Origin of the sequence: Neobacillus canaveralius, from assembly GCF_047237705.1 — a bacterium.
Classification (GTDB): Bacteria; Bacillota; Bacilli; order Bacillales; family Cytobacillaceae; genus Neobacillus; species Neobacillus niacini_K.
Genome location: NZ_JBDFLL010000002.1, coordinates 142501 through 187500 on the forward strand (window position 1 = coordinate 142501; position 45000 = coordinate 187500).

At 38.9% G+C, this 45000-nt stretch carries 39 protein-coding genes, 16 tRNA genes, 1 rRNA gene and 1 other annotated feature (2 of these 57 cut by a window edge); of the genes, 7 read left to right on the plus strand and 49 right to left on the minus strand.

The features are described 5' to 3' along the window. The 8 genes from ABC255_RS28930 to ABC255_RS28965 all read right to left on the minus strand — a co-directional run. Positions 1-37: transfer RNA gene (locus tag ABC255_RS28930), tRNA-Leu, on the minus strand; it reaches 48 nt to the left of the window's first position. Between the two features lie 89 nt (positions 38-126). Continuing rightward, positions 127-202 (minus strand) — tRNA-Lys (locus ABC255_RS28935). Between the two features lie 70 nt (positions 203-272). Further along, positions 273-347 (minus strand) — tRNA-Gln (locus ABC255_RS28940). Positions 348-367: 20 nt separating this feature from the next. After that, positions 368-444 (minus strand) — tRNA-Asp (locus ABC255_RS28945). Between the two features lie 57 nt (positions 445-501). Beyond that, positions 502-573, minus strand: a tRNA-Glu gene (locus ABC255_RS28950). Between the two features lie 11 nt (positions 574-584). Next, positions 585-675: transfer RNA gene (locus ABC255_RS28955), tRNA-Ser, on the minus strand. Positions 676-682: 7 nt separating this feature from the next. Continuing rightward, positions 683-757: transfer RNA gene (locus ABC255_RS28960), tRNA-Asn, on the minus strand. 120 nt (positions 758-877) lie between these two features. Beyond that, complete coding sequence (locus tag ABC255_RS28965; protein ID WP_412998759.1) at positions 878-1351, minus strand: SprT family protein; 474 nt, start codon at positions 1349-1351, stop codon at positions 878-880. 93 nt (positions 1352-1444) lie between these two features. On the opposite strand from ABC255_RS28965, the gene cmpA reads away from it, so the two are divergent. After that, the gene (cmpA, locus tag ABC255_RS28970; RefSeq protein ID WP_335530732.1) at positions 1445-1558 is read left to right on the plus strand and encodes a cortex morphogenetic protein CmpA; all 114 of its coding nucleotides are present in this window, start codon (positions 1445-1447) and stop codon (positions 1556-1558) included. 157 nt (positions 1559-1715) lie between these two features. On the opposite strand, the gene ABC255_RS28975 is transcribed toward cmpA, so the two are convergent. The 6 genes from ABC255_RS28975 to acpS all read right to left on the minus strand — a co-directional run bounded on the left by ABC255_RS28975 (position 1716) and on the right by acpS (position 7693). Next, complete coding sequence (locus ABC255_RS28975; protein ID WP_412998760.1) at positions 1716-3890, minus strand: Tex family protein; 2175 nt, start codon at positions 3888-3890, stop codon at positions 1716-1718. A gap of 188 nt (positions 3891-4078) precedes the next feature. Then, positions 4079-4429 carry a type II toxin-antitoxin system PemK/MazF family toxin gene (locus ABC255_RS28980; protein ID WP_034673264.1) on the minus strand — a complete coding sequence of 117 codons (351 nt, stop codon included), beginning with the start codon at positions 4427-4429 and terminating at the stop codon, positions 4079-4081. Positions 4430-4433: 4 nt separating this feature from the next. Continuing rightward, positions 4434-4715, minus strand: a complete 282-nt coding sequence (locus ABC255_RS28985) for a CopG family ribbon-helix-helix protein (protein ID WP_034673267.1) — start codon at positions 4713-4715, stop codon at positions 4434-4436. Between the two features lie 182 nt (positions 4716-4897). After that, positions 4898-6061, minus strand: coding sequence for an alanine racemase (alr, locus tag ABC255_RS28990; protein ID WP_412998761.1), 1164 nt, complete (start codon positions 6059-6061; stop codon positions 4898-4900). Between the two features lie 127 nt (positions 6062-6188). Continuing rightward, a complete protein-coding gene (locus ABC255_RS28995) occupies positions 6189-7199 on the minus strand; it encodes a LolA family protein (protein WP_412998762.1) in 1011 nt (336 codons plus the stop codon). A gap of 143 nt (positions 7200-7342) precedes the next feature. Next, entirely contained in the window at positions 7343-7693 is a 351-nt protein-coding gene (gene acpS / locus ABC255_RS29000) for a holo-ACP synthase (protein ID WP_412998763.1), read from the minus strand. A 98-nt stretch (positions 7694-7791) separates the two neighbouring features. On the opposite strand from acpS, the gene ABC255_RS29005 reads away from it, so the two are divergent. After that, positions 7792-8385: a rhomboid family intramembrane serine protease gene (locus ABC255_RS29005; protein ID WP_412998764.1), complete on the plus strand. Its 594-nt coding sequence runs from the start codon at positions 7792-7794 to the stop codon at positions 8383-8385. A gap of 13 nt (positions 8386-8398) precedes the next feature. Here ABC255_RS29005 and ABC255_RS29010 read toward each other — a convergent pair whose 3' ends face one another. From ABC255_RS29010 to ABC255_RS29045, 8 genes are all read right to left on the minus strand, one after another. Next, positions 8399-9835: a PH domain-containing protein gene (locus tag ABC255_RS29010; RefSeq protein ID WP_412998765.1), complete on the minus strand. Its 1437-nt coding sequence runs from the start codon at positions 9833-9835 to the stop codon at positions 8399-8401. Then, positions 9828-10307: a PH domain-containing protein gene (locus ABC255_RS29015; protein WP_412998766.1), complete on the minus strand. Its 480-nt coding sequence runs from the start codon at positions 10305-10307 to the stop codon at positions 9828-9830. Before ABC255_RS29015 ends, ABC255_RS29010 begins: the two co-directional genes overlap by 8 nt. Positions 10308-10373: 66 nt before the next feature. Continuing rightward, entirely contained in the window at positions 10374-11336 is a 963-nt protein-coding gene (gene uvsE / locus ABC255_RS29020) for a UV DNA damage repair endonuclease UvsE (RefSeq protein WP_412998832.1), read from the minus strand. Between the two features lie 191 nt (positions 11337-11527). Further along, positions 11528-13033, minus strand: a complete 1506-nt coding sequence (gene cshA / locus ABC255_RS29025; protein ID WP_412998767.1) for a degradosome RNA helicase CshA — start codon at positions 13031-13033, stop codon at positions 11528-11530. A 349-nt stretch (positions 13034-13382) separates the two neighbouring features. Further along, positions 13383-14078: an alpha/beta hydrolase gene (locus ABC255_RS29030; RefSeq protein ID WP_412998768.1), complete on the minus strand. Its 696-nt coding sequence runs from the start codon at positions 14076-14078 to the stop codon at positions 13383-13385. Between the two features lie 94 nt (positions 14079-14172). Next, on the minus strand, positions 14173-15552 hold the full coding sequence (locus ABC255_RS29035) for a UDP-N-acetylmuramoyl-tripeptide--D-alanyl-D-alanine ligase (RefSeq protein WP_412998769.1): 1380 nt from the start codon (positions 15550-15552) through the stop codon (positions 14173-14175). Between the two features lie 63 nt (positions 15553-15615). Further along, the gene (locus tag ABC255_RS29040; RefSeq protein ID WP_412998770.1) at positions 15616-16698 is read right to left on the minus strand and encodes a D-alanine--D-alanine ligase; all 1083 of its coding nucleotides are present in this window, start codon (positions 16696-16698) and stop codon (positions 15616-15618) included. 127 nt (positions 16699-16825) lie between these two features. Then, entirely contained in the window at positions 16826-17602 is a 777-nt protein-coding gene (locus ABC255_RS29045; protein WP_412998771.1) for a hypothetical protein, read from the minus strand. Positions 17603-17910: 308 nt separating this feature from the next. Here ABC255_RS29045 and mgtE point away from each other — a divergent pair, with 308 nt between their 5' ends. From mgtE to ABC255_RS29065, 4 genes are all read left to right on the plus strand, one after another. After that, the gene (gene mgtE / locus ABC255_RS29050) at positions 17911-19269 is read left to right on the plus strand and encodes a magnesium transporter (protein ID WP_412998772.1); all 1359 of its coding nucleotides are present in this window, start codon (positions 17911-17913) and stop codon (positions 19267-19269) included. A gap of 162 nt (positions 19270-19431) precedes the next feature. Then, positions 19432-20613, plus strand: coding sequence for an FtsW/RodA/SpoVE family cell cycle protein (locus ABC255_RS29055; RefSeq protein ID WP_412998773.1), 1182 nt, complete (start codon positions 19432-19434; stop codon positions 20611-20613). 96 nt (positions 20614-20709) lie between these two features. Continuing rightward, the gene (gene uptA / locus ABC255_RS29060) at positions 20710-21306 is read left to right on the plus strand and encodes an undecaprenyl phosphate transporter UptA (RefSeq protein WP_306077508.1); all 597 of its coding nucleotides are present in this window, start codon (positions 20710-20712) and stop codon (positions 21304-21306) included. Between the two features lie 124 nt (positions 21307-21430). Further along, complete coding sequence (locus ABC255_RS29065; RefSeq protein ID WP_335530698.1) at positions 21431-22708, plus strand: cation:dicarboxylate symporter family transporter; 1278 nt, start codon at positions 21431-21433, stop codon at positions 22706-22708. 39 nt (positions 22709-22747) lie between these two features. On the opposite strand, the gene ABC255_RS29070 is transcribed toward ABC255_RS29065, so the two are convergent. From ABC255_RS29070 to argS, 3 genes are all read right to left on the minus strand, one after another. Beyond that, positions 22748-23929, minus strand: coding sequence for a NupC/NupG family nucleoside CNT transporter (locus ABC255_RS29070; protein WP_412998774.1), 1182 nt, complete (start codon positions 23927-23929; stop codon positions 22748-22750). 258 nt (positions 23930-24187) lie between these two features. Then, a complete protein-coding gene (locus ABC255_RS29075) occupies positions 24188-24652 on the minus strand; it encodes a DinB family protein (protein WP_412998775.1) in 465 nt (154 codons plus the stop codon). A 33-nt stretch (positions 24653-24685) separates the two neighbouring features. After that, positions 24686-26380: an arginine--tRNA ligase gene (argS, locus tag ABC255_RS29080; protein ID WP_412998776.1), complete on the minus strand. Its 1695-nt coding sequence runs from the start codon at positions 26378-26380 to the stop codon at positions 24686-24688. Between the two features lie 243 nt (positions 26381-26623). Next, positions 26624-26833: a binding site (T-box leader), on the minus strand. Between the two features lie 100 nt (positions 26834-26933). Here argS and ABC255_RS29085 point away from each other — a divergent pair. Beyond that, positions 26934-27194, plus strand: a complete 261-nt coding sequence (locus tag ABC255_RS29085; protein WP_412998777.1) for an alpha/beta-type small acid-soluble spore protein — start codon at positions 26934-26936, stop codon at positions 27192-27194. Between the two features lie 22 nt (positions 27195-27216). On the opposite strand, the gene ABC255_RS29090 is transcribed toward ABC255_RS29085, so the two are convergent. From ABC255_RS29090 to rrf, 24 genes are all read right to left on the minus strand, one after another. Next, on the minus strand, positions 27217-27999 hold the full coding sequence (locus ABC255_RS29090; protein ID WP_412998778.1) for an ABC transporter permease: 783 nt from the start codon (positions 27997-27999) through the stop codon (positions 27217-27219). A 6-nt stretch (positions 28000-28005) separates the two neighbouring features. Further along, positions 28006-28809 (minus strand): ABC transporter permease, encoded by an 804-nt coding sequence (locus ABC255_RS29095; RefSeq protein WP_412998779.1) that lies wholly within the window; start codon positions 28807-28809, stop codon positions 28006-28008. Then, on the minus strand, positions 28806-29783 hold the full coding sequence (locus ABC255_RS29100) for an ABC transporter ATP-binding protein (protein ID WP_412998780.1): 978 nt from the start codon (positions 29781-29783) through the stop codon (positions 28806-28808). The genes ABC255_RS29095 and ABC255_RS29100 overlap by 4 nt, the downstream gene beginning before the upstream one ends. Before the next feature lie 262 nt (positions 29784-30045). Continuing rightward, positions 30046-31203: a mannitol-1-phosphate 5-dehydrogenase gene (locus tag ABC255_RS29105; protein WP_412998781.1), complete on the minus strand. Its 1158-nt coding sequence runs from the start codon at positions 31201-31203 to the stop codon at positions 30046-30048. 1 nt (position 31204) lies between these two features. After that, a complete protein-coding gene (locus tag ABC255_RS29110) occupies positions 31205-31642 on the minus strand; it encodes a PTS mannitol transporter subunit IIA (RefSeq protein ID WP_412998782.1) in 438 nt (145 codons plus the stop codon). 2 nt (positions 31643-31644) lie between these two features. Beyond that, entirely contained in the window at positions 31645-33768 is a 2124-nt protein-coding gene (locus tag ABC255_RS29115; protein ID WP_412998783.1) for a BglG family transcription antiterminator, read from the minus strand. A 202-nt stretch (positions 33769-33970) separates the two neighbouring features. Further along, entirely contained in the window at positions 33971-35389 is a 1419-nt protein-coding gene (locus tag ABC255_RS29120; RefSeq protein ID WP_412998784.1) for a PTS mannitol transporter subunit IIBC, read from the minus strand. A gap of 194 nt (positions 35390-35583) precedes the next feature. Beyond that, positions 35584-37386 (minus strand): glutamine--fructose-6-phosphate transaminase (isomerizing), encoded by a 1803-nt coding sequence (gene glmS / locus ABC255_RS29125; protein WP_412998785.1) that lies wholly within the window; start codon positions 37384-37386, stop codon positions 35584-35586. A gap of 463 nt (positions 37387-37849) precedes the next feature. Beyond that, a complete protein-coding gene (glmM, locus tag ABC255_RS29130) occupies positions 37850-39199 on the minus strand; it encodes a phosphoglucosamine mutase (RefSeq protein ID WP_412998786.1) in 1350 nt (449 codons plus the stop codon). A gap of 37 nt (positions 39200-39236) precedes the next feature. Then, positions 39237-40466: a CdaR family protein gene (locus ABC255_RS29135; protein WP_412998787.1), complete on the minus strand. Its 1230-nt coding sequence runs from the start codon at positions 40464-40466 to the stop codon at positions 39237-39239. Then, the gene (cdaA, locus tag ABC255_RS29140; RefSeq protein WP_412998788.1) at positions 40459-41292 is read right to left on the minus strand and encodes a diadenylate cyclase CdaA; all 834 of its coding nucleotides are present in this window, start codon (positions 41290-41292) and stop codon (positions 40459-40461) included. The genes ABC255_RS29135 and cdaA overlap by 8 nt, the downstream gene beginning before the upstream one ends. Positions 41293-41423: 131 nt before the next feature. Next, on the minus strand, positions 41424-42047 hold the full coding sequence (locus tag ABC255_RS29145; protein ID WP_412998789.1) for an anti-sigma factor family protein: 624 nt from the start codon (positions 42045-42047) through the stop codon (positions 41424-41426). Positions 42048-42062: 15 nt separating this feature from the next. After that, the gene (gene sigW / locus ABC255_RS29150; protein WP_412998790.1) at positions 42063-42626 is read right to left on the minus strand and encodes an RNA polymerase sigma factor SigW; all 564 of its coding nucleotides are present in this window, start codon (positions 42624-42626) and stop codon (positions 42063-42065) included. A gap of 210 nt (positions 42627-42836) precedes the next feature. Then, positions 42837-43733 carry an arginase gene (gene rocF, locus ABC255_RS29155; RefSeq protein WP_412998791.1) on the minus strand — a complete coding sequence of 299 codons (897 nt, stop codon included), beginning with the start codon at positions 43731-43733 and terminating at the stop codon, positions 42837-42839. A 217-nt stretch (positions 43734-43950) separates the two neighbouring features. After that, a tRNA-Ala gene (locus ABC255_RS29160) sits at positions 43951-44026 on the minus strand. A 64-nt stretch (positions 44027-44090) separates the two neighbouring features. Beyond that, positions 44091-44163: transfer RNA gene (locus tag ABC255_RS29165), tRNA-Lys, on the minus strand. Between the two features lies 1 nt (position 44164). After that, a tRNA-Gln gene (locus ABC255_RS29170) sits at positions 44165-44239 on the minus strand. Positions 44240-44287: 48 nt separating this feature from the next. Beyond that, positions 44288-44372, minus strand: a tRNA-Tyr gene (locus ABC255_RS29175). 14 nt (positions 44373-44386) lie between these two features. Next, a tRNA-Thr gene (locus ABC255_RS29180) sits at positions 44387-44462 on the minus strand. Between the two features lie 73 nt (positions 44463-44535). Beyond that, positions 44536-44611 (minus strand) — tRNA-Val (locus tag ABC255_RS29185). 39 nt (positions 44612-44650) lie between these two features. After that, a tRNA-Glu gene (locus ABC255_RS29190) sits at positions 44651-44725 on the minus strand. A gap of 20 nt (positions 44726-44745) precedes the next feature. Then, a tRNA-Thr gene (locus ABC255_RS29195) sits at positions 44746-44818 on the minus strand. Positions 44819-44843: 25 nt separating this feature from the next. Continuing rightward, positions 44844-44918 (minus strand) — tRNA-Asn (locus tag ABC255_RS29200). Between the two features lie 10 nt (positions 44919-44928). Beyond that, positions 44929-45000, minus strand: a 5S ribosomal RNA gene (gene rrf / locus ABC255_RS29205); it runs 44 nt beyond the window's last position.

The window sequence follows — 45000 nt, forward strand, 5'->3', positions numbered from 1 at the left end:
CTAAGTCTGGTGCGTCTGCCAATTCCGCCACACCCGCATATATTTAAAGATTATTTTGCTTTCGCAAATGGAAAGTTATTTTCGCTTTCGCGAAAAAACTTTGGTTATTTTCTAACGAAAATAACTTGGTGAGCCATGAAGGACTCGAACCTTCGACCCTCTGATTAAAAGTCAGATGCTCTACCAACTGAGCTAATGGCTCACAATTGCTTAAAATACCTTTCGGTATTTTTCGCAAAATCCGCTGAAGCCTTTCCAGCGATGTTATGATTTGGCTGGGCTAGCTGGATTTGAACCAACGCATGTCGCAGTCAAAGTGCGATGCCTTACCGCTTGGCTATAGCCCAATATTATAATTTCATAAAAATGGCGGTCCGGACGGGACTCGAACCCGCGACCTCCTGCGTGACAGGCAGGCATTCTAACCAACTGAACTACCGGACCAAATTAATGTTTTAGATAAGAAACAGGAAATGAGCTATATTCATCTCCCGTCCCTGATGACCCCTACGGGATTCGAACCCGTGTTACCTCCGTGAAAGGGAGGTGTCTTAACCACTTGACCAAGGGGCCTTAAATTTTTATGGCGGAGAAGGAGGGATTTGAACCCTCGCGCCGGTTACCCGACCTACACCCTTAGCAGGGGCGCCTCTTCAGCCTCTTGAGTACTTCCCCATAAAAATGGCTCCGCAGGTAGGACTCGAACCTACGACCGATCGGTTAACAGCCGATAGCTCTACCACTGAGCTACTGCGGAATAATATGATGTTTCTTCAACCGAACAAGCTGAATCACCTTGTCGACTCTTTACATTATAATGAGGTTGTATTATAAAGTCAATACGATTTTTTGATAAAATAAGTTGCAATATATTTCCTTATTCTCCTTTTAGCTCTTGTACCTTTACCAGCTTACCTCTACACTTGCCACACACGTAACGACTTGTATTAATGCTTCGTTTTCTTTTATATTGCTGATGGCATGTTGTACATTGATACAGGAGGATTTTTGTGGAGGTGCGTTTCTTAGGTTTGTCTAGTAGCGGACTACAAAATCTCGGTGCGCCTACTTTTTTTAATAACATTTTAAAATCGGAATCACGGTGCTGATATCCTCTTCCTTCTATATGAAGATGGTAATGGCAGAGTTCATGTTTAATGATGCCAATTAGTTCGTTTAATCCTAGTTGGTCTAAGTATTTTTTATTAATATCGATATTGTGGGTCCCAAGCAGGTACCTTCCCCCAGTGGATCGGAGCCTGCTATTAAAGGAGGCTTTATGCCTAAATGGCTTACCAAAAGATTCAATTGAGACTTTTTCAACCAGTTTTTGTAGTTCTTTATCCTCCATTTAGATTCCCCTCCTTTTTAAAGCGAACGTGACAACCTATTATAGCATATATTGTATATACCTTTAATGATCTACTTTTCGGGAGGGTTAACTATGCCGACTTGGTTCCAAAACCAGATGAAAAGAGCTTTCTACGAGAAGGACCGATACCAAATTAAACTGTTAAACCAGTGCTGGTTTTTTTACAGAAAAAAAAACATTTCATAAGGGAACCAGTATCTGTACCGGTAGCCAATAGCCTCTATTGGTTACCACTTCTTCGGTTTCTCTCTGTTTTTGGTCATCATGGACTCTGCAAGTCCATTTAAACAACTAAAAAAGATGACCATCTATAAAAAAATGGTCATCATCTATTATTATTCCTTTATTTAGACGGAGGCAGCATTGTTAATGCTACTCTACCCTTTTTCATATCCACTGAGTCTACCCAAACGGTTACGACATCACCAACAGATACAATATCCAATGGATGTTTTACAAAACGATTACTTAGCTTAGAAATATGGACTAATCCATCCTGCTTAACGCCGATATCGACAAAGGCTCCAAAGTCTACTACATTTCGAACCGTACCCTGAAGCTCCAATCCGGCACTTAAATCTTCTAATTTAAGGACATCCTTTTTCAATAACGGACGCGGTAAGTCGTCACGAGGATCGCGCTCTGGTCTTATTAGTGCATCGATAATATCTTTTAGCGTTAGTTCCCCAATAGCCAGTTCAGAAGACACAGCTTTAAGGTCAATTCCACTAAGCGCATCCCGTAATTCAGCCGTTCCTAAATCCTTGGCTGAAAAACCTAGACTAGTTAATAGTTTTTTCACTTCATCATAGTTCTCCGGGTGAATTCCAGTTCTGTCCAAAGGCTGCTTCCCATCTAATACCCGTAAGAAGCCGATTGCTTGTTCGTATGTTTTTGCTCCAAGTCGCGGGACTTTCTTTAATTGGACCCTGCTCGTAAACTTCCCTTCTTCATCCCTTTTCTTCACAATATTATGTGCTGCAGTTTTGGTTAATCCCGCTACATATTGGAGCAAGGACGCGGAGGCTGTGTTCACATTCACCCCTACACGGTTTACAGCTGTTTCGACAACAAAATGCAGCGATTCCGATAGACGCTTTTGCGTAACATCATGTTGGTATTGACCAACACCTACTGATTTAGGGTCAATTTTTACTAACTCAGCAAGCGGATCCTGTAATCTACGCGCGATGGAAACTGCACTTCTTTCTTCCACTTGAAAATCCGGAAACTCTTCTCTTGCTATATCTGATGCAGAGTACACACTGGCTCCCGCTTCATTAACTATTAAGTAAAAGATTTCTTCATCCATTTCCTTAAGGATATCAGCGACGAACTGTTCTGTTTCCCTGGAGGCCGTTCCATTTCCTATCGCGGCCATCTCTACATTATAATCACGAAGAATTCGAATGAACTTTTCTTTTGCTTCCTTCGTCTTTGATACCGGCGGATGCGGATAAATGACATCAATTTTTAGCACCTTACCGGTTTCATCCACAACAGCAAGCTTACAGCCTGTCCGATACGCAGGGTCTACACCAATAACTACTTTTCCTTTTAATGGCGGCTGCAAAAGCAGGTTACGCAGATTTTCAGAGAAAATATGAATGGCCTGCTCTTCGCCTTTATCATTTAGCTCACTGCGAATTTCCCTTTCTATCGAAGGCTGGATCAGACGTTTATAGCTATCTTCAATTGCTTCTATAACAAATGATGCCGCTGGTGAATGCTGAGCACGAACCCATTTTCTTGCTAGGTAGGATAGGATAATGTCATTATTCATTTTTATAGATACCCTTAAGATATCTTCCTTTTCACCGCGATTTAACGCAAGGATTCGATGGGGTACGATTTTATTTACAGGCTCCTCATATTCATAGTACATTTCATAAACCTTCTTCTCGTCCTTCTCTGCGTCTTTTACTGTTGATTCCACTTTCCCGGACTTAAAGGTTTCATTTCGAATCCATTTACGGCTTTCCGCATCATCAGATACCATCTCAGCAATAATATCTTTTGCACCGGAAATCGCATCTTCAATAGTAAGAACTTCTTTTTCATCAGATAAAAATTCCTTTGCTTTATCCTCAATTGGCGTCATCGAAAAAGTTAATAACCATTCTGCCAATGGCTCTAAACCCTTTTCCTTTGCAACAGTTGCTTTTGTACGTCGCTTTTGTTTATACGGTCGATATAGGTCTTCAACTTCTTGAAGCTTTTCTGCTTTTGTTATCTTATGTGTAAGTTCGTCCGTTAGTTTACCTTGCTCCGCAATAGTCCGAAGTACTTCTTCTTTCCTTTGCTCAAGGTTTTGTATGTATTGCCAGCGTTCCTGAATATCTCGTATTTGGACTTCATCAAGCGCTCCCGTCATTTCTTTACGGTAGCGGGCGATAAATGGCACGGTGTTACCCTCATTTAATAAAGAAATAACACTTTTAACCTGCTTTTGGGGTATGGCTAACTCGGCGGCCACCTTCCCAAGAAGCTGTTCATCTTTCACAACTGTATCATTCACTTCACAAACCTCCATCCATTCCTATTACCATATTGTATCAAATTACCTCATTCGATTCATTAAAGGAGCCGTTTCTTCTTATAAATAAAAAAATAGCAAGCTAAGTAGCTTGCTAAAAGCAGAAACAAATATGAGGTTAGAGCATACGTATAAAAAAACGCTCTTTCTAAAAAGAGCGTGCATTCATGCTAAAATTCGATGAGACCTATACTTACTCGCAAGGCTTCATCCACTTTTTCCATCATTTCGTCATCGAGATGGGTTATTTTATCGGTTAACCGCTGTTTATCAATTGTACGAATCTGTTCTAAAAGTATGACTGAATCTCGTTCAAAACCGTAGCGCTTCGCATCAATTTCTACATGAGTGGGAAGCTTCGCTTTTTGAATTTGTGCTGTAATCGCTGCAACAATAACTGTGGGACTAAACCGATTCCCGATGTCGTTTTGTATGACAAGTACTGGACGGACGCCGCCTTGTTCAGAACCAACAACTGGGGATAGGTCCGCGAAATATACGTCACCACGCTTGACAATCAAGGGATTACCCTCCGCTTACAAGACGTTCAACTGTGTGTTCTGCCTCAAATTCTGCTTGAAACATTTCCGATGCAATTGTTAAATTGATCATCGCCATTTCCATGTATCCACGTCTCATGGATTCGCGAATTTGTCTCTTTTTTCGTTCGCGTAAATACATTTTAGTTGCTTGATAAATAAACTCGCTCCGGTTAACGTTTTCTAATTTCACAAAACCATCTAACTCGGTTAAAAGATGTTGCGGTAATTTTACTAAGATTTCCGTAGTTGCGCCGGATTCAGACACAAACATACACCTCCACCATCACTACACACCAATTTTTCTATCTACCATATTTAATAATACCACTTAATGCCCAAAATGCATAGACTAATTATAATACTACTGTATTATAGGCCAAACAAACTACCTTTTATGCACTAAAATTCCGCATTATCATAAATATGTTACAATTTCATTATTAGCACTTATTCGTGAAGTAGATAATTTTTTAATACGACAATTTTCCCACCCTGTTTATATAGACGGGGTACTCTAGTTGAGATGATACAAGGTACTTCATAATTGATTGTTTCTAGTTTTTGCGCAATTTCATTCACAGAAATGAATTCATCATTCTGTTTACCAATTAAGGTAACGGTCGTCCCAACAGGAACGGCATGTGGTAATCTTACCATACATTGGTCCATGCAAATCCTTCCAACCATTGGAACCCTTTTCCCCTCAACCAATACTTCCTGCCCTTGGAGACGACGAATCCATCCGTCTGCATAACCGATTGGAATCGTACCTATCCACTCTTCTCCCTCAGTCTCATACGTAGCACCGTAACTTATCTTCTCACCCTTATCCAGTTTTTTCACATGAACAAGCCTTGAACGGAGGGAGAAAGCTTCCTTAAGAGAGAAAGGTAACTCTGGTTCAATCTCAGGAGAGGGTGTTAATCCATACATAGCAATACCAAGTCGAACAGCGTTAAAATTAGCCTTGGAGAAACGTAACGCTGCTGCACTATTACTGCAGTGCACGTACTTTGGACGTTCCTTTAAAACAGATAATAAATCATGAAATAACTGCATTTGTTTTTCGAAATAAGTTAAATCTACTTCATCTGCTGTTGCAAAGTGTGTAAATATCCCCTCAATATGAATTCGGTCATCATTAGAGATCATTTCTACAACGGCCGCCAACTCTTCCTTGGTTCGGATTCCAATTCTCCCCATCCCCGTATCTAACTTAATGTGAACGGAAAGTACTTTATCATCTGGAAGATAGGGCTGAGCCGCTTTTACCCATTCCATTTGGAACACTGTAACGGTGATATCCAATGTCACTGCCAGCTCTACATCCTCTGGACGTGTAGCACCCAAGACTAGAATGGGCGCTTTTATCCCCTTATTCCTTAAGGCAATTGCTTCATCCATAAATGCTACTGCTAAATAGGTCGCTCCCGCATTCAGCGCACTCTCAGCTACTTGAACATCTCCATGTCCGTATGCATTTGCTTTCACTACAGCTATGATCTCCACTTTGGGCGGCAAAAGTTTTTTAACGGAGGCAACATTTGCGAGAATACAATCTAAATCGACTTCTGCCCATGTATCTCTATAAAAAAAGCCCTGCTCTGTCATAATTCCACTTCCTAATTAACTAAAGTCACTTTTATCATATTTTAATTTTACCTTATTGATTATCAAACTACTTATTTTAATTGTCAAACAAAAAACAGGCCCTATAAAGAGCCTGTATCCTTAAATCCTATTTTTCGACATCGCCTTGGACTGTTCTTGCAATCTCAACGAGTTCTTTTTCCGTTAATTCGTTTGAGGCAATCATGTAGTCAACCCCATCCATGGTCCAAGTAATCGAACCTTCAGAAACAGCACCGATGGTAACACCTAAATCAACTAAATCTCCATCTACATATGTCGGTGATGTAGAAGCTTCTTTCACTGTTACCTTTTCTTGCACGAGTGTAAATGACTTTTCACCCTCATATGTTAAAACGACGCGCTTACCATTTTCAAGCTTCACTTCTTTTTCATCCACTAATTTTGCACCTAAATCGGCTGTAGGATATTTAACTGTAAATGCTGTGTCCTTGCTATCCGCCATCACAGGCAGATTAAGATCAGCACGAGTCATATTCTTTTTCATATCAAAATCACTGTCATCGAAGCTTGCATTGAATTTCACTTTAGAAAATTCCACTGTCACAAGAGCTTTTCGATCAGGATCCATCACTTTTACAACGGCAGGTGATAAGTCTTCTTTGTTTAGTTTAATTTCTTGTGTTGGCAGCATACTATTGTTTTGATAGCGGGTTTTTGTTTCAAATACATAGTGTTCTTTCGTAGAAGAAAACTTCGCTTCTTTATCTTCAACGATGTCTTTAATTAATGATTCGTATAAATAGGCCTGGCTGCTATTTTGCGGCCAATCACTTTGGAATTTGAAACTCTTCTTAAGAGCAGGAGTTAATACAAATACTCCTTCATTATTTCGTAAAATCATTTGGCTTTGGTCTTTTTCAGCATTTTTTAAATTTACACGGTAAAACGTTGGATCCTTATGCCAGATCTCTACGTTATACACTTGTGAATCGGTGCCCATTTTCAACGTCATCTTGGCATCTACCTTATAACCCGAAAGATCATTTAGTTTTCCATTTAGCTCTTCCACAACATCTTCTTTTGATTTAGAGCCACAGGCTGCTAGTAAAAAAACGACCAGTAACCCCGTAATCACAAGCAACAACCTTTTCTTCAATTCCTCCAACCCCTTCTTGTCTCATTTTCATATGAATTTAAAGAAGACTTGTCTCTCCCATTTCCCTATGAATATATGAGACAACCTTTTGGAATATGATAAAGGTTTGAAAGAAAAGTGTAAGCGCCTAGTCATCATTTTTTCTACTTTTCTTCAATAACTACCTGTGCAACAGCATAATCTCTGCTATGTGAAATAGAAAGAAATCCATTTGTTTCAGGTTTTACTATATAGGGCTTGCCTAATGAATCCGTCTTAATTTCAATATCTAAAAACGAGAGTTCCTTCCCTATTCCCGTCCCAGCAGCCTTTGAATAGGCTTCTTTCGCCGCAAACCTTCCTGCCAGAAATTCAATCTTTCTACGATCCGGCAGCTGTTCAAATGTTTGTTTTTCATTATCAGTCAGTATGCGGTCAATCAATTTCCGTTGTCTAGTGACAATATCTTCAATCCTTGAAAGTTCAATAATATCAATCCCAATCCCTTTAATCATTCGCAGGTATCCCTTCTAATTAAGATAAAATATGCATAATAGTACAACAGGACATTAATTCAGTCTATTATATAAGAAAGTCCATTCAGGAGGTTATTATGTTTACGAGAACAGAGAGTTTTCGCGAATTTATCCGCTTTTATCCAGTTGTTTCTACTATTATTGCCATCCATTTCCTATTATATCTTTTTACCGCTTTACCTATCTTTCCAAACTTTTGGTTTAAGGCCACTTTTTCGGGAGTAAACCTCTATATTACGGAAGGGGAATATTGGAGACTGGTAACCCCCATCTTTATGCATGGTGGTTTTACTCATGCTTTATTTAACAGCTTCTCATTAGTCCTTTTTGGTCCAGCACTAGAAAGGCTGCTAGGTAAAGGTAAATTTGTATTGGTCTATCTTGTTTCTGGTGTTCTAGCTAATGTCGCTACACTGCTGCTTGAACCATTAACCTATGTACATGTTGGGTCAAGTGGAGCCATCTTTGGATTATTCGGATTTTATATTAGCATCATTCTCTTCCGTAAGCATATGCTCTCCCAGCAAAACTCGCAAATCATACTGGTGATTTGTGCGCTAAGCTTGATTATGACCTTCTTACAGCCTAATATTAATATTACTGCCCATATATTCGGCTTATTAGGTGGATTTTTACTAGGAGCTATTCTTTATAATAAAAAAAGGGGTTGAGCCATTATTTGGTTCAATCCCTTTTTTCAGCTTCCCGCGAAAACCAAGTGTAGACCTTTTTCACATCCATTCGGTCCATATCGATTACACGACCTCCGGCACCCCCAAAACCTACTTTCACAAAAGCCTCTAGTGTGGCAAGGTCCTTTCTTCTTTGAAAATAACTATTTCTCATTTCTAGACTTTGAATTTTATTTTTCTTAACGAATACAGTGGTCCGTACCATAGATCGGTAACGAAAATTTAATTGCTTCTCTCCCAAACTCCAGCCGGCGTCCTTATATTTTAATACTCCCCAAAATGTTACCAGGGCAAGAATAATCAACGAAAGAAGCCCCCAAACCTTGAGAAAAACAATCGAAACCACAACAACCGGAACCGCAATATACCAGCTTCTAAAAATATAACGGTTCATAGCTCTTTTAGGAACGGAGGTAAAACTTGAGGTGAATTGATATTCGGTCAGATAAGGGCCTAAAATATGCTCAATGTCCTTCAACTTAACAAGTGGAAGGAGCAATACCTTCGAGCCTTCTTTATTACTTGCCGAACCACCAGCGCTATCAACGCTGACAGACCCGTAACCAAGCCATTGCCGGACAATATTTTCATTAATCCTTATAGCTTGAATTCGTGTTAACGGAATAGTAATTTGCCTTCTTTCTAATAAACCTTGAGAAATAACTATATCATGTTCTGTTTTCGTGACATGGAAATTGGCGTATTTCAACATTGTCCCAAAAAGAGCAAGGATCCAAGCAATTATTAGTCCTGCAAAAATGAGAAGGATAATTAAAATTAGATTGCTCACTACCCATTGTTCAATTCCTCGAAATATTTTTTCATAGGGAATAAAGTCATCTAACTGAGACATAAATGCCAATACAGCTGATATAACGACTCCTACTCCTCCTGATGTAAGTGAAAGTAAAATTAACTGTGACGGTGTAATTTTATACACGACCTGACTAGGGTCTTCGTGAACTTTTGGTTCAGAAGAGTTTTTAGTACCAGCAACATATGCTTGTATATACCGTGCTTCTTCCTTGGAGATGGCTGAAAGAACTGCCTCTGCTTCATCGTTCCCACTTCCGCCAGCTGTTTCAATTTGAACCTTTACCATCCCGCACAAACGCTGAAGGAGTCCTTCTGAAATATCAAGACTTTGGATGCGTTCCAATGGAATATACCTTTTCTTGCGGACAAAAACGCCATATTCTATCCGCAGTTCATTCTCCTCTAATCTATAGGAATAGCGAAGCCATGAAAATATACTGACCAGAATAATTCCTATAATCGCAATAGCCGAAGCCCCAAAAAGCAGCAAATCTCTTTCATCACCTTTATTCCATATGAAAAACAATGCGATAAAGGTAAAAATTAAATCCTTTATTCGCTTACCAATCGTTATCAGTATTACAATAGGATGAAGCCTTTTCGGTTCAGACATCTTCTTCCGCCACCCTTGCAAGATTAGAAATAAAGTGCCTTATTTCTTCGGCTTCACTCTCTTCTAATGCAGGAATTTCATGAGCTGTTGCAGCGGTATTAATAATGACTGAGGCCAACTGATATTTGCGTAAAATTGGTCCTTGAACGGTATCAACATGCTGTACCCGAATCATCGGAATCAAAGTCCTCTTAACAATTAAGATTCCTTCCTGTAGTTCAATTTCCTCTTCCCTGACATCATATCGGAAGCGTCGCCATCTTAGTGACGGTAATAAATAAATGATGAAATACGTAGAAATAAGTTCCATTGCTATTAATAAAAGTGATATCCAAAATGGACCATTAAAGATATGTAATAAAAAGATAGCAGCGCCGGCTAAGATCCAGCTGATTAAAATTTTTATCGCACCTGAGATTCTCCATACGGTTAATGCTTTTACGGATATTCGTTTTTGCGGCTCTAGTATCATAGTTCCCCTCCACTTCACCATGCCTTCTCTTAAGTATACACGGGAACGGGGAAGGAAACATCCTTGTTATTCCATTATAAAGCTTGATTGGTCTATTACTTTAATGCCGTTCAGGTCTCTCAGGTCACTCATCAATTGAAACAGAGCTGCATCCTTTTGTTTAGCTTCTATCATGCAATGTATCTCCGGTACGGTTCCTTTTATCGTATTTAGGAATTCCAAAAACATTTCTGGATCAACAAAATCAGCATGTGCCCTAAATTCCTTATTTGAACGTGGACTTGATATGTGCATTTTAACCGGAAGCGGAGATTCCCTCCAGGTAGTGACAATTCGTTCCCAGTCTTGCTCCCACTCCACTTCTTCGTGATTAGCCAAATGATGGTGATAATCAAATATCATCGGTATTCCTAGCTTTTCGCAAAGATACAGCGTCTCTTTCACTGTAAAGGTTGTATCATCGTTTTCGAGCATAATCATCTTTTGAATGCTTGGCTGGATGTATCCCCAGTTATGTATAAACTGTTCTAGTGCCATTTCCTTATCCTCATAGCCGCCGCCTACATGAAGTACACAGCGATGTTCTGTATCTATATCCATGCCTTTAAGCAGCTTCTTGTGCATAACAAGTGTCTTTAGCGCGTTAGAGAGTATCTCCTTGTTAGGTGTATTAAGCACAACAAAATGGTCAGGGTGAAAATCAATTCGCATTGGATGCAATTTAAGGTAGTCAGCAATTCTTTTTAAAGGTTCCTTCAGGGGTCTCATATAATCCCACTCCAACAGCTCCTCGTGATTAGCGAGCGGGATTAATCGGGAGCTTAGACGAAAGAAATGTATTTGATTTCCAACATTGTGTTTTAATAGCCTAAGGCAATGATCTATATTTGACTCTGCTATACGCTCTAGCTTACGAATAGCAGCTTCTCGGTCTTTTATTTTACTAAATTGTGCAAACGTCATGGTTTGGGAGGGCGAGGCATTCTGAAGCTCAACGCTCATTGCAACATATCCAAGTTTAACGATCATCTCAATCACTCCTAACAAGCTGTTACCATTACTGTTCCCAATATACACTTGTAAAATAAATAAAGCTTTATAAGTTAAGCTTGCCCTCGTCCGAATCAACCGCCCATTCAAACTGAAACCAGCTCAATTTCGCCGCCCCCAACAAAAAAAGAGAGCATTGGACATTATGCCCATGCTCTCTATCATCATTATTATCGGTTAAAGCTTCTTGGTTTTGATTTTCCAGCTGTGCGTTTTTCACCTGTTCTTGGCTTTCCAGGTGCCTTTTTACGATCACGATCACCGCTGCGTTCTCCGCCGCGTGAAGAATTATAACTTCTATTATTGTCGTCTCTTCTTCTACGGTCACGATCTTGCGGCTTTCTGTCCCTCTTAGAATGCATTGGTGCTTCTTCTGTTAACTTAACTGGTGTTTGATCAGGTTCTTTAGTTAACATTTTCAAAACAGCTGCAATGACAGTTGAAGCATCATTTTCTTCAAGTAATTCGTTGGCAGCTCTCTTATAATATTGAAGATTATTTCCTTCAATCGTTTGCACAATTTTATCAACTACTGCTCGTTGTTGACCTTCTAACGCTTCATCAAGTGTAGGAGCAGTCATTCTTTCCATCTTACGCTTCGTTGTTCTTTCTAATACTGATAGGTAAGACTTTTCACGCGGTGTGATGAATGTTAGTGCCATACCAGATTTACCCGCACGTCCTGTACGCCCAATACGGTGTACATAGCTTTCTGGATCCTGCGGAATATCAAAGTTATAAACATGGGTTACGCCAGAGATATCTAGACCCCTCGCTGCCACGTCGGTTGCTACCAATACATCAATTGTTCCTTCTTTAAATTTCCGAAGGACTTGCATACGTTTCGCCTGAGTTAAATCTCCGTGAATCCCTTCTGCTGTATAACCTCTTAAGGTTAATGCTTCAGATAATTCATCCACACGGCGTTTCGTCCGGCCAAAGATAATCGCTAACTCTGGTGATTGAATATCAAGAAGTCTTGTTAAGACATCAAATTTATTCTTTTCCATAACTTCAAGATAAAATTGCTCAATAGCAGGAACAGTCATTTCTTTCATCTTGACACGAACAATTTGAGGGTCCTTCATGAACTTTTCTGCCATTCTTTGAATCGGAGCTGGCATTGTTGCTGAGAAAAGTAAAGTTTGACGCTCTGACGGTGTAGAAGCAAGAATCGTTTCAATATCTTCAATGAATCCCATATTTAACATTTCATCTGCTTCGTCAAGAATTACAGTATTAACTGTATCTAAGCGCATTGTTTTTCTATTTATATGGTCTAATACACGACCAGGAGTACCTACAATGATATGTGGGAATTTCTTTAATGAACGGATTTGGCGGCTAATGTCCTGTCCTCCGTAAATAGATAAAACGCGGACTCTTTTACCAGAACCGATTTTATAAAGCTCTTCCGAAACTTGAATGGCAAGCTCACGGGTAGGAGCGATAATGATTCCTTGAATAGCGTCCTTGCTCACATCAATTTTTTCAACCAAAGGAATACCAAATGCAGCAGTTTTACCAGTTCCTGTTTGAGCCTGACCGATCAAATCCTTATTTTGTAGGCCCATTGGAATTGTTTCTGCCTGGATTGGTGTTGCTTCCTCAAAACCCATTTTGAGGACAGCTTCTAAAGTAGCCTGACTTAGGCCTAAATCTTCAAACTTTGTCAATGTTTTCATTCTCCTTCATCTATGTGAAAATATTTTTATTGTGCTGAATATTTTCGCCCGATACTCAGAAATGCGTAAAACGTCTCGCTCTGGGGCGAAAAGCGTTGTAGGGCCTGACGAGGAAGTCGCAATTGACTTCAACGTTGGACTGAAGCGGTCGAGCCCCTAGGCGCTGCAGCTAGACACGCATCAAAATGCCGCAAGTAGGTAACATCTATATTTTACCAAAAAAAGACATTCTCCTTCAAGGAGTATGCCCTTTATTCATCGTTCTTTAGACACGTTGCTGATAATCATAACATTATTACTAGTAGATTGCAATTAATGCGGTTTTCTTACAGCTCCCATATCAGCAGGACCGCTCCATCAAAAAGTCATATACTTGGGAAAATAGGGCCTCTTTTTCCTCACAGTGACAAATATGATGGCTAGAATCTTTAATATACGTAAGCCTTTTTGTTTTTGCACTAATTGTCCGGTATAAGTATTCAGCACTTTTAGGAGGGACGATTCCGTCACATTCTCCCTGTGCAATTAGCGTTGGCACTTCTACTTGAGGTAGAAGTGGTTTGATGTAAGAAACAAGTCTGCGAAATTGAAAAGTAGCTTTTATGGGAGTTGCTTTTATTTTTCTTTTGTAGCGCTGAAAAAATTCATTGTTTTCTAAGTTTCCTTTGAATAAATCAACGATCATCGATTTAATTTCACTTGCCATCTGTTTTGGGTTTACATAATAAGCAGCTGCACTAAGTAGTACAAGCTTGTCCACAGGATATTTTGCAGCTAGAAGGCTTGCAATCATGCCACCCATGGAAAAACCTATTACATAAACTTGATCACAGGTTTCAATCAATTTCTTTAATTCAGACTCTGCATGTTCAATCCATTGTTGATAATGGATATCTTTTAGTGAAAGATTTTCGCCATGTCCAGGAAGAGTCGGGACACTGAAGATCCAGTCCGTATGCTTAGTTAAATACTCAGCAAGCGGCTCTACTTCATATGGTGCCCCTGTAAACCCATGAATACATAAACAACCAATCAAAACTCTCCACCTACTTTGCTTTGAATGAATTATTTTTCTTTAGTGTTCCATTAACAGCATTTAGCATACGGTCTAATTTTTGGTCATTTATAGCCTATTTTTGTTGTAAGGCAGTGACAATTTCCTCAAGTTTCATTCCTCTTGAAGCCTTTACAAGAACTAACGTATCGTTGTTTACATGCTGCTTCAACACTTCGATCAACTCATTTTTATCCGTAAAGGAGAAGACTCTTTGTTTTCCCAGAGTGGATCGTGCACCTTCCGCCATATGTTCCGCTAACTTTCCATAGGTGAACAACAAATTTATTTTATCCGGATTCAATCCCCCACCGATTTGCAGATGATATTGTTCTTCTTGTGGCCCTAACTCAAGCATGTCACCAAGGACTAAGATAATTTTCTCATAACCCTTTAGATTTGATACTAGTTCAATCGCAGCCATCATCGAGGTTGGACTTGCATTATAGGCGTCGTTAATGATTTTTTCACCATGACTGCCTTCAACTAGCTCCATCCGCATATTAGTTAGTTTAACGCTGGTTAGACCTTCATTCATTTTTTCAAATGGCACATCAAAGTAATGGGCAATAATCATTGCGGCAAGAGCATTTAATATATTATGTGTACCCAATACAGGAAGTTCGAAACTTTCCGGGGACTTATTGATTTTAAACATATTTCCTTGATCTAATTGAACAATTTCAGTAGGAAAAAAGTCATTTCTTTCCGTTCTTCCAAATGTTTGCAGGTTAACATTTCCTTTAAATTTATTAATTCGTTCCATTAGCAGGGGCTCATCACCATGAAGCACCGCCAAACCGCCATCTTTTAGACCTTGCAATATTTCTAGCTTAGCCTCAGCGATTCCTTCTCTTGATCCTAAATCAAGAAGATGGGATTCACCGATATTGGTAATCACAACTGCGTCCGGAGAAGCAAGTTTTGTAAGGAATTCAATTTCCCCCCTGCCGCTCATGCCCATTTCTAGAACAGCAATTTCCGTATCGTCGTCAAGACCTAAGACGGTTAAAGGCAATCCAATATGGTTATTATAATTCCCTTCGGTTTTTTGAACTTTATAGGTAGTGGATAGCAAGGAAAACGTCATATCCTTTGTCGTGGTTTTCCCATTACTACCTGTAATTCCAACTACTTTAACTTGTAATTGTTTGCGATATTCTCTCGCCAATTCTTGTAATGCGACTAAGCAATCCTCAACAATAAGAATCGGTAAATGGAGGGGTGGATTCGGTACATCGCTCTGCCATAGTGCGGCGGCCGCTCCCTTTTTCAAGGAATCCTCTACAAATTTATGCCCGTCTGAGTTCTCCCCTTTAAAAGGTACAAACAAGTTTCCAATTTCAATTTTTCTAGAATCGATTGAAACACCAGTGATTTCAATTTCAGCAAATGAGGGAATCTCATTTTTGACAGAGATCATATCTGATATCTGCTTTATGGTTCTTTTTATCATGTCAATCCTCCAGTTGTTTGGGAATTTTAATAAAGACACGGCACTGCGCCGTGTCATTGTAATCTAGAAGGTATATTTAATGTTTTGCTTTTCGGCATGTCTTTCTTTTGCAAGATTAACTAGGGTTTCAATCAATTGTGGATATTCAACACCAGTATGCTTCCATAATAGAGGGAACATACTAAATGGCGTGAAACCCGGCATTGTATTCACTTCATTTATTAAAGCTTTACCGTCCTTAGTTAAGAAGAAGTCTGCGCGTACAAGGCCTGAGCAATCCAACGCTTTAAAGGCTTGAATCGCCATCTCTTTAATTTGTTGATACTCTTCTTCGGTAACATCTGCAGGTATGATTAAAGCGGTATCACCATCTTCATATTTCGCTTTATAATCATAAAAATCCTTCTTCGGAACAATTTCACCAGCAATCGAACACTTTGGATCGTCGTTTCCTAGTATACCTACTTCAATTTCACGGGCAGTGACACCTTCTTCAATGATCACTTTTCGGTCAAATTGAAACGCTTCTACAAATGCCGCCTCTAGTTCCGTTCTATTTATACATTTGCTAATTCCCACACTTGAGCCTAAGTTTGCCGGCTTTACAAAGCAAGGGTAGCCAAGTTGCTCTTCCACTTTTGCATAAACCGACTCTTTCGTCTTTTCCCATTCGGCTCGAATGAAAGCAACATACTTTACTTGAGGAAGACCAGCTTGAGCAAATACATTTTTCATTATTACTTTATCCATACCAGCAGCGGAAGCTAATACGCCATTGCCGACATATGGCAGGTTTAATAATTCCAATAAACCTTGTACCGTTCCATCCTCACCATTTGGTCCATGGAGCAGTGGAAAAATGACATCTAAAGGTTCGTTATGCTGTTTTTCATTGCTACTGAAAAGAGTTGGTGCCAATGATAAAGGTGATAACTGATTTTCATTTGAAAATTCTAGTGCCTTAACATTTTCTGCCGGAGCAGTTAGCTGTGGCCCCTTTATCCACTGACCTTCTACATTTATGTAAATCGGATGAATATCAAATTTTTCAAGATCGAGCGCCTTTATGACCGCAAGAGCTGTTTGTAACGATACTTTATGTTCAGCGGATTTACCTCCGTATAATAAACCAATTTTTGTTTTCATAATAAACCTCCATTTTCGCATTCACGATTTTATTTTATCACTTTTATTATTTTATGAAACCTACAGCTTGGCTAAAAACTACCGATTACACTAACACAAAGAAAATCTCCCCAGAGAAATGGAGAGATTAGATAACGGTAAGCTTCCATTCTTTTGTTTTTTTATCAAAGATGAATTTAGCATGACAGTTTTCGCTTGAGATTTGTTGATATTCCTCGTACATATCATCCATTGAGGCAAAATCACCGATTACCCAAATGGGGATTTCCAGCTTGTTGCGCTGATGATCGACATCTCGTAAGGAAATACAAATACCCTCTTTTATAAAAGGCGTTAAAGATAGGAGAATTTCCTTATTAATAGGTGGATATGTACGTTTCTTTCTAAGTCCTAAAAGTGTCTTTTCTAGCTTCAATTCTCCCAATTTAATGGAAAGGGCATAACTTAAAAGATGAAAAAAATCCTTAAAACTTCGGTAATATACTTTATTAAAGAATCCATCATCGTGTGCCAAATAAACAAAACGGTTTCCAAGCTTATTATAAAACGGCAGTTTTAAATGCTGCTTTTGGTGCCCCAAATATAATAATTCCGCCATTTCCTGTCCTGTTAGTTCATTTAATCCTTCTTCTTCAACAAAGTCAATCCAGCAAAAATCACCGTAGCCATAGATATCTTCAGCAGCTAAACTTTTGATTCTCTCGTCCGGACAATATTCGAGCAGAGTATGCATATTAAAATCACCGTCTTCAAAACGATGTTTTAATAATAACAAATGATTCATTGTTCCCGAAAAAGCAGCAGCAAATTCAGCAAATTCAATACCGTAAGATAGTACATACTGATCATTTTGATTTAGGTGGACATAGACGAGATCCTGTATGTCTTGATGGTGCTTTTTCAAAGCCAAACTCCTCCGATCAGGAAAATAAAATCTATGATAATGAGAAAAAGTACTCATTAAAGTGCAAACCAATATTAACCAATCTTCCACTATTTTATCATTAATAGTCCAAATAGCTTATTTCAATTCTTTTACAAATCAAAAGATATTTGTGATACTTTTGAAACAGTTAGCTTTATTACCTTGTGAATAACACATACTAGTTTTAAACTCGATACTAGTATATACTGCAGGATTATCAACAAATCATTTTTTACATACATGTATAGAGAGATTAAAACGCACCGTTAGGAAGGAGCGTGCATCGAATGATTAAAGATATGACGCAAGACGAAATAACTCTCCATATTATTAAATTATTAAAAGAAAACAAAAAGACTGACTTTATAACGATCCTCGAGGAATTGCAGCCTTATGATACGGCAAAAATATATGAAGATTTGCCAGAAAAGCATAAACTCCGTTTTCTTTTATTTTTAAACTTTGAAGTCCTCGCTGACCTGATGCAGGAACTCGAAAAGGAAGAACAGCTTGAGGTATTAAATAAGCTAGGGATTGAGAAGTCCAGCAAGGTCCTTGATTTAATGGACAATGATGATTTGGCACTGCTCTTAGATGAACTATCACCAGAGAAAAAAGAGTCACTGCTCTCTGGTATGAAGGTAGAAGAGTCTAAAGCCGTTACCGATATCATGAATTACCCTCCTGAAACAGCAGGAAGATTGATGACCAATCGCTTTGTGTGGATTCGAAGTTACTATACAGTTAGAGAAGCAGTCGAAAAGTTAAAAACGTTTGCTGAGTTTGCTGAATCCATTAACTACCTCTATGTCGTCGATGAACAGAGAAAGCTGGTTGGTGTTGTTTCATATCGCGATTTACTATTGGCAGATATTAATGAGAAAATTAATAATATTATGTATGAACGCGTCATTTCGGTTTCTGTCACCACGGACCAAGAAGTAGTGGCACGTATGACGGAACGATACGATTTTCTTGCCATTCCCGTAGTGGATGAGGGTAATTTACTTGTCGGCATTGTAACCGTCGATGATATTATTGATGTCGTCATTAAAGAAGCAAATGAGGATATAGAAAAATTATCAGCCTCTGGTAAATCGATTGACTTTGATACAAAAACATTTGTCGCGGCTAGCAGGAGACTTCCATGGCTCATTTTGCTTTTATTTATCGGGCTCATATCCGGCAGCATTATCTCAAGGTTTGAAAATACACTTGATCAGGTTGTCGCCATAGCCTTTTTTATGCCTATGATCGCAGGAATGACAGGTAATACTGGTACCCAATCATTAGCAGTTGTTGTAAGAGGACTTATTACCCATGATATTGAAAAAGGAGTCATCCTTCGCTTAATTGCCCGTGAACTAGGTGTCGGTGTGACAATCGGGATTACCTGCGCCATCCTTATATCAATCATTGCTTATGTTTGGCAAGGAAGCTTTATCTTAGGTGCAGTGGTCGGTGTTTCACTTTTCTTTACGCTCGTTATTGGCACCCTTGCAGGTACGATCATCCCGCTGATTTTATTTCGATTAAATATTGACCCAGCGGTTGCCTCCGGTCCGTTAATTACGACGATTAATGATATTTTTTCTTTACTCACTTATTTTGGAATTGCAACGATGTTTCTAAACTATCTCATGTAAGCACGGTCCATTAGACCGTGTTTTTATTTTTATGAAACATATTCTATAGAAGAATCGTCATAATAGTAAAGTTCCTGTAATAAATTTCCTAAATATATTGTTACCAAATCTTTTCTTTGCTAGCATATCACTATATAAACAGACAAAAATTGGGTGTGGCATATGGAAAAACTCACAAAAAAAGTGGATCGCTTTGATTGGACGTTAACATTAATTTTGTTTCTATTTTTTCTCGTTAGTTGTTTAGGAATTTATAGTGCACAAACAGCTGGTCAGTACGATGAAAATTTCTTAGTCAAGCAAACTTTCTGGTATGTGGTTGGTGCAGCGATCATTTCCATTACCATTCTTTTTGACAATTATCAATATAGGCGGCTTTCCTGGTACTTGTATGGATTTGGACTTTTGTTACTTATTGGTGTCCTGGCTGCCCCTGAAAGCATTGCTCCCATTAGAAATGGTGCCAAAAGCTGGTTTATTACACCTCTCGGTTCGATTCAACCATCGGAATTTGTCAAAACCTTTCTGATTTTAGCACTTAGCACTGTCGCAACACAGCATCAAGAGAAATATCTTGAGAAAACATTTAAAAGAGACTTTTGGTTATTACTTAAGTTGGTAATCACTACGTTTGTGCCAATCATCTTTATTATGAAGCAAAATGATTTAGGCACTTCGCTTGTCCTATTGTCGATATTAGTCGGATTCATTTTAGTATCGGGTATCACATGGAAGATTATTTTACCTATCTTTAGTACCGGTGCTTCATTAGCTGTTTTTATTATTTATTTGGTCGTCCAAAGACCTGACATACTTGAAAAATATTTACATGTACAAGAATACAAATTCAATCGAATTTATGCCTGGCTCGATCCGTTTAATCATTCAAGCAGCTCTGGCTATCATCTGTTGAAATCATTAAGTGCGATTGGGTCTGGACTGATAACCGGAAAAGGATTTGGCAATCGGGAAGTGTACATTCCTGAAGGACACACAGACTTTATTTTTAGTGTGATTGGTGAGGAATATGGTTTTGTAGGCGGCAGCATTGTCATTGGACTGTTCTTTCTATTAATCTATCACTTAATTAAAACGGCGTTAGATACGAATGACCCGTTTAATACATATGTGTGTACAGGGATTATCTCTATGCTTACTTTCCATGTATTCCAAAATATCGGCATGACCATTCAGGTGCTACCGATTACAGGGATTCCCTTACCGTTTATCAGCTACGGCGGGAGTTCATTGATGGGTAATATGTTTGCGATGGGAATCGTCTACAGCATTCGCTTCCATCATCGTAACTACATGTTCTCATCCTCAAGGTCCTTAAGCAGTTAAAATTGGAGCAGCGGGAAAATCCGCTGTTTTTATTTCTTTCTTCCCTAAACTGTTATAAACTTATAAAAGCGAAAATATTTAAGGTGAAGGTGAACTATGAAAGAATTTATTTTCTCAGTTTTAGAGTTCTTATCAGAGTTAGGTTACTTCGGAATTGCACTAGGGTTAATGATAGAAGTTATTCCAAGTGAAATAGTCTTAGGGTATGGCGGTTATATGATTTCTGAGGGGATCCTCGGATATCCAGGCGCAGTCATTGCAGGAACCATTGGTGGAACCCTAGCACAGTTGTTTCTCTATTGGGCTGGTTACTACGGTGGACGTCCATTCCTAGAAAAATACGGGAAGTATGTTTTTATTAAAAAGAAGCAAATTGACCTATCTGAACAATGGTTTCGAAAATATGGAGTCGGCGTCATTTTCTTTGCCCGATTTATTCCAGTTGTCCGGCATGCGATATCCATTCCTGCTGGGATTGCTAAAATGTCTGCGACAAAATTTACGCTTTATACGGTAGCAGCCGTTATTCCCTGGACCATCCTATTCCTTTATTTAGGACATGCGTTAGGTGAAAATTGGTCGCATATTAAAGAATATGCTGCGCAGTATACGATGCCTATTATTATCGGTGCCGTTATTCTTGGTGTTATTTACTTCTTAATAAAGAAAACAAAAAAAACAACTACTGATTGATTTCGGTGGTTGTTTTTTTTGTCATCAAAGCTTCATTTGACAATTAAACAGGTTAGAAAATAAAATAGACAAGATACATGTTTTTTGTCGGAAACAATAGATTTAAGTCGAAAGGATTGATACTTTGAAAAAGTTTGGTTTAGCGTGGCAAATTTTAGTCGGATTAATCCTCGGGATTGCTGTAGGTGCAATATTTTACGGAAACCCTGAGGTGCAAACATATTTACAACCAATAGGTACCATCTTTATCCGCTTAATAAAAATGATTGTTATCCCAATCGTAGTTTCTTCGTTAATTGTTGGGGTTGCTAGTGTAGGCGATATTAAAAAGCTTGGGTCCTTAGGCGGTAAAACCATTCTTTATTTTGAAATTATTACTACCATTGCGATCATAATCGGATTAGGCGCAGCCAATCTATTTCATCCAGGTACTGGTATTGATATGGAACACTTGAGCAAGAAGGATATTGGCGGCTATGTTTCTACAACAGAACAAGTGGAAACTCACAGTTTCGCCGATACATTTGTTAATATTGTCCCTCAAAATTTATTTGAATCACTCGTAAAAGGAGATATGCTTGCCATTATTTTCTTTTCTGTCTTCTTTGGTCTCGGAGTCGCCGCTATTGGTGAGAAAGGAAAACCAGTGTTGGCCTTTTTCCAAGGAACAGCTGAAGCCATGTTTTATGTGACAAATCAAATCATGAAATTTGCTCCTTTCGGTGTTTTTGCCCTTATTGGGGTAACAGTTTCCACCTTTGGGGTTTCTTCATTAATTCCCTTAAGCAAATTAATTTTTACGGTATATGGAGCAATGATCTTCTTTATTCTAGTCGTCTTAGGTTTTGTTGCTAAGCTTGTCGGTGTTAATATTTTTAACCTATTCCGTATTCTTAAAGATGAATTAATTCTTGCTTATTCAACAGCCAGCTCTGAAGCAGTTCTACCTAAAGTAATGGAAAAAATGGAGCGCTTTGGTTGCCCTAAGGCCATCACAGCTTTCGTCATTCCAACTGGGTATTCATTTAACCTTGACGGATCTACCCTCTATCAAGCATTAGCAGCGATTTTTATTGCACAAATGTATGGCATTGATCTTTCCATCAGCCAGCAAATATCGCTTATGCTTGTACTAATGGTAACGTCAAAAGGGATTGCCGGGGTTCCTGGTGTGTCGTTCGTTGTTTTATTAGCTACCTTAGGAACAGTTGGAATACCGCTTGAAGGCTTGGCATTTATCGCTGGGATTGATCGTATTTTAGATATGGCACGAACGGTAGTAAATGTTGTCGGAAATTCACTTGCTGCGGTTGTCATGTCGAAATGGGAAAAGCAATATGACACAGAAAAAGCTGAGAAATATATAAATGAAGTAAAAGAAGCAAAACCTGCTATTCAATAAAATAAGGCTGCTTGGAGTAAATCCAGGCAGCCTTGTTTTTTATAGCATTATGCTCGTAATTGCCGCTGTTAGTAAGCTTACGAGTGTCGCCCCATATAGTAATTTTAATCCAAACTTTGCTACTTGATTTCCCTTCGCCTCATTAAGACCCTTCACTGCACCCGTAATAATTCCAATCGAGGAGAAATTCGCAAATGATACAAGAAACACAGAAATAATGCCAACTGTGCGACTTGATAGAGAATCTGAAATCTTCGCTAAATCCATCATCGCCACAAATTCATTTGATAATAATTTGGTGGCCATAATCGTACCTGCTTCGACCATATCGACTGCCGGTATTCCAACGATAAATGCCAGTGGCGCGAAAATATAACCTAAGACCATTTGGAAGCTAATTCCAAAAACAGCTTCAAATATATGGTTAATCATACTAATTAAAGCCACAAAACCGATTAGCATTGCTCCTACGATAATAGCTACCTTGAATCCATCCATAATATATTCCCCAAGGACTTCGAAGAAGGTTTGTTTTTCTCCTTCTTGAATCTCAATTATATCTTCTTCCGGTGAAACCTCATACGGATTAATAACGTTGGCAATCATGAAACCGCCAAATAGGTTCAGTACCAAAGCGGTAATCACATATTTCGGATCAATCAGCGTCATATATGCCCCTAATATTGAGGCAGATACTGTTGACATCGCTGATGTGCATAATGTATAAAGGCGGTGATCAGGTATATAAGGGAGCTGTTTTTTTACAGAGATAAATACCTCTGATTGACCGAAAACAGCAGAAGCTACTGCATTATAGGATTCTAGCTTACCCAGACCATTAACCTTACTTAATATAATCCCAAAATAGCGAATAATAATTGGAAGAATCCTGATATGCTGCGCAATCCCGATTAAAACGGAAATAAACACGATAGGAAGCAGGACATTTATGAAAAATGGTCCAGCACCTTCATTTGCCATTCCTCCAAAAACAAAGTTTATTCCCTCAGCTGCGTAGCTTAAAAGATGATCGAACACTGTAGCGACAGCTGTAATAATCACAAATCCAGCCTCAGTATTAAGCAGCAAAAAGGCAAAAATCAGCTGTAATACAAGCATAGTGACAAGCGGTTTAACCTTAATTTTTTTCTTATTGTTACTAGCAATATAGGCTAGCAAAAAGATGATAATAATTGCTGCTAGAAAAAGCAAATACTTCAAACATATTCCCCTCCTATTCTTGATGTTCTATCAATCATGTAATGTAATGAGATAGAAAATACTATTAATTTCGACAAATATCGACATTTCTAGAATCACAAAAATGAGTATAATGGTACCGTTTACTTCTGTCAATTGAATGAAAGATAGTAGTAAAATTCAGGTTTTTCACTTTTTTATTATTCCATCCGTCCTTTTTCTTACTCTTAACAAAAAAAATCCACCCGATAAGGGTGGATTGGTTTAATAAATGATTCTCTATTTTTTTTTGGTTTCAATAACTCGTTTCATTGCTTGAATATGCCCCAAGTGCAAATTCTCGTGGAAGAGTGCAAAATTTATGAGCTCCCCAAAGGTTTCCTGACCAAGGAATGGCTCTTTCAACTTAACGCTTAAGTTTTCAACAGGAATTTCCTTCATTCTATTTAATTGGTCTTTTAACTGGCTTACTAAGACAAAGACTGAAGGAACATCCCCTTTCCAGTCAGCTGGTTTCGTCCCTCTTGAAAATAGCTCCATATAGTTTGCTGGTAAATGGGTTGAATTTTTCGGAAGACCAAATAGCAAAGTCTCGGTAGCTGTTAACACATGTCCAATATGCCAATGAATGGTGTTGTTAAATCCTTCAGGTTGTACGTCGACTATACTCTCGTCAACTACATCCACATTCTTGATAAAGAAACTTCTTGTTAACTCCATATTATTAACCAAAAGTTCGCTCATTCTATTATTCCTCCACTCTTTTTTCTATTTCAATTACATTTCCTCAGGCGCTTCAATCCCTAATAATCTAAGCCCTTCCTTTAGAACTACTGTCACAGAATAGACAAGTGCTAAGCGGGCTTGTTGTTTCAAACCATCTTCTAGAATTTTTACCTCGCCATAATATTTATTAAAGGCTTGTGCGAGGTCCACAATATATTTGGCAATTTGGGAGGGATCAAACTGTTCATACGCTCTTTTAATCGCATTTGTAAACTCAGTAAGCAGACTAACAACCTTCCATTCTTTTTCCCAGGATGGAGATGTTGTTTGTACAGTATCTTCTGGTTTCCAGTTTGCTTTACGTAAAATGGAACACGCCCTTGCATAAGTATATTGGACATAAGGCCCTGTTTCTCCTTCAAAACGAAGCATTTCTTCTAGTGAAAATTCGATATCATTCATTCTAAAATTCTTTAAGTCATGGAACATAACTGCCCCTACCCCCACCTGTCTTGCTACTGTGTTCTTGTTTGTGAGGTTAGGATTTTTTTCTTCAATATTATGTCTTGCCATTGCGATTGATTCATTTAGGACTTCCTCTAATAAGACGACCTTCCCTTTTCTCGTTGACATCTTCTTTCCATCTTTAAGCATCATCCCAAACGGAATATGGACCATCTTACTAGCCCATCCGTATCCCATCTTTTCTAACACAGCAATTAACTGTTTAAAATGAAGACTCTGTTCATTACCAACCACATACAGAGATAAATCAAAGTCATAGATTCCTTTCCGGTAAAGGGCGGCTGCCAAATCACGCGTTGCGTAAAGGGTAGCTCCATCAGATTTTTTAATTAAGCACGGAGGCAATTCTTCGTCTAATAGTTCAACGACTTGAGCCTGGTCAGATTCTACTAGCAATTGTTTTTCCTCTAGAAGCTTGACAACAGTGTCCATTTTATCATTATAAAAAGCTTCTCCTGCATAGGAATCAAATTGGACATTCATCAATTCGTAGATTCTTGAAAACTCTTTTAAGGACTCATCACGAAACCACTGCCATAGCGTTGCAGCTTCCTCATCACCGTCTTCAAGTTTTTTAAACCAGTTTCTACCCTGTTCCACAAGTGATGGATCACGTTCTGCTTCATCATGGAACTTAACATATAGCGTTAGTAATTCCTTAATAGGGTTCTGTTTGACCTTTTCAGCTTCTCCCCAAAGTTTATACGCGGTAATGAGCTTACCGAACTGAGTGCCCCAGTCCCCAATATGGTTGATTCTGATTGGTTTATATCCGCATTTTTCGACAATGAATGCTAAAGAGTTACCAATGACGGTTGAACGCAAATGGCCCATCGAGAAGGGCTTTGCGATATTCGGGGATGAAAGGTCAATAGTTACAGGACGGTTATTGCCAATATCTAAAGCTCCATACTTCTCCTGCTGATGGATAATATCAGCAACCGTATCTTCGGAGACTATTTTTTTATTTAAGAAGATATTGATATATGCTCCCACCACTTCTACCTTTTCGATCGTGGGTGATTTGATTTTTCCACTTAACTCTTGAGCGATAATAGTTGGCGATTTTCTCTTTAGTTTTGCTAGTGTAAAACAAGGAAAGGCTAAATCACCATGCTGTTGATTTTTAGGTTTTTCAATTATCACTTCCAGGTCTTTCACGTGGATTTCCTGGTCTAGTACTTCAAATAATATCTTTGCAAACTCCTGTTTATACTTCATTTTTTTGACCTCCAATTTATCTCTTTGGCTGTGTTAAATTGGGCTGTTGATTTGCGCTCCAGGCGCTACGCTTTCCGCGGGCTCGCCCGTGAGCCTCCTCGGTCGTCCCGACCTGCGGGGTCTCACTCAGCTCGTTCATCCCGCAGGAGTCGAGCGCCTTCCGCTCCAATCAACAGGTTCTAAAATCAACAGTATTCTGTAACACAACCATTTCTTTAAAACAAAAAACTCCCGTCTCTATGTTGAAGAGACGAGAGTTAACTCGCGGTACCACTCTACTTGTTCTAAAAGAACCAGCTTGGCTTGTTAACGGAGGACTACTCCGGTTTGCCCTACTACTTTTCAGGCAAACATCTCAAAAGTGCGTTTCATCCTCTGTTTCGTATCAGGCTCACACCATCCCTGACTCGCTTTGACTTCCCAGAGAACTACTCTCTTTTTCACTGATTTTTTCCGACTTGATTGTTGTTATTATACTGGATAAAAAAGGATTTATCTAGTGGAAGCTGATTATTTTTCAAATTGGGCATCCTACCCACAAAGGAGGGATAACATGGCCAGAAGAAATAGAAATAAAATTCTCGTCCCTGAGTCAAGAAATGGACTGGACGCATTAAAAGCAAAGGTCGTCCAGGCACAATATCCTGAAGACGCCAAATTTGAAGCCGCCGAGGAGGTTGGTGTTCCTTTAAAGAAAGGTTACAATGGCCAGCTCACTTCACAGCAAGCCGGTAAGGTCGGCGGCAGATTAGGCGGAAGCATGGTTCGTGAGCTTGTCAAAATGGCACAGGAAAATATGGCTAAAAAAAGGTAAGCAGTGTACTCCCACTGCTTACTTAAGACCCTGTGGATCGATAGTGCCTGACTCCAATCTGCCAGACGAGAAAACAAGGAAGAATAAAAAGGCTGCCTGCCAGTGGAGTCAGCATATAAAGTATCTCATCCCCATTTGTTTTTCCAAGAATAAACATTAGCGGAAGGTAATTTACGGTGCCAAAAGGGATGACATAGGTGAATATTCGGGCTACCCATTTTTGATAAATATTTAATGGGTATTGAGCCATCTCTCTGCCTCCATCTGTAAAGATATTCGCCACTTCCAGCCCCTGCACGGTCCAAAAACACATTGTTGCAGCAAGTATATAGATACCTGTGAATATTAATACCCCGCTAGTAATCATAAAAAAAAGGGTCACTGCCTTTACTAAGCTCCATTCTATGGGTAGATTAGTCAAAGCCCAAATGAGAACGATACTACTTTGAAGCAGCCTGCCAATCCGTGTAAATTCAAATTTTGACCCAAGGACTTGAAGGAAGGTACTTCGTGGTCGTACAAGAACTCGGTCAAAATCCCCCTTAATGATTAAACTCGAAAAAGTATCAAATCCGCGTGCAAAACACTCGCTTAATGAAAATGCCAAATGAATTACAGCAAAACATAGTGCCACTTCAAAAAACTCCCAGCCCTTTATTTGCCCAAAACGTTCAAACAAAAAGTATAGTCCCGCAAAAACAGAGAAAGGGATGAAAAACTGCCCAATCGATAAAAGCCAAAATGATGTACGGTATTGCATTTGTGATTTAAATAAAATAAGCAGATACTTAAAATATAGACTCATCTCCATCTATCCTCCCTGTACCACTACTCTTTTTAATACGCTGTTAAGCGCTAACTTCCCTAACCATAGGAGCCCAAGAAGATATCCAAGTTGAATAAAAACACCTATTATGGCGTCACTTTGTACGATATGTCCTGAATAAACACGGAATGGAAAATCAGCGGTCCAACGAAATGGCAGGACATAAGCAATTTTTTGCAGCCACAAAGGCATTAGCGGGATGGGAATAATCAATCCAGCAAAGAATTCTCCGGTAACTCCGAATAATAAAAGTGAGCCCATTGGAGATAAAGTTATAAAAACAGAAATATATAAGAACATCGAAATGGCTACTAAGAGTAATAAGCCTAATAAAAGAGTAATAACGAATAATATGAAGGTTATCGTATTTGGAGGCAGTGTCATGTTGTAGGGCTTTGGTAAAAAGAACGCCACCAGTAAGATGGGATAGCAGCGTAATAGCGCACTCGATAACCGCTGTGCGAGAAGTTTTGCGTACCAAAATCCATATAATTCGGTTGGCCGGCAAAGTTCATAGGCAATATTGCCGCTTGTTATAAGATCAAATAATTCGTTATCACGAAACCAAAGCATGATAAACGCAAGGAACGCCTGCTGCAGCCATATATAAGTGATTAGCTCTTTTAAGGATATCGGCGGTGTTTCAGTGGTGAATTGATAAAACGCTTCAAAAACCATAATCGAAATAAATCCCCAGAAGAATTGGGTCGCTACCCCGGCCAGTGCAGCAGACCGATACTGCATACCAATTAACAGCCTTAGTTTTAGGACCGAAGCGTATACTTTCATATTTGGAACTCCTTATAAAGCTGGACGATAATATCTTCGATTGGCTGTGATTCGATCGTCACATCTAATAGGTCCACCTTTGTGGATAGTTGTGTAATAACATCCGAGGTTAGGATTTGTTCTGTATCAATGCTTAGGACAGCATGTTCCGGAGACCAGTGGATGATGGATGTCCCAGGTATATCTATAGAATTGGTATTTTTACGATAGTCTGCAGTAATCGTTTTATGCGTTCCAAAACGTTTTCTCAATTCCTCTAATTTCCCATCATAAAGCAAACTGCCTTTACCAATTAAGATCACACGGTTGGCTAATGCTTCTATATCATTCATATCATGGGTCGTTAAAACTACCGTTACGCCCTTTTCTTGATTTATAGTTTTGATAAACTGGCGGACCGCTATTTTCGATACGGCATCAAGTCCAATGGTCGGTTCATCTAAAAATAGAATCTGAGGATTATGTATAAGGGAAGCAGCAATTTCACAGCGCATCCGCTGTCCTAAACTAAGTTGCCTGACCGGAGAGTTTATGATGTCTTTTAATTCTAGTGTTTCGATGAGCAAGTCTAACGTAGTTTTATATTCTTGTTGTGGGACGTTGTAAATATCCTTCAATAGTTCAAATGAATCGATTACCGGAACATCCCACCAAAGCTGGGAGCGCTGGCCGAAGACAACCCCAATATTTTTAACATACTCGACCCGTTGTTTCCAAGGTGTAAAGCCCATGATACTGCACTTTCCCCCATCAGGAACTAAAATGCCGCTCATGATTTTAATCGTTGTTGATTTACCAGCACCATTCGGACCAATGTAACCGACAATTTCACCAGGTTCAATCGTGAAGGTGATGTCTTTTAGAGCCTCTACAATCGTATGCTCCCGGTAAAAAAGGGACTTGGTGGCTTGCAGCAAGCCAGTGGAGCGCTTTGCCACTTTAAAGGATTTCGTTATGCCTTCTACTTTTATCAACTATTTCCCCTCCTTTTTGTCACAGGGGAAAATAATACCACTCCAGATGGAAAAGTGTCAAGAATTTTCTAAATTGTTTTTTTGTAGCCACTTTTTCCAGCTCAGAATGTACGACTAATATTTACTTTGATTGGTGTAGTATATAGAGGCCTGGAAAACGATTAGAAAGATTATAGCAAAAAATCATAAAACTCCTCTTAGTTTGGGACCGAACCTCATAAAAAAAAATGGATACCTATAAATTCGGTATCCATAGATATTTTTATTTTTGGTCTATCAATTTTTGGTATTGCTCAACGATTCCTTTGAACAATGGAGATTCTGGCTTAAGTTGAGTAAAGTCCTGAATAGCTGACTCTATTCCTTTTTCAGTAATAGTTTGTTGGACCTTAACCGCTTCCTCATCCCCTTGGAAATCGTATAACAAAGCAGCAGCAATTCCCTTTAATAGATAAGTTGGTTCCTTTCCAACAATGTTCAAATATTGATTTGCAGGGCTTACGAGACGGTCGTTTGCTCCCAGTTTACGGATTGGTGAACGGGCCACCCTCGTTACTTCATCAACAATATAGGCATTAGAAAAGCGCTTGAGTATTTTTTGTATATAATTTTTGTGGTTTTCTTGATCAAAGCCATATTTTTTAACTAAGAACTCGCCGCTTTCCATTAAAGAACCTTCAACTAATGAGCTAATTTTAGCATTATCCATTGCACTATTAATAGTGTCGACACCAAAATAATAGCCAAAATAGGCGGCGAGCGCATGTCCAGTATTAACCGTAAATAGCTTTCGCTCAATATACGGTACTAACTCATGAACATATGTAATTCCGTTAATCTCCGGTTTTACACCAACAATCTTAGTCTCTTCCACTACCCATTCATAAAAGGGCTCAACTTTTACCATTAGCTTATCTTCATTGATTTGGTTCGGAACAATTCTGTCAACAGCAGAATCAGGAAATCCAAAGCGGCCTTCAAATTGAACTCGTTCCTCAGTTGCTAGTTTTTCAAAAACCTTTTCTTTTAAAAGTGAACTGCCGCCAATCATATTTTCACAGGCGATGATATTTAGCGGTTTATCCGATACAGCAACCCGCTTTCGCAAACCCTCTGCAATTAAATTCGCAATCAATGGAAGAATGTTAGGTCCGATGGCTGTGGTAACAAGATCCGCCTCAGCAATAGCTGCAATAACTTCTTCTGGGTTTTGTGCACTATTAATCGCTCTTACATTCTCAACCAAGGTCTCCTCCTGAGAGGGTTCTGCCAAAACCACACGATATTTTTTCTTTTCATTAAGTAAATTTACAATCTCACTATTCACATCAACAAAGCAAGTTTCATAGCCTGAATGAAAGAGTAAATTCGCTATAAAGCCGCGGCCGATATTCCCGGCCCCGAAGTGAACTGCTAACATCTTAGTTCACCCCTTCAAAAATTGAAATGATCTCATCTGCAGACTGGGCTGCGACAAGCGTATCAATATTTTCTTCTTCAGAGAGGACAATGGCAATCTTAGAAAGGATGTCTAAATGTTCGTTATCTTTCCCAGCAATTCCAATCAGCAGCTTAACGGTATTACCACCGCCAAAATCTACACCCTTGGGAACTTGAACAACCGAAATTCCTGACGCTTTTACAAATGGCTTTGAATCCTCGGTACCATGTGGAATGGCAACAAAATTACCCATGTAAGTAGAAGTTAGCTCTTCTCTTTCAAGCATTTTTCCAATATAGCTAGGGTCAACATACCCATTATCAACAAGGATACTGCCTGTTAATTTAATAGCGTCTACTTTTGAACCAACTGTTGCATTTAATAAGATATTTTCGGATGATAGAATTGAATTTGACATATTTATACACTCCTTATTTCCATTAATTTCTCGTTAAAAAGTTGATTAAATCTTGATGTAAGCAATGTTACTATTCTGTCCTGATTATTTGACTGAAACACAGAAATACTTTCTTCGCTTTCAATTAATACCGAGCTTAAGTAGCTTAAGACTTCTAATCCTCTCTCAGTTGCTTCTTCAGGTGATAACATTAGGAGAAGAACCTTCATTTCCATTGATACTTGATCCATACCAGCCAATACTAATGGTTTACTCATAGTGTAGATGGTGAAGCTAGGTTTAATCACATGGGTTGACCGGGCATGAAATAATGCCATCTCAGTACCTGGGATTCCCAGTCCCCCTATTTTTTCTCTCTCAACGATAGCTTCCACAACTGCTTCAGTGTTGTTTATCTGGCCATTCTCAAATAATTTCTGTCCAGCAAACTGCAAAATTTTATCTATAGAATCCAAATGATTTACTTCCATTACCTTAAACCCTTGAAGAATCACTGTAATTGCCTCTGCATATTCCTTAATGCTATTCATTTCTTCTATAAGTTTATATACATTTTTCTCCCCATAACTATGAATTAAGGGAATAGAATAGTTTTTCTCGGAACGAGTATCAATCTTGTATTGGCTGATAAAGCTTCGAATCTTTTCAATTTCATCTTTTGTTAAGATAGGGCTGACCAAAATATAGTCCAAGTGATAATCAGGAATAGGAATTGTTGAAATGATTAACGGATAATCATAGGTTTTCATTTTTTTAAATTCCATCACTGATACATTTTTTATATCCTGCAGTTCAGGAAATTCCTTTTGTAATCTAGTGGCCAGCATTTTCGATGTCCCGATACCACTTGAACAAATAACTAATGCTTTTAATTTTATAAGTTCCTTACTTCCTTGGATGACGGCTCCAAAATGCATAACGAGATAGCCAATTTCTTCATCCGGTACATAAAATTCAGGAAGCACCTGTTCCACAGCATCTTTGACGATTGAAAATAGCTCTGTATAGTCCTTCTTGATTTTATCAATTAACGGATTGCTAATTCCCATTTTTTGTTTAATTCGATAGATGGCTGGCTTGAGGTGCAAGACTAGGCCTTCAAATAGTGAACGGTTCCCTGATAAATCAATTCCAGCACGATTGCCGACCAATTTAATTAAATTCTTAGTTTTAATGGCAATTTGAAAGCTTGAATCCTCGATTAGAAATTCATTATCATGCCGCAGCTTGGCACCCTTTAAATGCATTGTAATATAAGCAATTTCAGCATTCGGAATCTTAATTTTAAAGACCTGTTCTAATTCGGTGACAATCTTCTCAGCGAATTTATATTCTTTAGATAGTTGCTGGGTTTCAAGATAGTCTTGATTGATGTTGATTCCTTCACCCTTTTGGATTCGTTCAACAGCCAGTGCCAAGTGGACGACTAAACCTATATAGGCACTGTCAGCCATCGTAAAAGGCAATTCTTGAACGATTGACTCGACAATTTTTTCAACAATTACTAGCTTTTGCTTTTCAACTAGTCCTAATAGTCTTTCAGATATCGTATTGATCTGTTGGGTTGAACGTTTTTGGATATTTTCTCTGGCGAGTGAAAGGATTTCGGACTCATCCAAGTACTCAGAAATGAGGTTACTCATTGCTCTTCGCTTAGCCCCCTCATCCCCCTCGATTTCCACACCATAACCTCTTTTTCTAATAAGCGACAATCCGAAATTTCGTAATCTCTCTTCTAGTTTTGTTAAATCTGAACTAACTGTTGCAATGGTGACATTTAGATCATTGGCTAGTCCGAGCAGCTTTACTGGTCCATTTGATTCAAGGAGCTCACACAAGATAATCGTTTGTCTTTCATCTGGAGTATATTCAGTATGAAAGAGATTGAATAAAAACAGCTCTAATTCGTGTATTTTATTTTTATCTCCAGCGACTTGAACACCGACACCTGATTTTTTTTGTAAGGTAAGACCGTATTCCATCAGGATATCCTCAACATTTTTCAGATCACGATGAACGGTCCTACCACTCACACCAATTTGGTCTGCGAGGTCTTTCACGGTGATTTCATCTTTTTCAGTTAACAAGATTTCAAGAACTTGCCTTTCTCTTGCGGAAATATACATTGCCCTCACTCCGTGTTAGGTATAGAGTCTTGGTTCACCACTTTATAATGTTGCCAAAATCAAATAATTATACCTCTTAATTTTATTTTATCCCCACTCGAACCCTTATACAACAAGACAAAAAAACAATTTAGTCATTTTGATTGTTGACATAATTAAAATAACAAGAGCCTAACTTATATCAGCTAGGCTCTTGGTGGGATTATTTCTTTAAATTATTGATAAGTTCATCATATTTTGGACTATTTAAGAAGTTTTCTACAGAAATATGTGTTGCATTTGGTAGTTTTGCTTTTGCACGATCAGTTAGATCCTTGTGGGTAATTACAACATCTGCATCTGCTGGCAGACTGTTAATAGCCGTGTTAATAACCGTTACGTCTAATCCTGCCTTTTGTGTTTTGTTTCTTAAAATAGAAGCACCCATGGCACTCGAACCCATACCTGCATCACAAGCAAACACAATTTTATTTACATTTTCCGGATTAACAGAAGCTTGTGTAGTTAAGGCAGAAGAAACTGAACTTTTCTTACCTTTCATTTCTTCCATTTTCGCCGCTGCAGATGATAGGTCTTCATCTGTTGCTTTACTTGTTTTTAAGATTAAAGATGCTACTGCAAATGAAACGGCTGTCGCTACGAGAACCCCAGCTAATACACCAATGTAGTTACCTTTTGGAGTCATCGCAAGAAGGGCGAAAATACTACCTGGTGATGGAGCTGCTACAAGACCTGCATTGAATAAGTTAAAAGTGAATACACCACTTACACCACCAGCCATAGCCGCTAAGATAAGTGCTGGCTTCATTAAGATATATGGGAAGTAAATTTCATGAATACCTCCTAAGAAGTGGATAATCACTGCACCTGGTGCTGTTTGTTTTGCTGTTCCTTTACCGAATAACCAATAAGCTAGTAGAATACCTAAACCAGGACCAGGGTTTGTTTCTAGTAAGAATAGAATTGATTTTCCAGCTTCTGCTGCCTGATCAATTCCTAATGGACTTAGGATACCGTGGTTAATCGCATTATTAAGGAAGAGAACTTTTGCTGGTTCAATAAAGATATTCGCTAATGGCAATAAGTTTGCATTCACAATCGCTTCAACACCAGCAGCTAATGCATTACTTAATCCAGCAACAACTGGACCAATCGCTTTATATGCGATTAAAGTTAAAACACCTGAAATAATACCTGCGGAGAAATTGTTTACCAGCATTTCAAATCCAGATTTGATTTTTCCATGAACTAATTGGTCAAACTTCTTAATGGCATATCCACCAATAGGGCCCATGAGCATGGCTCCTAAAAACATTGGAATATCTGTCCCTACAATAACACCCATGGTCGCTGTGGCACCAACAACACCACCCCGGATGTCATAAACCATTCTCCCACCGGTAAAACCAATAAGCAGCGGTAACAAGAATGTGATCATCGGTCCGACTAATTTGGCCAAATCCTCATTTGGCCACCATCCTGTTGGAATAAACAATGCTGTGATTAGACCCCAAGCAATAAAAGCACCAATATTCGGCATGACCATACCACTTAAATAACTACCGAACTTTTGTATTTTAACTTTTACATCTGATTTATCTTTAACTTCTACTTGATTCATTTTTCTTTTCCCCCTCCAACTTATATGTTGAACTTTCTATCTTAATAGTAAAGCGTTTTCAAATTTGTATCAATTTATACAAAAATGCATTTTGTCATAATGATTGTTGACAGGATTAAAAATATGACAAAAAAAAGAACGGGCATTACTCCAATGAGAGTACTCCCGTTCCTACCGATTATTTATTCTGTCCCCTACTCAACTGTCACAGATTTAGCGAGGTTACGTGGTTTGTCAACGTCGCAATCACGGTGTAGGGCTGCGTAGTAGGCAATTAATTGCATTGGTATTACAGAGATAAGTGGTGTTAATAATTCGTGTACTTCAGGAATAACGAAGCTGTCTTCGTCCATGTTTAGTCCCTTCATCGAAATGATGCAGGTGTTAGCTCCGCGTGCTGCTACTTCTTTAACATTACCGCGGATGCTTAGATTCACGCCTTCTTGAGTCGCTAGTGCAATGACTGGCGTTCCTTCTTCAATTAAAGCAATCGTGCCATGTTTTAATTCTCCGCCAGCGAAACCTTCTGCTTGAATATAGGAGATTTCTTTTAGCTTTAAGGCACCTTCTAAGCAGACATAATAGTCAACACCTCGACCGATAAAGAAGGCATTACGTGTTACAGAAAGGAATTCTCTTGAAATATGCTCAAATAGTTCTTTTGAGTCACAAAGGGCTTCCATTGCACTTGCAATAATACCTAGTTCATGTACAAGATCGAAATTAACATTGATATTTTGGCTTTTGGCCGTTACTTCTGCTAATATCGCCAATACGGCAAGCTGAGCAGTGTAAGCCTTTGAAGAAGCCACGGCAATTTCAGGACCCGCATGCAGCAGCAGTGTAAAATCCGCTTCCCGCGATAAAGTTGAACCAGGAACATTGGTAATCGTTAACGTTGGATATCCCATTTCTTTTACTTTCACAAGCACAGCACGGCTGTCTGCTGTCTCGCCGCTTTGTGAAATAAAGATAAACAACGGCTTCTTGGTTAAAAGAGGCATGTTGTAGACAAATTCACTGGCAATATGCACTTCTACCGGAACAGTCGCGATGTTTTCAATAAACTGCTTACCAACAAGACCTGCATGATACGATGTTCCAGCTGCGACAATATAAATACGGTCAGATTCATTCACAGCAGAAATAATATCAGCGTCGATTGTTAATTGACCCTGTTCATTTTGGTATGCTTGAATAATCTTACGCATAACGGCAGGCTGTTCATCGATCTCTTTTAACATGTAATGAGGGTATGTGCCCTTCTCAATATCACTTGCATCCAATTCTGCAATGTAAGAAGTACGAGTAACAGTTTCCCCAGCAAGGTTTTGAATGGTTACATTGTTCTTTTTAACAATTACAACTTCCTTATCCATTAACTCAACGTATTCATTCGTAACTTGAAGCATTGCCATCGCATCGCTTGCAACAACATTAAAGTCTGTCCCTAATCCAACAAGTAATGGACTTTTGTTTTTTGCAACAAAAATCGTATCACTATTTTGTTCGTCCAATAACGCGAGGGCATATGAACCATGTAAAAGGGTAAGTGTCTTACGGAATGCTTCTAAAACGTCTAAGCCTTCGTGGACAAACTTTTCAATCATCTGAACGATAACTTCGGTATCAGTTTCACTTACAAACGTAGCATCAGCTAAATATTCGCGCTTTAAAAGATCATAATTCTCAATGACACCATTATGAACTAATGTAAAACGTCCAGAAGTACTCTGATGCGGATGGGAATTTGTTTTGCTTGGTACACCATGTGTAGCCCAGCGGGTATGACCAATCCCGATGTTAGCCATAACATCTAGGTCTACTATCTCACGCAAATCAGCAATACGTCCCTTTTCCTTAAAAACATGAACTCCATTTTCGTTCATTACAGCAATACCTGCTGAGTCATATCCTCTATATTCGAGCTTTTCTAAGCCTTTTAGTAAGATTTCTTTCGTATCTTTTAATCCAATATATCCAACTATTCCACACATTTTTTCTTTTCCTCCCTGATATAGGGGGCAAGAATGCTTTTGGAGGCTCACCTTGCCCCCTTATCTCTGTTTTTGAAAGGTATCTGTATATACCTTTTTACTTTTTCTTGCTATTTTTAGTATGCGCATTTCCTTCTCTTTGTGCACCAAGTTGCCTTGATGTTTTAAAGAAGAAACAATCGGTTGTGCGTTCAACCGGGAGGTATCCGCCGAACATTCGATAAACCTCCTCCTCGTCAACTAACCCACCTTGGTTAGTTCAGGCGCTTTAGAAATACGTTGTTATTTACTATCCTCCTTTTCCATATTTTATGCTTTTAAAAACAAGCAAGTTAATCGTAACTGATGTTCCAAAATTCGTCAACTAAATAATAAAAGGTAAAGATGTTTGACTTTACCAATTATATAATAAAATATGCATAAAGGTCCTGTTAAGTTCCCTTATGCATACCTATTTGTATCTCTATTCTTTTAATTCCATTTCTGCCTTTACTACTGAAACAATTCGACCTACATAGGATTCGCACAATTCTTCTGTTGGTGCCTCTGCCATTACACGAACAAGCGGTTCTGTACCAGATGGACGAACAAGGATACGTCCGTTTCCATTCATTTCTGCTTCTACCTGCTCTATAATCGCTTTTACCTTTTCATTATCCGTGACATGGTGCTTATCTGTTACACGAACATTAACCAGCTTCTGAGGGTATTTTTTCATATCTGCAGCTAATTCAGATAAAGTTTTCTTCGTTGCTTTCATAATATTAACTAATTGAAGCCCCGTTAATAAGCCGTCTCCTGTTGTATTGTAATCCAAGAAAATGATGTGTCCGGATTGCTCACCACCGAGATTAAATCCATTTTTCTTCATTTCTTCCACCACATAGCGGTCACCAACAGCTGTAGGAACACTTTGAATCCCAAGTACTTCTAGACCTTTATAAAATCCTAAATTACTCATTACTGTTGAAACAATCGTACTATGTTTTAGACGGGCATGTTCCTTCATATACTTACCGCAAATAAACATAATTTGGTCCCCGTCTACAATATTACCCTTTTCATCAATTGCGATTAAGCGGTCTCCGTCACCATCAAAGGATAGACCCACATCGGCACCCTTCTCTTTTACCATTACCGCCAGGGCTTCTGGATGTGTCGAACCAACTCCAGCATTAATATTAATGCCATTTGGTGAGGCACCCATCACCGAGATATCCGCATCCAAATCAGCAAATAAATGTGTCGCAAGAGAAGATGTAGCTCCATGGGCACAATCTAAAGCAATATGGATACCTGAGAAATCTTCATCCACTGTATTTTTCAAGTATTGCAGGTACTTTTGTCCGCCCTCAAAATAATCCATGACCTGACCAAGATTTGCTCCAACTGGTCTTGGTAATTGATCATCTGTCATATCGATTAATTCTTCAATTTCATATTCCTGGTCATCCGAAAGTTTAAATCCATCAGGTCCGAAAAATTTAATCCCATTGTCTGCCACCGGATTATGGGAAGCAGAAATCATTACTCCCGCCTCAGCACCCAGCGCTTTTGTTAAATAGGATACACCTGGTGTTGATATGACACCTAAGCGCATTACCTCTGCACCTATTGAAAGTAATCCAGCTACCAGTGCCCCTTCAAGCATATGTCCAGAAACACGGGTATCACGACCGATTAGCACCTTTGGTCTGTCCTTATCCTTTGTTAATACAAACCCACCGAAACGCCCAAGCTTAAATGCTAATTCAGGTGTTAATTCACTATTCGCCACTCCGCGGACGCCATCGGTACCAAAGTATTTTCCCATTATCAAAATCGCTCCTTATCATGTATACTGCTGTGTTTTATGCGTTTTCTCTCGTTATTGTAATTTTTGCAGACGATTTATCAGGTTGCCAATTTACATTCGGTGGTCCATCGACTTGAATCGGAACATTATGATTACCTTCTGTAAAACCTGTTAAATCAACGAAAATATTGAAGTTGTTTGGTCCAAGTCCTGTGGCTTGTGCACCTGTGCCAAAGACCAATAAATTTACTAATTGATTGGAAGGGTCATTAATTACCGCTTCATATTGTTCTGATAAACCCCTAATATTTATAGGGATACCTGATACAGTGGTCTCTTCCTCTTTTTTAACCACAACGGTGACCTCTACTGTTTCAGGTGTTACTTTCGTTATGCCATTTGAGATAATCACTGGTAAAGTAATCGTCGTATTTTCACTAATCTTACTTACATCGACTTCGACTCGGACATTATCAGTATCTTTTAGTACATCCTCTGCACCTGAAATTACTGCTTCTTTTACATTCAAGTCGATTGATTCAATCGTAATTCCTTCTTGTGGTGTTCCTTTTTCCACGATGTTAATAGGTACTGTTTTATCATTGCTTTTTATCGGAATAGTGACCTCTACTATGGCAGGCTCGACCACTACATTTAGTTTATTTAAGTCCTTATCAAGTACTTGTACCTGGGCCTCTTTTGAGACTGTGCTATCAAGAAGGTCTTTACCTTCAAGCGCCGCCTTTACATATGTAATTCGGTCGATTACATCTTTTGCACCTGTAATTTTAACCTTCTTAGGCTTAACAGTAGGTTGTCCCGCTGAATAACCGTCTTTTATCAAGTCACTATTAAATTCAGCCTCTACCGTAAATTCAGTTGTTACTTTCTCCTGGACTGCTACAGTTACAGAACTTGGCTTGATTGTTGCTTTTAACTTGTCAGATAACCCGCTTACTTCGAATTTAACCTTTTGATTACCTATATTGGCATTGGTTAGATCTACAAATACCTCGAAGTTTTTTAAAGCCTTTGCTGACTTAACATGAGGCATTGGACCTTCGATGGTTACTTCTACCGTGTCAGGAATTCCTGAAACTACAAGATTTTCGGTGTCATAATAAGCTTTTACTGGAATATCTGCTAAGGTCTCTGTGGTATTATCCCCTGGTACATTTATTTCTGTTGTTTTCCCCCCTGAATTTGGGACAGCAGAATAAAGTAGTATGGCCAATAATAACGCCAGTATTTTAATAAACCAGGGATTATCCATCAGTTTATCCATTATTTTTTCCCCTCCAGTTCCAACGAGCTGAAGAAGCCGGTTTTACTTTTGTACTTGTGATAATTAAATCATGAGAAATCAATTCTTTAAATGCGTCTAAAGTTAAATTTCGATGAAGCTCCCCATTTTTGGTTAAAGAAATATTTCCGGTTTCTTCAGAAACCACTACGGTAATACTGTCTGTGACTTCACTTATTCCTAAAGCAGCACGGTGTCTTGTACCAAGCTCCTTCGAGATAAAAGGGCTTTCGGATAAGGGAAGATAACAAGCAGCGGCGGCTACATTATTTTTTTGAATAATTACAGCGCCATCATGCAGTGGTGTATTTGGAATAAAAATATTTATGAGTAATTCAGAAGAAATTTTCGCATCTAGTGGAATACCTGTTTCTATGTAATCACTCATCCCTGTTTCCCGTTCAATGGAAATTAAGGCACCTATGCGCCGTTTTGCCATATAGTCTGTGGCCTTAACAATCGCTTCAACCATTTTCTCTTGTTCCTCATCATCAGGGCCATTAGTTCGTGAAAAAAAGCGTCCTCTGCCTAATTGCTCAAGGGCTCTCCGAAGTTCAGGCTGAAAAATAATGATAATGGCTAGGAATCCCCAATCAATCGCCTGCTGCGTTAACCAGCTCAGCGTATTTAGACCAAAAAACTCACTAACAACTCTTATAAGGAGAATAACAACAATTCCTTTTAATAATTGTACAGCTTTTGTTCCTTTTATTAGGTTTAACAGTTTATAAATGACCCACGAAACAAGGAGAATATCAACAATACTAGCTAAATACTTCCATATAGTAAAATCCTCAAAAAACGGCATTGTTTTTCCTCCGTAAATTTGTCTAACTAATAACCTATTTATTATAACATAAATTAAACATGTACTTATTATTAATCATTCTTAGACATATCATTAAAAAAGAAATCACTCCTATGAGTGACTTCTTACTATTATTCTTCACCTTCATTAAAGATATCAATTACCTCAGAAGCAATCCTTTTCATGTGATACCAGATCCAATCGAAGACCTCATTAACCTCTTCTATTTGTCCAGTTACATTTCCAGCAGAAGCTAAATACGGTTCCCCATTAATGACCGTGACATCGCCCTGTACTTCACCTTCAATTCTCAGCTCTCCGTTTCGGACGATGACATCACCTTTGACTACTTCTCCTTCCGGAACAATCACAGTACCGTTCTCAACAACTAAATTCTCTTGTTTTGTAACAGAAAATTCACGGTCTTGATTCCAAGTTGAAAATAGACTTCCTGTCATAAGAACTAAAAATAATGACGCGGCAGCAATTAACGGGTGATTTCGTAACCACCTTTGCATGCCAACCTTTTTCTTTTCTTTTGGCAGGCTGGCCATTACCTTTGCCGTAAAATTTGGCGGTGCCTGCATTCTTGAAGTTCCTTTTACAACCGCAATAGTCCTCTTATATTCATTGAACAGAGTCTCACAGTCCTTACAGCTTTTGAGGTGGTCTCTTAAAATCATCTCATTTTCTGGGTCAATTTCTTCATCTAAATATTCGTGCATTAACACAACGATTTTTTCATCACACTTCAACGTGTTCACCTCTTATCACACATAACGTAATTGTTGACGTAACGCCTCGCGCCCACGATGGATCCGCGTTTTGACTGTACCTAACGGCAAATCAAGAATTTCACTTATTTCATTTAAAGACAACTCTTCAATATACTTTAGAACAATAACAGATCTGTATTTTTCAGGAAGCTTCAAAATTTCCCTTTGAACGGAATCTTGAAGTTCAAGACTTTCTAACTCAATTTCTGGCAAGGGGGAATTGGATGCCAGTTGTGAGTACATCGTGAGGCCGTCCGTTCCCGAGACTTCCGCATCAAGATAGTAATCGGGTTTTTTCTTTCTTATCCTGTCTATACACAAATTTGTTGCAATCCGAAATAACCAAGTCGAAAACTTTAGATCCTGATTAAATGATTTGATATTAACATATGCACGGATAAAGGCCTCCTGTGCAATATCTTCTGCTTCATGGCGATTTCCCAGCATTCGATAACCTAGCTGATAAATACTATTACTATAAATCTCAACAATTTCAGCAAAAGCATCTTGATCGCCTTTTATTACCTGTTTAATTCTTTTTTTTATAAGGGCTTCCATCTATTTTTCTCAGCTCCAATACAGCTATACAATCTTACGAATAAATAGCAAAAAGGTTTCAATATAAATCATTTCTTTCTTACATACTTTTTATATTAACAAAAATTTACTATTTTGGATAAAAGGAAGCTTAAAAGTTTTTTACTGTGGGAAGGAATAGCGGAAGGAATAATAACAGCAGCTTTCATGGAAAGCTGCTTGAAATACTGATTATAGTAATTTTTCACCAAATAAGGAGCCCATCAATTCAACAGCCGCCCTTGCCGTTTTATTCTTTTCATCTAGTATAGGATTGACTTCTACAAATTCTGCTGAGGTAATAATCCGCGCTTCTTCAAGCATCTCCATTGCCAAATGACTTTCACGATAACTAATACCGCCCATAACCGGAGTTCCTACACCTGGGGCATCATTTGGATCTAAACCATCTAAATCTAGGGATAAGTGAACACCATCTGTTCTTTCTTTTAGATAGGCAATCGTTTCCTCCATCACTTTTGCCATCCCAAGTCTGTCAATCTCATGCATGGTGTAAACTTTTATGCCTCTTTCTTTGATTAAGATTTTTTCACCCTCATCAAGAGATCTTGCACCAATGATAACCACGTGCTCTGGTTTTACCTTTGGGGCATATCCTCCTATATTTGTTAAAGAACGGTGACCAATTCCTAGGCTTGCTGCTAAAGGCATACCATGTATATTTCCAGAAGGCGAGGTTTCTGCCGTATTTAAATCACCATGTGCATCATACCAGATAACTCCTAAGTTGGTGTAATGCTTGGATACACCTGCTAATGTTCCAATCGCAATGCTATGGTCCCCACCCAAAACAAGCGGGAATGAACCAGATTGAATGACTTCATCTACCTTTTCTGCAAGTAGTGTACTTTTTTCAGCTACGAGATCTAAATTTCTTAAGTTAGATTCTTTATCGATAACCACTTCTGGCCTTCCAATCGGAATGTCACCCATGTCATGAATTTCATTAAATAGTGGTTTCAATCTCTCATTTATCCCCGCATAACGGATAGCACTAGGTCCCATATCAACTCCACGTCTCATTTGACCTAAATCCATCGGCATTCCAATTATTGATAGTTTTCTCATACTCTACCTCCAACCCCTTCTTTACCTATATTTTAACCGCTTTCAACACAATGACTCAACTCGACAAGATTATGTATATATATACGGAGATATTTCTTTTTTTTTAAAATAAAAAAGCCTTAAATCAAAGTGATTTAAGGCGAAGTTTTTATGTAGTGTGATGGTTATTTTGCTTTCGCAAAAAACTTTAGTTATTTTCACAATCGTGAAAATATCTTGGTGGAGCCTAGCGGGATCGAACCGCTGACCTCCTGCGTGCAAAGCAGGCGCTCTCCCAGCTGAGCTAAGGCCCCGTATAGACTAGTATAGATAAAGACCCGAAGAGAAAATTCCTCTTGGGGTCAGTTTGTTAATAGATGAGCCATGAAGGATTCGAACCTTCGACCCTCTGATTAAAAGTCAGATGCTCTACCAACTGAGCTAATGGCTCTTGGCTGGGCTAGCTGGATTTGAACCAACGCATGTCGCAGTCAAAGTGCGATGCCTTACCGCTTGGCTATAGCCCAATGTTTAGGACATTAACTAGTTTGTCCAACATTTCATAAAAATATAACTGGTGGAGGGGGACGGATTCGAACCGCCGAACCCGGAGGGAGCGGATTTACAGTCCGCCGCGTTTAGCCACTTCGCTACCCCTCCACTTTATAAAAAAGTGGTGCCGGCGAGAGGACTTGAACCCCCAACCTACTGATTACAAGTCAGTTGCTCTACCAATTGAGCTACCCCGGCACATATGGAAAGTTATTTGTTTCACTATCGTGAAAAAATATGGAAAGTTATTTTCACTATCGTGAAATTAAATTGGTGGAGGATGACGGGATCGAACCGCCGACCCTCTGCTTGTAAGGCAGATGCTCTCCCAGCTGAGCTAATCCTCCGTATAATGGAAAGTTATTTTCGCTATCGCGAAAAAACTTTGGTGACCCCTACGGGATTCGAACCCGTGTTACCTCCGTGAAAGGGAGGTGTCTTAACCACTTGACCAAGGGGCCATATAGTAAATAAGAAGGTAAGCTTCCAAGCGGGCTCGAACCGCTGACCTCTTCCTTACCATGGAAGTGCTCTACCTACTGAGCTATGGAAGCATAGCCAATATTCATAAAATAAAAATGGCTCCGCAGGTAGGACTCGAACCTACGACCGATCGGTTAACAGCCGATAGCTCTACCACTGAGCTACTGCGGAACAATATAAAGCCTGGCAACGTCCTACTCTCACAGGGACAAAGTCCCAACTACCATCGGCGCTGAGAAGCTTAACTTCCGTG

Bases quoted from the DNA above. Each gene is read 5' to 3' on its own strand.
- ABC255_RS29120 (WP_412998784.1), bottom strand. From the start codon at position 35,389: ATGAATCAAGTAGAAGTTAAAGATAAATCAGATGTAAAAGTTAAAATA.
- ABC255_RS29075 (WP_412998775.1), bottom strand. From the start codon at position 24,652: ATGAGCGAACTTTTGGTTAATAATATGGAGTTAACAAGAAGTTTCTTT.
- mgtE (WP_412998772.1), top strand. From the start codon at position 17,911: ATGATTAAAGATATGACGCAAGACGAAATAACTCTCCATATTATTAAA.
- glmM (WP_412998786.1), bottom strand. From the start codon at position 39,199: ATGGGAAAATACTTTGGTACCGATGGCGTCCGCGGAGTGGCGAATAGT.
- ABC255_RS29035 (WP_412998769.1), bottom strand. From the start codon at position 15,552: ATGATAAAAAGAACCATAAAGCAGATATCAGATATGATCTCTGTCAAA.
- ABC255_RS29015 (WP_412998766.1), bottom strand. From the start codon at position 10,307: ATGATACTAGAGCCGCAAAAACGAATATCCGTAAAAGCATTAACCGTA.
- uvsE (WP_412998832.1), bottom strand. From the start codon at position 11,336: ATGATCGTTAAACTTGGATATGTTGCAATGAGCGTTGAGCTTCAGAAT.
- acpS (WP_412998763.1), bottom strand. From the start codon at position 7,693: ATGATTAAAGGGATTGGGATTGATATTATTGAACTTTCAAGGATTGAA.
- rocF (WP_412998791.1), bottom strand. From the start codon at position 43,733: ATGAGAAAACTATCAATAATTGGAATGCCGATGGATTTAGGTCAAATG.
- ABC255_RS29135 (WP_412998787.1), bottom strand. From the start codon at position 40,466: ATGGATAAACTGATGGATAATCCCTGGTTTATTAAAATACTGGCGTTA.
- glmS (WP_412998785.1), bottom strand. From the start codon at position 37,386: ATGTGTGGAATAGTTGGATATATTGGATTAAAAGATACGAAAGAAATC.
- alr (WP_412998761.1), bottom strand. From the start codon at position 6,061: ATGACAGAGCAGGGCTTTTTTTATAGAGATACATGGGCAGAAGTCGAT.
- ABC255_RS29090 (WP_412998778.1), bottom strand. From the start codon at position 27,999: ATGAGTCTATATTTTAAGTATCTGCTTATTTTATTTAAATCACAAATG.
- ABC255_RS29005 (WP_412998764.1), top strand. From the start codon at position 7,792: ATGTTTACGAGAACAGAGAGTTTTCGCGAATTTATCCGCTTTTATCCA.
- sigW (WP_412998790.1), bottom strand. From the start codon at position 42,626: ATGGAAGCCCTTATAAAAAAAAGAATTAAACAGGTAATAAAAGGCGAT.
- ABC255_RS29095 (WP_412998779.1), bottom strand. From the start codon at position 28,809: ATGAAAGTATACGCTTCGGTCCTAAAACTAAGGCTGTTAATTGGTATG.
- cmpA (WP_335530732.1), top strand. From the start codon at position 1,445: ATGCCGACTTGGTTCCAAAACCAGATGAAAAGAGCTTTCTACGAGAAG.
- ABC255_RS29055 (WP_412998773.1), top strand. From the start codon at position 19,432: ATGGAAAAACTCACAAAAAAAGTGGATCGCTTTGATTGGACGTTAACA.
- ABC255_RS29010 (WP_412998765.1), bottom strand. From the start codon at position 9,835: ATGTCTGAACCGAAAAGGCTTCATCCTATTGTAATACTGATAACGATT.
- ABC255_RS29040 (WP_412998770.1), bottom strand. From the start codon at position 16,698: ATGAAAACAAAAATTGGTTTATTATACGGAGGTAAATCCGCTGAACAT.
- ABC255_RS29085 (WP_412998777.1), top strand. From the start codon at position 26,934: ATGGCCAGAAGAAATAGAAATAAAATTCTCGTCCCTGAGTCAAGAAAT.
- uptA (WP_306077508.1), top strand. From the start codon at position 20,710: ATGAAAGAATTTATTTTCTCAGTTTTAGAGTTCTTATCAGAGTTAGGT.
- argS (WP_412998776.1), bottom strand. From the start codon at position 26,380: ATGAAGTATAAACAGGAGTTTGCAAAGATATTATTTGAAGTACTAGAC.
- ABC255_RS29105 (WP_412998781.1), bottom strand. From the start codon at position 31,203: ATGTTAGCAGTTCACTTCGGGGCCGGGAATATCGGCCGCGGCTTTATA.
- ABC255_RS29115 (WP_412998783.1), bottom strand. From the start codon at position 33,768: ATGTATATTTCCGCAAGAGAAAGGCAAGTTCTTGAAATCTTGTTAACT.
- cdaA (WP_412998788.1), bottom strand. From the start codon at position 41,292: ATGCCGTTTTTTGAGGATTTTACTATATGGAAGTATTTAGCTAGTATT.
- ABC255_RS29110 (WP_412998782.1), bottom strand. From the start codon at position 31,642: ATGTCAAATTCAATTCTATCATCCGAAAATATCTTATTAAATGCAACA.
- ABC255_RS28965 (WP_412998759.1), bottom strand. From the start codon at position 1,351: ATGGAGGATAAAGAACTACAAAAACTGGTTGAAAAAGTCTCAATTGAA.